The sequence below is a fragment of the Gammaproteobacteria bacterium genome, from assembly GCA_013697705.1.
GTDB lineage: Bacteria > Pseudomonadota > Gammaproteobacteria > UBA6002 > UBA6002 > UBA6002.
This window is the reverse complement of the sequence record JACCWJ010000005.1, coordinates 57,672-115,342: the sequence shown is the minus strand read 5'-3', so window position 1 is coordinate 115,342 and position 57,671 is coordinate 57,672. Positions and strand designations below refer to the sequence as shown.

General features: G+C 41.9%; 56 protein-coding genes and 1 tRNA gene (2 of these 57 cut by a window edge). 30 read left to right on the top strand and 27 right to left on the bottom strand.

Annotation, left to right across the window (positions count from 1 at the left end):
* Positions 1-158, top strand: partial view of a DUF378 domain-containing protein gene (locus tag H0U71_02125; protein MBA2653847.1) — the 3' portion only. Its footprint begins 58 nt before the window's first position; 158 of the gene's 216 nt are visible here — the last part of the coding sequence; its start codon lies beyond the left edge, outside the window; it ends in the stop codon at positions 156-158.
* Positions 159-235: 77 nt separating this feature from the next.
* Here the strand turns inward: H0U71_02125 and rpoS are convergent, their stop codons facing one another.
* The 10 genes from rpoS to H0U71_02075 all read right to left on the bottom strand — a co-directional run bounded on the left by rpoS (position 236) and on the right by H0U71_02075 (position 8,926).
* A complete protein-coding gene (gene rpoS, locus H0U71_02120) occupies positions 236-1,219 on the bottom strand; it encodes an RNA polymerase sigma factor RpoS (protein MBA2653846.1) in 984 nt (327 codons plus the stop codon).
* A 98-nt stretch (positions 1,220-1,317) separates the two neighbouring features.
* Complete coding sequence (locus H0U71_02115; protein MBA2653845.1) at positions 1,318-2,256, bottom strand: peptidoglycan DD-metalloendopeptidase family protein; 939 nt, start codon at positions 2,254-2,256, stop codon at positions 1,318-1,320.
* 3 nt (positions 2,257-2,259) lie between these two features.
* Positions 2,260-2,871, bottom strand: coding sequence for a DedA family protein (locus H0U71_02110; GenBank protein ID MBA2653844.1), 612 nt, complete (start codon positions 2,869-2,871; stop codon positions 2,260-2,262).
* Complete coding sequence (surE, locus tag H0U71_02105; GenBank protein MBA2653843.1) at positions 2,850-3,599, bottom strand: 5'/3'-nucleotidase SurE; 750 nt, start codon at positions 3,597-3,599, stop codon at positions 2,850-2,852. Before surE ends, H0U71_02110 begins: the two co-directional genes overlap by 22 nt.
* A complete protein-coding gene (ispF, locus tag H0U71_02100) occupies positions 3,596-4,078 on the bottom strand; it encodes a 2-C-methyl-D-erythritol 2,4-cyclodiphosphate synthase (protein ID MBA2653842.1) in 483 nt (160 codons plus the stop codon). The genes surE and ispF overlap by 4 nt, the downstream gene beginning before the upstream one ends.
* A gap of 8 nt (positions 4,079-4,086) precedes the next feature.
* Positions 4,087-4,779, bottom strand: a complete 693-nt coding sequence (gene ispD / locus H0U71_02095) for a 2-C-methyl-D-erythritol 4-phosphate cytidylyltransferase (GenBank protein MBA2653841.1) — start codon at positions 4,777-4,779, stop codon at positions 4,087-4,089.
* A 7-nt stretch (positions 4,780-4,786) separates the two neighbouring features.
* A complete protein-coding gene (locus H0U71_02090) occupies positions 4,787-5,071 on the bottom strand; it encodes a septum formation initiator family protein (GenBank protein MBA2653840.1) in 285 nt (94 codons plus the stop codon).
* 18 nt (positions 5,072-5,089) lie between these two features.
* Positions 5,090-6,382 (bottom strand): phosphopyruvate hydratase, encoded by a 1,293-nt coding sequence (eno, locus tag H0U71_02085; GenBank protein ID MBA2653839.1) that lies wholly within the window; start codon positions 6,380-6,382, stop codon positions 5,090-5,092.
* Entirely contained in the window at positions 6,382-7,224 is an 843-nt protein-coding gene (gene kdsA / locus H0U71_02080) for a 3-deoxy-8-phosphooctulonate synthase (protein ID MBA2653838.1), read from the bottom strand. Before kdsA ends, eno begins: the two co-directional genes overlap by 1 nt.
* A gap of 52 nt (positions 7,225-7,276) precedes the next feature.
* Positions 7,277-8,926 (bottom strand): CTP synthase, encoded by a 1,650-nt coding sequence (locus H0U71_02075; GenBank protein MBA2653837.1) that lies wholly within the window; start codon positions 8,924-8,926, stop codon positions 7,277-7,279.
* A 284-nt stretch (positions 8,927-9,210) separates the two neighbouring features.
* Between H0U71_02075 and H0U71_02070 the strand changes: the two genes are divergently transcribed.
* The 6 genes from H0U71_02070 to lnt all read left to right on the top strand — a co-directional run bounded on the left by H0U71_02070 (position 9,211) and on the right by lnt (position 15,803).
* Positions 9,211-10,509, top strand: a complete 1,299-nt coding sequence (locus H0U71_02070; GenBank protein MBA2653836.1) for an MFS transporter — start codon at positions 9,211-9,213, stop codon at positions 10,507-10,509.
* Positions 10,510-10,513: 4 nt separating this feature from the next.
* Positions 10,514-11,836, top strand: coding sequence for a tRNA (N6-isopentenyl adenosine(37)-C2)-methylthiotransferase MiaB (miaB, locus tag H0U71_02065; protein MBA2653835.1), 1,323 nt, complete (start codon positions 10,514-10,516; stop codon positions 11,834-11,836).
* Between the two features lie 132 nt (positions 11,837-11,968).
* Complete coding sequence (locus H0U71_02060) at positions 11,969-12,904, top strand: PhoH family protein (protein MBA2653834.1); 936 nt, start codon at positions 11,969-11,971, stop codon at positions 12,902-12,904.
* Positions 12,901-13,341 (top strand): rRNA maturation RNase YbeY, encoded by a 441-nt coding sequence (gene ybeY, locus H0U71_02055; GenBank protein ID MBA2653833.1) that lies wholly within the window; start codon positions 12,901-12,903, stop codon positions 13,339-13,341. Before H0U71_02060 ends, ybeY begins: the two co-directional genes overlap by 4 nt.
* Before the next feature lie 41 nt (positions 13,342-13,382).
* Positions 13,383-14,216, top strand: a complete 834-nt coding sequence (locus H0U71_02050; GenBank protein MBA2653832.1) for a CBS domain-containing protein — start codon at positions 13,383-13,385, stop codon at positions 14,214-14,216.
* 66 nt (positions 14,217-14,282) lie between these two features.
* On the top strand, positions 14,283-15,803 hold the full coding sequence (gene lnt / locus H0U71_02045; GenBank protein MBA2653831.1) for an apolipoprotein N-acyltransferase: 1,521 nt from the start codon (positions 14,283-14,285) through the stop codon (positions 15,801-15,803).
* Positions 15,804-15,805: 2 nt separating this feature from the next.
* On the opposite strand, the gene H0U71_02040 is transcribed toward lnt, so the two are convergent.
* Together H0U71_02040 and H0U71_02035 are read right to left on the bottom strand one after the other, a co-directional pair.
* Positions 15,806-17,113, bottom strand: coding sequence for a DNA-binding domain-containing protein (locus tag H0U71_02040; GenBank protein MBA2653830.1), 1,308 nt, complete (start codon positions 17,111-17,113; stop codon positions 15,806-15,808).
* Positions 17,114-17,259: 146 nt separating this feature from the next.
* Positions 17,260-17,787 (bottom strand): hypothetical protein, encoded by a 528-nt coding sequence (locus H0U71_02035; protein MBA2653829.1) that lies wholly within the window; start codon positions 17,785-17,787, stop codon positions 17,260-17,262.
* A 164-nt stretch (positions 17,788-17,951) separates the two neighbouring features.
* Between H0U71_02035 and H0U71_02030 the strand changes: the two genes are divergently transcribed.
* The 11 genes from H0U71_02030 to queC all read left to right on the top strand — a co-directional run bounded on the left by H0U71_02030 (position 17,952) and on the right by queC (position 30,186).
* Positions 17,952-20,417, top strand: coding sequence for a leucine--tRNA ligase (locus H0U71_02030; GenBank protein MBA2653828.1), 2,466 nt, complete (start codon positions 17,952-17,954; stop codon positions 20,415-20,417).
* Between the two features lie 26 nt (positions 20,418-20,443).
* The gene (locus tag H0U71_02025) at positions 20,444-20,944 is read left to right on the top strand and encodes a hypothetical protein (protein ID MBA2653827.1); all 501 of its coding nucleotides are present in this window, start codon (positions 20,444-20,446) and stop codon (positions 20,942-20,944) included.
* 19 nt (positions 20,945-20,963) lie between these two features.
* On the top strand, positions 20,964-22,007 hold the full coding sequence (gene holA, locus H0U71_02020) for a DNA polymerase III subunit delta (GenBank protein MBA2653826.1): 1,044 nt from the start codon (positions 20,964-20,966) through the stop codon (positions 22,005-22,007).
* Positions 22,004-22,648 carry a nicotinate-nucleotide adenylyltransferase gene (gene nadD / locus H0U71_02015; GenBank protein ID MBA2653825.1) on the top strand — a complete coding sequence of 215 codons (645 nt, stop codon included), beginning with the start codon at positions 22,004-22,006 and terminating at the stop codon, positions 22,646-22,648. Before holA ends, nadD begins: the two co-directional genes overlap by 4 nt.
* Before the next feature lie 97 nt (positions 22,649-22,745).
* Complete coding sequence (gene rsfS / locus H0U71_02010) at positions 22,746-23,093, top strand: ribosome silencing factor (GenBank protein ID MBA2653824.1); 348 nt, start codon at positions 22,746-22,748, stop codon at positions 23,091-23,093.
* A gap of 22 nt (positions 23,094-23,115) precedes the next feature.
* Positions 23,116-23,553 (top strand): 23S rRNA (pseudouridine(1915)-N(3))-methyltransferase RlmH, encoded by a 438-nt coding sequence (gene rlmH, locus H0U71_02005; protein MBA2653823.1) that lies wholly within the window; start codon positions 23,116-23,118, stop codon positions 23,551-23,553.
* Between the two features lie 2 nt (positions 23,554-23,555).
* A complete protein-coding gene (gene mrdA, locus H0U71_02000; protein ID MBA2653822.1) occupies positions 23,556-25,484 on the top strand; it encodes a penicillin-binding protein 2 in 1,929 nt (642 codons plus the stop codon).
* 30 nt (positions 25,485-25,514) lie between these two features.
* Positions 25,515-26,648 carry a rod shape-determining protein RodA gene (gene rodA, locus H0U71_01995; protein MBA2653821.1) on the top strand — a complete coding sequence of 378 codons (1,134 nt, stop codon included), beginning with the start codon at positions 25,515-25,517 and terminating at the stop codon, positions 26,646-26,648.
* A gap of 10 nt (positions 26,649-26,658) precedes the next feature.
* A complete protein-coding gene (gene mltB, locus H0U71_01990; GenBank protein MBA2653820.1) occupies positions 26,659-27,642 on the top strand; it encodes a lytic murein transglycosylase B in 984 nt (327 codons plus the stop codon).
* 100 nt (positions 27,643-27,742) lie between these two features.
* Positions 27,743-29,428, top strand: a complete 1,686-nt coding sequence (locus tag H0U71_01985; protein MBA2653819.1) for a tetratricopeptide repeat protein — start codon at positions 27,743-27,745, stop codon at positions 29,426-29,428.
* An 8-nt stretch (positions 29,429-29,436) separates the two neighbouring features.
* Positions 29,437-30,186: a 7-cyano-7-deazaguanine synthase QueC gene (gene queC, locus H0U71_01980; protein MBA2653818.1), complete on the top strand. Its 750-nt coding sequence runs from the start codon at positions 29,437-29,439 to the stop codon at positions 30,184-30,186.
* A 113-nt stretch (positions 30,187-30,299) separates the two neighbouring features.
* On the opposite strand, the gene H0U71_01975 is transcribed toward queC, so the two are convergent.
* Positions 30,300-30,500 carry a DUF397 domain-containing protein gene (locus tag H0U71_01975; protein MBA2653817.1) on the bottom strand — a complete coding sequence of 67 codons (201 nt, stop codon included), beginning with the start codon at positions 30,498-30,500 and terminating at the stop codon, positions 30,300-30,302.
* A gap of 79 nt (positions 30,501-30,579) precedes the next feature.
* Complete coding sequence (gene rnr, locus H0U71_01970; protein MBA2653816.1) at positions 30,580-32,814, bottom strand: ribonuclease R; 2,235 nt, start codon at positions 32,812-32,814, stop codon at positions 30,580-30,582.
* A 96-nt stretch (positions 32,815-32,910) separates the two neighbouring features.
* On the opposite strand from rnr, the gene H0U71_01965 reads away from it, so the two are divergent.
* Positions 32,911-33,234, top strand: coding sequence for a hypothetical protein (locus tag H0U71_01965; protein ID MBA2653815.1), 324 nt, complete (start codon positions 32,911-32,913; stop codon positions 33,232-33,234).
* A gap of 84 nt (positions 33,235-33,318) precedes the next feature.
* Positions 33,319-33,405: transfer RNA gene (locus H0U71_01960), tRNA-Leu, on the top strand.
* 8 nt (positions 33,406-33,413) lie between these two features.
* Here H0U71_01960 and H0U71_01955 read toward each other — a convergent pair.
* From H0U71_01955 to miaA, 5 genes are all read right to left on the bottom strand, one after another.
* Entirely contained in the window at positions 33,414-34,292 is an 879-nt protein-coding gene (locus H0U71_01955; GenBank protein MBA2653814.1) for a hypothetical protein, read from the bottom strand.
* A gap of 23 nt (positions 34,293-34,315) precedes the next feature.
* On the bottom strand, positions 34,316-35,608 hold the full coding sequence (locus tag H0U71_01950) for an adenylosuccinate synthase (protein MBA2653813.1): 1,293 nt from the start codon (positions 35,606-35,608) through the stop codon (positions 34,316-34,318).
* Positions 35,609-35,654: 46 nt separating this feature from the next.
* Complete coding sequence (gene hflX, locus H0U71_01945) at positions 35,655-36,929, bottom strand: GTPase HflX (protein ID MBA2653812.1); 1,275 nt, start codon at positions 36,927-36,929, stop codon at positions 35,655-35,657.
* Positions 36,907-37,170, bottom strand: coding sequence for an RNA chaperone Hfq (gene hfq, locus H0U71_01940; GenBank protein ID MBA2653811.1), 264 nt, complete (start codon positions 37,168-37,170; stop codon positions 36,907-36,909). The genes hflX and hfq overlap by 23 nt, the downstream gene beginning before the upstream one ends.
* Positions 37,171-37,283: 113 nt before the next feature.
* The gene (gene miaA, locus H0U71_01935) at positions 37,284-38,210 is read right to left on the bottom strand and encodes a tRNA (adenosine(37)-N6)-dimethylallyltransferase MiaA (GenBank protein ID MBA2653810.1); all 927 of its coding nucleotides are present in this window, start codon (positions 38,208-38,210) and stop codon (positions 37,284-37,286) included.
* Between the two features lie 91 nt (positions 38,211-38,301).
* Between miaA and H0U71_01930 the strand changes: the two genes are divergently transcribed.
* Positions 38,302-38,868 carry a hypothetical protein gene (locus H0U71_01930; protein MBA2653809.1) on the top strand — a complete coding sequence of 189 codons (567 nt, stop codon included), beginning with the start codon at positions 38,302-38,304 and terminating at the stop codon, positions 38,866-38,868.
* On the opposite strand, the gene H0U71_01925 is transcribed toward H0U71_01930, so the two are convergent.
* From H0U71_01925 to H0U71_01905, 5 genes are all read right to left on the bottom strand, one after another.
* Positions 38,849-39,376 carry a VUT family protein gene (locus H0U71_01925; GenBank protein MBA2653808.1) on the bottom strand — a complete coding sequence of 176 codons (528 nt, stop codon included), beginning with the start codon at positions 39,374-39,376 and terminating at the stop codon, positions 38,849-38,851. The genes H0U71_01930 and H0U71_01925 overlap by 20 nt on opposite strands.
* A gap of 106 nt (positions 39,377-39,482) precedes the next feature.
* Entirely contained in the window at positions 39,483-41,225 is a 1,743-nt protein-coding gene (mutL, locus tag H0U71_01920) for a DNA mismatch repair endonuclease MutL (GenBank protein MBA2653807.1), read from the bottom strand.
* A gap of 2 nt (positions 41,226-41,227) precedes the next feature.
* The gene (locus H0U71_01915; protein ID MBA2653806.1) at positions 41,228-42,529 is read right to left on the bottom strand and encodes an N-acetylmuramoyl-L-alanine amidase; all 1,302 of its coding nucleotides are present in this window, start codon (positions 42,527-42,529) and stop codon (positions 41,228-41,230) included.
* A gap of 194 nt (positions 42,530-42,723) precedes the next feature.
* On the bottom strand, positions 42,724-43,182 hold the full coding sequence (gene tsaE / locus H0U71_01910; GenBank protein ID MBA2653805.1) for a tRNA (adenosine(37)-N6)-threonylcarbamoyltransferase complex ATPase subunit type 1 TsaE: 459 nt from the start codon (positions 43,180-43,182) through the stop codon (positions 42,724-42,726).
* Positions 43,183-43,284: 102 nt separating this feature from the next.
* Positions 43,285-44,775, bottom strand: coding sequence for an NAD(P)H-hydrate dehydratase (locus H0U71_01905; protein MBA2653804.1), 1,491 nt, complete (start codon positions 44,773-44,775; stop codon positions 43,285-43,287).
* A 23-nt stretch (positions 44,776-44,798) separates the two neighbouring features.
* Between H0U71_01905 and queG the strand changes: the two genes are divergently transcribed.
* The gene (gene queG, locus H0U71_01900) at positions 44,799-45,866 is read left to right on the top strand and encodes a tRNA epoxyqueuosine(34) reductase QueG (GenBank protein MBA2653803.1); all 1,068 of its coding nucleotides are present in this window, start codon (positions 44,799-44,801) and stop codon (positions 45,864-45,866) included.
* 23 nt (positions 45,867-45,889) lie between these two features.
* Here the strand turns inward: queG and H0U71_01895 are convergent, their stop codons facing one another.
* A complete protein-coding gene (locus H0U71_01895) occupies positions 45,890-47,848 on the bottom strand; it encodes an APC family permease (protein ID MBA2653802.1) in 1,959 nt (652 codons plus the stop codon).
* A 121-nt stretch (positions 47,849-47,969) separates the two neighbouring features.
* On the opposite strand from H0U71_01895, the gene H0U71_01890 reads away from it, so the two are divergent.
* The 3 genes from H0U71_01890 (at position 47,970) to H0U71_01880 (ending at position 51,459) form a co-directional block, all read left to right on the top strand.
* A complete protein-coding gene (locus H0U71_01890) occupies positions 47,970-49,154 on the top strand; it encodes a class I SAM-dependent rRNA methyltransferase (protein ID MBA2653801.1) in 1,185 nt (394 codons plus the stop codon).
* The gene (locus H0U71_01885) at positions 49,151-49,993 is read left to right on the top strand and encodes a 23S rRNA (adenine(2030)-N(6))-methyltransferase RlmJ (protein MBA2653800.1); all 843 of its coding nucleotides are present in this window, start codon (positions 49,151-49,153) and stop codon (positions 49,991-49,993) included. Before H0U71_01890 ends, H0U71_01885 begins: the two co-directional genes overlap by 4 nt.
* Before the next feature lie 71 nt (positions 49,994-50,064).
* Positions 50,065-51,459 (top strand): nicotinate phosphoribosyltransferase, encoded by a 1,395-nt coding sequence (locus H0U71_01880; protein MBA2653799.1) that lies wholly within the window; start codon positions 50,065-50,067, stop codon positions 51,457-51,459.
* Here H0U71_01880 and orn read toward each other — a convergent pair.
* The gene (gene orn / locus H0U71_01875) at positions 51,440-51,994 is read right to left on the bottom strand and encodes an oligoribonuclease (GenBank protein MBA2653798.1); all 555 of its coding nucleotides are present in this window, start codon (positions 51,992-51,994) and stop codon (positions 51,440-51,442) included. The two genes, H0U71_01880 and orn, sit on opposite strands and share 20 nt — an antisense overlap.
* A 123-nt stretch (positions 51,995-52,117) precedes the next feature.
* Here orn and plsY point away from each other — a divergent pair, with 123 nt between their 5' ends.
* A complete protein-coding gene (plsY, locus tag H0U71_01870) occupies positions 52,118-52,705 on the top strand; it encodes a glycerol-3-phosphate 1-O-acyltransferase PlsY (GenBank protein MBA2653797.1) in 588 nt (195 codons plus the stop codon).
* A 104-nt stretch (positions 52,706-52,809) separates the two neighbouring features.
* Here the strand turns inward: plsY and tsaD are convergent, their stop codons facing one another.
* On the bottom strand, positions 52,810-53,823 hold the full coding sequence (gene tsaD, locus H0U71_01865) for a tRNA (adenosine(37)-N6)-threonylcarbamoyltransferase complex transferase subunit TsaD (GenBank protein MBA2653796.1): 1,014 nt from the start codon (positions 53,821-53,823) through the stop codon (positions 52,810-52,812).
* Between the two features lie 326 nt (positions 53,824-54,149).
* Here tsaD and rpsU point away from each other — a divergent pair, with 326 nt between their 5' ends.
* The 4 genes from rpsU to rpoD all read left to right on the top strand — a co-directional run.
* Positions 54,150-54,419 carry a 30S ribosomal protein S21 gene (gene rpsU / locus H0U71_01860; protein ID MBA2653795.1) on the top strand — a complete coding sequence of 90 codons (270 nt, stop codon included), beginning with the start codon at positions 54,150-54,152 and terminating at the stop codon, positions 54,417-54,419.
* A gap of 2 nt (positions 54,420-54,421) precedes the next feature.
* Complete coding sequence (locus tag H0U71_01855) at positions 54,422-54,868, top strand: GatB/YqeY domain-containing protein (GenBank protein ID MBA2653794.1); 447 nt, start codon at positions 54,422-54,424, stop codon at positions 54,866-54,868.
* A 49-nt stretch (positions 54,869-54,917) separates the two neighbouring features.
* Positions 54,918-56,636: a DNA primase gene (locus H0U71_01850; GenBank protein MBA2653793.1), complete on the top strand. Its 1,719-nt coding sequence runs from the start codon at positions 54,918-54,920 to the stop codon at positions 56,634-56,636.
* A 383-nt stretch (positions 56,637-57,019) separates the two neighbouring features.
* On the top strand, positions 57,020-57,671 hold the beginning of the coding sequence (gene rpoD / locus H0U71_01845; protein MBA2653792.1) for an RNA polymerase sigma factor RpoD. The gene runs 1,403 nt beyond the window's last position; 652 of the gene's 2,055 nt are visible here — the first part of the coding sequence; its start codon is at positions 57,020-57,022; the stop codon falls past the right edge of the window.

Here is a 57,671-nt window from a genome sequence, read left to right as displayed (position 1 = left end):
ACCTCGGGGTGGTAGGACTTTTTAACTATGATCCTATCATTGATATTTTTTCGGCAGCATTAATAGTTGCACATACTTTTTTCTTTTCGATTGGCCTAGCTGCTGTCTATGGAATTTTCAGAGTAGCGCAAGTATTGAGTGAACCCCAGCCTCTCTAAGCCGCGGCTAATCCCCATTTCTAAGCGTGATAGTCTGGATGAAGCGTGACTTCATCCAGACCTCTGCCTTGATCGAACTATTCTTTAATCAGCTCTTTATCGATGCCATGTAACTTGAGAATATCACGCAATTCGCGTAGGGCTTCGAATTGTATTTGTCGCACTCGTTCCCTCGTCAAGCCAATTGCCTTGCCGACTTCCTCCAACGTCTCACGATCGTAACCCCTTAAGCCATAACGTCGAGATAAAACTTCTTGCTGTTTCTCACTTAAATGACTCATCCATTTGTCGATCTGATCTAAAAGATCGGCATCCTGGAGAATATCAACAGGATCTTGATTTGTTTCATCAGCGATAACTTCGACTAGAGGTTTGTCCGTTTCTTGAGATAAAGGAACATCGATAGAAGTCACGTCCTTATTGAGTTCAAGCATTCTTTGAATTTCTTCAATCGGCTTATCCACTAATTCTGCAATTTCTTCAGATGAAGGTTCATGATCGAGGGTTTGGGTCAGTTGTCTTGCCGCGCGTAAATAAGTATTTAACTCCTTGACGACATGGATTGGCAACCGAATAGTCCGACTCTGATTCATGATGGCGCGCTCAATTGTTTGTCGAATCCACCAGGTGGCGTAGGTCGAAAAACGAAAACCCCGATTAGGATCATACTTTTCTACCGCATGCATTAAGCCAAGGTTTCCTTCTTCAATTAAGTCTAAGAAGGCTAAACCTCTTCCTATATATCGACGCGCAATTTTAACAACCAGGCGTAAATTACTTTCAATCATCTTAAGACGTGAGGGTTCATCTCCTTTATGCGCCGCTGTAGAGAGTGAAATCTCTTGCTGGGCAGTAAGTAAATCTGTGAAGCCAATTTCATTGAGATACATTTGGGTGGGATCAAACTGTTTGGGTTTGGTTCGGGTACGACTTAGAATATCTTTAAATTCAGTTTTTTCTTGTTCTGCTGCAGCCGCTGCTTCCTCCTCACTTTCTATACGTCCAAAGTCTTCATCTAGATCAAGATCTGCTTCTACCTCAGCGTCAGCTTCGGGCGGCATATCTTGGACTTCCTTTTCAGGCTCAACCTTAACTTTACGAACCTTAAGTTTACGAATAGCCACGCTTTCTCTCCTTAAATTTTAAATCCATTTAAAATTTATAAATAGAGTTGTGGGTTAACAGGCTTACCATTACGACGAATTTCAAAATGTAACAAAACATCTCCTGTATTGTTTTGTCCCATCTTGCCAATTTCGTCTCCTGCCTTCACCACATCTCCTTCCTTTACCAACAACTTCTTATTATAGGCATAAGCGCTTAAATAATTTTCTGAATGTTTGATTATTACCAAATTGCCATAACCACGTAATCCAGAACCACTATAAACCACTTTACCTGGCGCCACCGCTTTCACGGGGTCTCCCAGATTGCCTGTAATATCTAAGCCTTTACATCCTCCCTCCTGTAATGAAAACGCTTTTACAATTTTCCCCGTAGCCGGCCATTGCCAGTGTTTGCAATGACTTTCATTCACTCCTATTTTATCTCTATTTGACACAGCTGTCTGCTTTGGTAGCTCAATTATATTTTTCTCTTCTGGGCAAAGAGCAATTTTTTGGGAAGTGCGAAAATCAACCGAATGTTGTTGTACCTCAGGTAAATTTAATTCCATTCCGGCCTGTGTTGTAGAGGCTGAGCTAGGGCAAGGGAAAGGCAGACAAGGAGCATTGCAAAGGGGAGTATCAATGTAGTCGCACTCTTTTTTAAGCGTGTAAATAGTAACCTCTTCCTCTCTATCGTTATTTTTAGATGCCGCAGCTGGCGAAGCAAAAAGACACATTGTCAATGTTTGACCTGGCTTCAAATGATAAGGGGGGGTGAGATGATTAATTCTAGCAAGGTCTCGATAGTCCATATCAAATGCCCAAGCGATAGAGTAGATAGTATCATCTTTTTGAACGCGGTAACGACTCTTCAAGGCTCCTGGATCTTGCCAGGCATTGATTACTGGGGCATAGGTCGCGGGAACACTACAACCTCCTATCAGTAAGCTGCAGATTAACAGTGGGTAAAAAATGCCTCTCGCATATGTCATAGTTTATCGGAAAAAATACAGTGCGAGCAGTGAAATTATAATGGCCAATAAAATCCAACCCATCCAATCGATATAGACCCGTAAGTGATTTTTCATTTTTTTGCCACCCATTCGCATTAGTGCGGAAACTAAATAAAAGCGACTGCCTCGCCCTACCATGGAGGCCAATATAAATGGCAACATGGGCATCCCTACCGCCCCGCTTGCAATGGTAAATACTTTATACGGTATTGGAGTGAAACCCACAAAAAATAGTGCCCAAAATCCCCACGTAAGAAACCAATGCTGGACTTTGTGGAAGACAACCTCATAGCCAAGTTTGACGAGATAGGGCTCAATTAAACTAATAAAAAATAATCCCAGTAAGTAGCCGAAAATCCCTCCCAAGACTGAGCTAAGGGTCGTGACCGTGGCATACCACCAAGCTCTCTGAGGCTTAGAAATTGACATCGGCGCTAACATAAAGTCAGGGGGGATGGGGAAAAATGAGGCTTCGGAAAAACTTAAAAAGGCAAGGTAATAAGGCGCTTTAGGATGTTCAGACCAGCCGAGCACTCGATCATACATGGAGGAAAATATACTGAGTACCTTCTTCACTCTATTCCCCTTACCCATGCTGATAATTGTTCAAAAGCGCTGTATTGAGTTAAGTCTACTTGCAAGGGGGTTATCGAAACCTTGCCTTCGCGAATAGCACAAAAATCAGTTCCTGGCCCTGCATCTTGCTCCGGACCCGCGGGCCCAACCCAATATACCGGATGACCTCGTGGATCTTTCTGTTCAATAATAGGTTCTGAACGATGACGTTTACCCAGCCGGGTGACTTCCCATCCTCTCAGCTCTTCATAAGGTACATCGGGCACATTGACGTTCAATATGGTATTAGCGGGCAGTTTGTTATGGGTTAAGCGGCTTACTAAGCATTTGGCTACTTTAGCGGCCGTTTCATAATAAAGAAAAGACGTTCCTACTAAGGAAACGGCAATGGCGGGTAACCCTAAAAAACGGCCCTCGATTGCTGCGGCTACCGTGCCTGAATAAAGCGTATCATCGCCTAAATTAGCGCCTTCATTAATACCGGAAACAACCATGTCTGCTTGATCTTTTAACAAGCCAGTGATTGCTAAATGCACGCAATCTGTAGGGGTGCCTTCAACACTCACTACATTTGCAGCCAATCTTCGGATACGTAGCGGCGTTGACAAGGTGAGAGAGTTACTTGCCCCACTTCTATTGCGATCAGGTGCGACTATATTAATGGTGCCTAATTCACTTAAGGTGTCGGCAAGCACATTGAGACCTTTTGCGTACACACCATCATCATTGCTTAATAATATATTCATTTTGTTTTTCTCATAAGTAATGTCACAGCATAACAAGCAATGCCTTCTTCACGACCAATGAAGCCCATCTTTTCTGTCGTTGTGGCTTTAACGTTGACATCATTGAAAGTTAATAAAAGTTCGTTAGCGATATTTCGTCGCATCTCGGCAATATAAGGCGCCAACTTGGGAGTTTGAGCGAGAACGGTCACATCAACATTATTGATGTGGTAATTATTGTCGGTTACTAGGGCTGCAACTTGTCGCAGCAAGATTCGGCTATCAATATTGGCGTACTCTTTTTGCGTATCTGGAAAATGTTGTCCAATATCACCCAACGCAGCCGCCCCTAATAAAGCATCGCAAATCGCATGCAGAATAACATCACCGTCGGAATGAGCCTTCATCCCTTTAGAAGAGGGAATTCTCACCCCCCCCAGCACTAATGGTCTTCCCTCTTCAAAACAATGAGCGTCATAACCATGGCCAATTCGAAACATGTTTTTTCCTACTGACAATATTTCTCAGCGATTAAAAGATCTTCCGGATACGTTATCTTAATATTGTCTCGCCGTCCTTCAATTACGAGGGGGATAAAACCAATAGCTTCAATGGCTGCTGCTTCATCTGTGACCCATTGATGTTGACTGATAGCTTGATAGAGGGATTGGGTGAGTAATTTGTAGCGAAACATTTGGGGCGTTAAAGCCTGCCAAATGTTTTCACGTGATACCGTATCTATAATTTCATTTGCTGTATTAGTATGCTTCAACGTATCCCTCACCCGAGTTCCTAAAATTCCTCCTACGGGATGGTCACCCACCTCCGCAATTAATTTATCGATATCGCTGTGATCAAGACAAGGTCGAACCACATCATGGACTAGCACAAAATCTTGAGGATGAGCCAAAGAGGCAAGCGCTTGTAGGCCTTGATAAACAGAGTGGCAACGCTGCGCCCCCCCTTTCACCGCAATTATTTTGCTACCTAACTTTTCTAACCGCAGTTGTGGCCAGTAATAATCGTTGGGATCGAGAGTGATGATAATTTTTTCAATACGCGGATGATAAAGGAATTTAGCGACCGTATGTTCAAGGATGGATTTGCCATTCAATGATAAATATTGCTTCGGTATATTGCCTCCAAAACGTTGGCCGGTACCTGCAGCAGGAAGAATAACCCAGTATTTTGCTTTAAACATAAGGCAACTAATCTACAACTTGGTAAAAAATTTCATTCTTTTTAATCATGCCCAAATCCATACGCGCGTGCTCTTCCACGGATTCATCCCCTTTTCGGAGATCGTCCACATCTGCCGCTAAAATCATGTTCTTTTCTTGTAACTCTTTATTTTGTTCCTGCGCCATTTTAATGGATTGCGTAAGCCTCCACGCATGATTCAATCCACCTCGGGTAGACCAAATTTCATATTGAAGAAAAAGCAATAATAAGCTGAGAAGCATAGTTAAGGATTTAGAAGATAAATTTAACATTTTATTTCGTCCATGAAATTAATGTTTATTGGCGTATTGAGAAAAAGCCTTAATACCAGGATAAGGGGCTTGTCCTCTAAGTGCTTCTTCTATTCTAAGTAATTGATTATATTTTGCAACCCGATCTGAACGACAAAGTGACCCTGTTTTAATTTGACCTACTGCTGTCGCTACGGCCAAATCTGCAATCGTGATATCCTCAGTTTCTCCCGATCGATGAGAGATAATCGCACTATAATTAGCATTTTTTGCCATTCCAATAGCGCGCAAAGTTTCAGTTAATGTCCCAATTTGGTTCAACTTAATTAATATAGCATTACCAATACCTTCATCGATTCCCTTTTGGAGTAACTGCGTGTTAGTCACAAATAAATCATCTCCGACTAACTGAACTTTGTTTCCGAGCTGTTCAGTTAAGAAGGCCCAGCCGTCCCAATCTGATTCACTCAAACCATCTTCGATACTAACGATAGGATATTGATCAACCCACCTCTTCAAGTAATCCACAAACTCTCCAGAAGAGAGTCTTTTATCTTCAGAGTCTAAGTAGTAAAAACCGTCTTTGTAGAATTCTGTGCTGGCTACATCGAGAGCCAAGCATATATCTGTGCCCGCCTTAAATCCCGCCAGGTAAATTGCTTTTAAAATGGCTTCAATGCCCGCTTCGTTGCATGCTAAATCTGGGGCAAATCCCCCTTCATCGCCTACTGCTGTTATTTTGCCTTCCTTTTTAAGGATGGATTTCAGCGCTTGAAAGACTTCCACTCCATAACGCAGACTTTCAGAAAAGCTATTAGCCCCTACCGGTACGATCATGAATTCTTGTATATCAATATTATTATCCGCATGAGCGCCCCCATTTATAACATTCATTAATGGCACGGGCATTAAGAAGGGGCCATCATCGCCGAGATAACGGTAGAGAGGGAGGGCCTCATCTAATGCAGCGGCTTTCGCAATTGCAAGAGAAACAGCAAGAATAGCGTTGGCACCTAAACGAGATTTGTTTGGAGTGCCATCTAATTCTATCATTTTATTATCAATTTCTTCTTGCATGCGCGGGTCCATACCCACTAACGCATCTTGGATTTCGGTATTAATATGGTGTACCGCTTTCAATACTCCCTTGCCTGCGTATCTTCGAGGGTCACCATCTCTGAGTTCAAGCGCTTCATGGGAACCCGTCGAGGCCCCTGAAGGTACGCATGCGTAAGCTGTTTTGCCAGAAGACAATTGAATCTCTGCCTCCACGGTTGGACTGCCTCTTGAATCTAAAATTTCTCTTCCAGATATAGCACTGACTACCGCCATTAGCTAAGTTCCTTTTCTTTTATTATTGTGTGCTGTTGCTTGATTGTAGCGTCGATATTTTTTAATACTTCTAATAGTTCGTACATCCTACCCAGGGGCCATGAGTTAGGACCGTCACTTAATGCTTTATCCGGATTGGGATGTGTTTCCATAAACAGGCCGGAGATACCCACCGCCGTAGCAGCTCTCGCTAACGTAGGAATAAATTCGCGTTGACCACCGGAACTGGAACCCTGTCCGCCAGGCAGCTGCACAGAATGCGTAACATCAAAAACGACGGGGCATAATGTATCGCGCATTATCACCAAGGAGCGCATATCTGCCACTAAATTGTTATACCCAAAAGAGACTCCACGTTCACATACCAATATTTTGTCATTGCCTGTTGCTTTCGCTTTTTCTACTACATTTACCATATCCCAAGGAGCAAGGAATTGCCCTTTTTTGATATTAATGGGTAATCCATAACTGGCAACATTTTGAATGAAGTTCGTTTGACGACATAAAAAGGCAGGAGTTTGAAACATATCCACTACTTCGGACACTTCATTGAGGGGGGTATCTTCATGTACATCAGTGACGACAGGTACTCCGATTGTCTGTTTGACCTCAGCTAAAATTTTTAACCCTTCATTTACACCAAGACCACGAAAGCTTTTATGCGATGAACGATTAGCCTTATCAAAAGACGATTTGTAGATGAAGGGAATACCGAGGGTTGAACAAATTTCTTTCAATTCTCCTGCTGTATCCAAAGCGAGTTGGCGACTTTCAATCACACAGGGACCCGCTAACAAGAAAAAAGGTTGTTCAAGACCAACGGAGAAGCCGCAAATATTCATTATATTCCTTTGGGGAGTTTAAAAAGACTGAAGTCTACCTGCAAATAATGACTCATGCCAGTTCTGAGGAGACACATCCTAGTCTCTTAAATTCTTTCGCCGCTTCAATAAAACTGCTAAATAAAGGATGTCCATCTCGGGGCGTGGAACGAAATTCAGGATGAAATTGACAACCGATAAACCAAGGATGATCAGATATCTCGATCATTTCAACCAAGCTCTTATCAGCTGAACGTCCTGAAATAGTTAGCCCCGCTTTCTCTAGATCATGTACATATTGGTTATTCACTTCGAAACGATGGCGATGTCTTTCAGAAATTGAATCAGTCCCATAAATTTTAGCCGCCAGAGTTTGCGCTGTTAAATGGCATACTTGAGCGCCGAGGCGCATAGTGCCTCCTAAATCTGATTGGTCATTTCTCTTTTGCACATTGCCGGTACTGGTCATCCATTCGGTCACCAGTGCAATGACGGGGTAAGGGGTGGAAGAATTAAATTCAGTACTATTCGCTTTGTCCAAGTTTAACTTATGGCGCGCAAATTCTATGATGGCTATTTGCATTCCTAAACAGATACCGAGAAAGGGAATTTTATTTTCTCTCGCATATTGAGCTGCGAGAATTTTCCCCTCGCAACCGCGTGAACCAAAACCACCGGGTACTAAGATAGCATCCGCTTGGTGCAAAATCTGAACACCTTTCTCTTCTATTTCTTCAGCATCAACATAGGCGATATTTACCCGAGTACTGGTTTGAATTCCTGCATGACATAGGGACTCAGATAATGACTTATAAGAGTCAGTTAATTCTGTATATTTACCTACCATTGCAATGGTGACTTCTGCTTTAGGGTGTTTCATGGAATCGACAACCCATTGCCATTCACTCAGATCAGGATCACGGGTCGTGAGGTGTAATTTTTCCACCACGAGATCTCCTAATCCTTCCTGACATAATAGGAGAGGAACTTCATAAATATATTTAGCATCAGCGAGCGATATAACCCCACGTTCTTCCACATTAGTGAATAAGGCAATTTTTGATTTTTCTGCAGCAGGTAAGGGTCGATCGGACCGACAAATTAAAATATCAGGCTGGATACCAATTGAACGTAATTCTTTAACGGAATGTTGAGTAGGCTTAGTCTTCATTTCACCCACAGTTGGAATATAAGGCAGCAGCGTTAGATGTAAGAATAAAGTATTTTGACTGCCCAGCTCCATTCGCATTTGGCGAATTGCTTCTAAAAAAGGAAGTGATTCGATATCCCCTACGGTACCGCCTATTTCCACCAACGCTACATCAACATCATCCGCGCCATGGCGTATTTTCTGTTTAATTTCGTCTGTAATATGCGGAATTACTTGAATGGTTGCCCCTAAATAATCTCCACGTCGTTCTTTGCGAATAACATCCGCATAAACACGCCCTGTAGTGAAATTATTTCTTTGAGACATAGTAGTGCGGACAAAACGCTCATAATGGCCAAGATCGAGATCTGTCTCAGCACCATCGGCCGTTACAAATACTTCGCCATGCTGAAAGGGGCTCATTGTTCCAGGATCAACATTAATGTAAGGATCGAGTTTGATAAGAGTAATGTTTAGGCCGCGCGCCTCAAGAATCGCGCCAAGAGAAGCAGAAGCAATACCTTTACCTAAAGAGGAAACAACACCGCCCGTTACAAATATATATTTAGTCATAAAATTTCCGGTGTGTAGATGAATTTTTTCATAAAAACGGGGTTTAATTGTACCACTCCAAAATCAATTGACAACCAAATGTTCCAAATGTTTAGCCTTAGTCATTCTAACGAGCCGGTCATCCCCCAAGAATAACGAGTCACTCGCCAAACGCTCTTCCAGGTCGTCCCTAGTTAAAGCGCACGTGTCCAAACGCATAAATGGTTGGAAGTACAAAGATAGAAGTTGAGCAGAATTACTGGCATAATGCTCAACTTTGCCTTTCAAACCATAAAATAAATTAAATGAAGCCAAACAATCTAAATTCCTCACTATCAGCTCAAAAAGCTAGCGTCCGCCCGTGGTTCATGTGGGGACTAGGTGCACTCTTCTATTGCTATGAATTTTGCCTTCAAGTTTCCCCGAGCATAATGACACAAGAAATTATGCGTGATTTTTCGGTAGGCGCTTCGGTATTGGGGCTTCTCACTGGGTTTTACCTTTATGCCTATACCTTAATGCAAATCCCAGTAGGTATTTTATTGGATCGATTTGGTCCAAGACGACTGCTAACACTAGCGACTATTTGTTGCGCATTCGGTGCCCTTTTATTTGGGACAGCGCATGTCTTTGCGTTGGCCGCTATGGGCCGCTTTCTCATCGGGATTGGCTCCGCATTTGCGGCAGTCAGTTGCATGCATATCGCTGCCACGTGGCTTCCCCTAAATCGATTTGCTCTCACTACGGGTTTAATGGTCACCATAGGGATGCTAGGGGCCTTTGGCGGAGAAGCACCTCTTTCATTACTGACTAATAAGCTCGGTTGGCGAGAAACCCTTATTTTATTTGGATTTATTGGGTTAGGGTTGTCCGTTATTATCTGGTCAGTGGTACGGGATCGCCAGATCCCCCCCCTGGGAAATGACTCCTTAAGACACCAAGGTTTTTGGGCCGGACTTAGGCATATAATTCATAATAAACAAATGTGGATCGTGTCTCTTTACGGCGGCCTGATGTATCTTCCTACTCCCGCCTTTGCAGGTCTCTGGGGAGTTCCTTTTTTGATGAGGTTCTATCAAATCCCCAAAACGACTGCAGCATTTTTCATCTCTCTCATTTTCATTGGTTGGGCTGTGGGGGCACCTTTATTTGGATGGTTATCTGATAGAATTCGCAGAAGACGTCGCCCCTTGGCGATTGGCAGTATAGGTGCGCTAACCAGTATTCTATTAATATTGTATGTACCCCATCTTCCGTTATCATTGATGGGTGGACTTCTCTTCGGATTTGGATTTTTTTCCAGTGGATTTTTACCGGCTTTCTCCATTGCAAGAGAGATAAACTCTCCCGAAGCCAGTGCTACCGCCCTTGGCTTTGTGAATACATTAAATAGTCTAGGAGCGGCATTGGCACAGCCTTTTATTGGCTTTCTGCTTGACCTACAATGGCAGGGTGAAATGGAAAATGGTATCCGTCAATATTCTGTTAATGATTATCATTTTGCACTGTTGACTATTCCATTTTGTATTGGAGTTTCGCTCTTGATACTGCCTTTTGTAAAAGAAACTTATTGTAATTCTGTCTTACCCCGTTCCAGGAATTGATGCGATGAAAAAATTATTTATAAAAACGTATGGCTGTCAAATGAATGAATACGATTCCGGTAAAATGGCGGATGTATTACATGCCTCACATTCATTGGAAGTCACTGACCTTGCAGAAGAGGCGGACGTCATTTTAATTAACACCTGCTCGGTACGTGAAAGAGCCGAGGATAAAATGCGCTCCGAGTTAGGACGCTATCATAAACTCAAGAAGAAGCGCCCGGAAATTATTATTGGTGTCGGAGGATGCGTTGCCAGTCAAGAAGGGGCCGCAATCATTAAAGCGGCTCCTTATGTTGACCTGGTCTTCGGCCCTCAGACATTACATCGCCTACCGGACATGATCAGCAAGGTACAACAAGACCATCGCTCGATAGTAGATATCTCTTTTCCCGAAATTGAAAAATTTGACAACCTCCCCGCCCCTCGCGCAGACGGGCCTTGTGCTTATGTTTCTATAATGGAAGGTTGTAGCAAGTATTGCAGTTATTGCATTGTGCCCTACACGCGCGGTGAAGAAATAAGTCGCCCATTTGATGACGTCTTAGCAGAGGTGGCACAATTAAGCGAGCAAGGCGTACGCGAAATTCATCTTTTAGGTCAAAATGTGAATGATTATCAAGGGTTGACTCATACAGGCGAAATAGTGGACCTTGCGCGATTAATTCACTACATTGCGGCCATTGATTCGGTTGCTCGTATTCGTTTTACGACTTCTCACCCCACGGCATTTTCAGATAATCTCATCGCTGCATTTGCTATAGAGCCCAAATTGGCCAATCATTTACATTTACCCGTACAAAGCGGCTCCGACAGAGTGCTCACAGCAATGAAAAGAAATTACACTGTGTTGGAATATAAATCGAAAATTCGCAAGCTAAGACAAGTGCGACCTGACATCAGTATTTCATCGGATTTTATAGTAGGTTTTCCGGGAGAAACTGAAGAAGACTTCACCGCAACGATGAACTTAATTCACGAAATAGGCTTCGACCATTCTTACAGTTTTATCTATAGCAAACGTCCGGGAACGCCAGCTGCGCAACTTCCTGATAATGTAACGCAAGAGACTAAAAAACAGCGACTCACCGTATTACAAAATCGCATAAAATTAAATGCCTTGCGCATCAGCGAGGAAATGGTGGGCACCGTCCAGCAGGTGTTAGTCACCGGAACCTCTAAAAAAGATGACATGGCCCTTTCTGGGCGCACAGAAAACAATCGCGTGATCAATTTTTCGGGAGACAAGAGTTTAATCGGCACCGTGATCAAGATTATAATTACCGAAGCCCTTCCCAATTCCTTACGCGGAAATTTAATAACATGAGAATCGGGATTACCTACTGGGATTGTGCAAGAGCCTCTGCGTTCTGCTATTCTAATAGATAGGAGGAACCCAATCCTGCAATTTAAGGTAAGCATTTTGAATATATCACCCGAATTGAGTAAAGTTACTTTGATGCCTTTTGACAATAGGCGTCTTGCGGACCTATGTGGCCAATTTGATGAACATCTTAGACAGATTGAAAGCTACCTAGGGGTTGAAATTAACAATCGAGGGAACGTCTTCCAGATAATTGGTCCTCGAAATTCCATCCAAACGGCAGAAGAAGTCCTGCAGAAATTATATGAGTCAACCAGCGCCAAAGAAAGCGTAAATGCGACCAAAATCTACTTACTGCTTCAAACCGCTTCGAATGAAGTCGAAAGACGAAAATCTCAGCTAGATTTTGACAAGGCAACGATCAAAACCAAGCAAATGACTATTATTCCTCGCAGCCCAAACCAGTATTATTATCTTAAAAATATAATGGAACATGATATTAATTTTGGCATTGGACCTTCCGGCACCGGGAAAACATATTTGGCTGTAGCGTGTGCAGTTGCCGCGCTGGAAAATGGTACGGTAAGAAGAATCGTCCTCGTCAGACCTGCGGTGGAAGCAGGTGAAAAACTGGGGTTCTTACCCGGGGGTATGGCGCAAAAAGTTGACCCCTATTTAAGGCCTTTGTATGATGCCCTATATGAAATGATTGGTATTGAAACCGTCAATAAATTAATTGAAAAAAATATTATAGAAATTGCCCCGCTGGCATTTATGCGAGGGCGAACCCTTAATGATGCCTTTATCATTTTAGATGAAAGTCAAAATACGACAAAAGAACAAATGAAGATGTTTTTGACCCGTATTGGCTTCGGATCTAAAGCAGTTATTACAGGCGATATTACCCAAGTCGATTTACCTAAAAATGTCTATTCAGGTTTAAGACATGTCATCACTGTGTTAAAAGATATCGATGAAATTACCTTCACTTTCTTTCAAGCACAAGATGTTGTTAGACATCCCTTGGTGCAAGAAATAGTTAAAGCTTACGACAGTCACGAACGCCAATGACAAATTTGGAAATAGATATTCAAATAGAATCTGCACAAAGTGATATACCGTCCGCTGAGGACCTCCTCAGCTGGACAACTGCAGCATTGGAAAGCCATGCTGCAGAAATCACTTTGCGCATCGTAGATGAGCCAGAGAGCGAACAACTTAATCAAACTTATAGGAAAAAAAGCGGCCCCACAAATGTGTTGTCGTTTCCCTTTAGCACTCAAGTTGATACGTTATTACATGGCGACCTTGTTATCTGCGCCCCTATTGTTATGAAGGAAGCGCTCGCTCAAAATAAACCTCCTCGTGCTCACTGGGCACATTTAACGGTACACGGCACCTTGCATTTACAAGGCTATGACCATATAGAGGTTGAAGACGCTAAAATTATGGAAGAGCGAGAGATCGCCATACTTTCTAGTTTAGGCATATCAAATCCTTATGAATAACCCAATATTTACATCTACGTTAATTAGGAGCCCGTCTATCAATGAATGAAAACAATTCTACCCATAAGTCTTGGTTAGATCGTTTGAGCTCTCTTATTCATAAAGAGCCTCAAGATAGACAGGAAATCATGGAATTACTTCGTCTCGCCGCCAGTAAAGACGTTCTCGACAATGACGCCTTAATGATGATCGAGGGGGTGCTCCAAGTTTCAGAAATACAGGTGAGAGACATCATGGTCCCCCGCTCGCAAATGGTGGTAGTGGACCAAGATGCTCATCCCCGACAGTTTTTACCTATTATAATAGAATCGCAGCATTCCAGATTTCCCGTTATCGGTGAAAACAGAGATGAAATTACCGGGGTATTGCTCGCTAAAGAACTACTCAAATTTGCCTTTACTGGTGAAGAAAATTTTAATATTCGCACGATTTTACGTCCCGCCATTTTTATACCCGAAAGCAAACGCCTTAATGTGCTCCTAAAAGAATTTCGCCTTAATAGAAATCATATGGCTATTGTGGTGGATGAATATGGGGGTATTTCTGGGTTGGTTACCATTGAAGATGTTCTCGAACAAATTGTCGGCGAAATCGAAGACGAATACGATATAGAAGACATAAGTACTTATATTCGCAAACTTAACGAAAATCTCTACACTGTTAAAGCACTGACCCCCATTGAAAAATTTAACGAATATTTTGATACTAATTTTAGTGCGGATAATTTTGATACTATTGGGGGCGTAGTAATGCAGAAGTTTGGTAAACTGCCTAAGAAAGGCGATAGTATTCAAATTGATAACTGTCAGTTTAAAGTGCTTCATGCTGATAATAGGCGCATTCGACTTTTACGGGTCTCACTGTTGAAAAAATAGTAATTATTCAGCGCTAATTTGAACTCAGCAAGAACGCGCAGAGATGCGGTAGCTTAAGGGGTTATTTTGAAACGATATCTATTAGATGTAGTGCTACTTGTAGCAGGGATGATTCTGCCATTTGCATTTGCACCCTTTTATTTATCGCCGATCGCCTTTTTGTCTCCCATGATTTTGCTCTATATCTGGCTTGATTCTTCTCCTAGAGAAGCTTTTAGGCGCGGTTTTGTATTCGGTCTTGGATTCTTCGGAGTAGGCATTTCATGGGTCTATATCAGTATTCATGTGTTTGGACAAGCCCCCATCCCTTTAGCCGTTTTCATTACCGGGATTTTTGTGGCTTATTTGTCGCTTTTTTTTGCTTTCCAGGGTTACTGCCTAAACAAATTTCACCCCCAGAATGACTATTTTAAAATACTCTGCCTTTTCCCCTGTAGCTGGGTTTTTTTTGAGCTGCTACGCACCTGGCTGTTTACCGGTTTTCCGTGGTTATTATTAGGCTATAGTCAAACCAATACCTTACTTCGAGGATGGGCCACACTGTTAAGCGTTTATGGGGTATCGCTATTGATTACCTTTGGCGCAGGCCTCATCGTGTATCTTTTCAAAAATAAAGCAATCAAGGTTAGAGTATCTGGGGTAGTTTTGTTATGCGGATTATTCCTTAGTGGAGGCTTTCTTGCCACTATCCATTGGACTGACCCTGCAGGGAAACCACTCACAGTGACCTTAATTCAAGGGAATGTGGATCAAGACTTGAAATGGATCCCAACCCAGCTTGCGCGAACCTTAGCCATTTATAATAAATACACCGAACGTCACTGGTCGAGTGATATTATCATCTGGCCGGAAGCGGCGATCACCTTACCTCTTTATAAAATGACAGAATATCTCGAACAGTTAGGGGAGGTTGCGAAAACACATAACACTACCCTTATTACCGGCATACCCATTGTTGAACCCGACAAAGCATTTAATGGGATGATTGCCATAGGTAACGGTACCGGTATTTATCACAAACGCCACCTCGTGCCATTTGGAGAATATACACCTTTAAAACCTTTCTACGGATTTATGCTCGAAGCCTTTGATATTCCGATGTCCAATTTTATTCCGGGCGAAAAAGAACAACGGCCTTTAATAGCGAATGGTATCGCGATCGCTCCTTATATTTGTTACGAGGTCGCTTATCCCTTAGAGTTTTTGACTTTCCTTCCTCAAGCACAATTGTTGCTTACGATCACGGATGATAGTTGGTTTGGTCGGTCTAATGCCTCAGAACAACATTTACAAATGGCGCAGATGCGAGCTATTGAAACAGGGCGTTATTTATTATTCAGTAGCAATACTGGCATTACCGGTATTATCAATGCTAAGGGTGAAGTCATTAAGACTTTGCCGGCTTTTAAAGAGGGTGAAATTTCGGCGCAGGTTCAAGCTATGCGCGGGGAAACACCTTGGATGATATGGAAATTGTATCCCCTCATCGCAGTGATGGGGATAACCTTCTTGCTAGGTGTGTGGCAATACTTAAGAAGAATCGCCCCCTCGGGGTATCACCCCCCCCTCTCTTCACGAGAAAAATAGCTCTATATCTTTAACCTATTCTCTGGTGGCGCTTGGGTATTTGAGTTGGCCCCTTGAGAATTACGTGCCTTAGGCATAACGTTATCTAATCCCCACCGCATTTCTATTTCGCGAACAAATTGGCTAACGGGAGGTACTTTTGCGCCAAATAGCATTTTTGCGTCTTTAATCACAAGACCTTCTTTAAGATGATTTGCGCTAGCCAGCTGAGATTGACTAAAACTTTTATTGCCTTTTTCACTCGAGAGAAACCCTAACTTACCGGTCTTTGCCTCTTGAGTGTCAGAAAAAAACTGTTCAAATTTAACATCACTACCACTCAATTTGGTTAAGCCCAACAGATTAAATTGCTTAGAAACCACAATCCAATCCCGAGTCTTCGCGTAAATATTACAAAATTGCTGGAAAAGTTCGGGGCTTTGAAGAAAGACACTGAGATCTAATTCATTGGTTTTAACGACATGGACGGTAGAGTTAGCCTCATTGTAACTAATGGAGCCATCGTCTAGCCCTTTTTTTAACCACGCTAAAAATTTCTCACCTAAATCAGTCCCCATCGGATCGAAAGTTTTAATATCCAGAGGGATAATGCCAATAACTTCTGCTTTTCGACTTAGGAGTTCCTTAGGGTCAATCTTCAGAATTTTGGCTAAACCCCCAGCCCAATCCTCTCCCTTATTTAGGAAGGAAAGCCACATGTCAAATATTTGGTTATTAGAGGAAAGCCACGTAATTGAGGTTTCATTCAATAATTGTCTTGCGATGATGGGGGTAGCTCCTCGCACTAATGATTGCGGAGTCTCCTCATAGGGTCGAAGCTTATAAAATTCGCCAAAATCAGGCATCGAACCTAAAAAAGGATACCAATCATCCAAGAAAACACCATTTTCATCAGAAATCATGACCCGATAGCGCAAGATTTGACCTACGTCAGCCAATAAAGCGATGCTGAAAACTGCAAACACAAATAAGGGATGTGGCTTTGGATCACGGTTCTCGTGCAATAGACGAATTGCAAGCAAGGCTCTACGCAAGCCATCATTTAACAATCCTCCTAATTCTTCTCCGTAGACTTCTGGTAAAACTTGGACGAATAGAGCAAAGTTTTCAATTAAGTTTTCATAAAAAATCTTAAAATACTCATCTGAGAGCGTGACTATTTCTTGGACTTTGTTTAAATAATGATTTTTTTCAATCTCGGGCAATAGGTTTTCAATGGACAGTACGGGAAATACTGTCGCCTCACTGTACGATTTCGTGCTCTGCGATTTTGCTCTATGCATACCCGGTTTTGAGAATATAGTGACCATAAGCCCTCTTAATGATAAAAATCCATTTTACATAAAATGCATGTTATTTAATGAGAATTGGGTAAAATATACCAGCTTTGCGATTAATTCTACCCTTTTATACTCAATAAAGTCCATCACACTTCTCTCAGGAGAAGAATAAAATCCTAAAAAATATCGTAAATAATTTTGGGGAAAATGAGGAAGGTTAATCTAACCCACAGTAGGCTCCAGAATATTAAACTCGCGCTCAGCAGGCCTAATCTTAAGGATCTATCTTTCCAACTGACGAAAGTCGTTTTATACAGCATACGATGAAGTGTTGAAAGTTGAACTAGCCTATAGCTGATATAAAGAATTGAAGTCGGCACAACCATGGAGGCAAAAAAATAATAACTAACACAAAATTCTGTCGTAACTTGCAAAATGAACATGATTATTATAGAGAGAAGACTGTATCGGATGGGTTTATTTAACCAATCCAGATAAAGCCAGATTAAAGGTATTACGCCCCCAAAAATAATACTCCCGATTGACCAGGCTTTATTAAATTCTAAAAACGGGAGGGTGGTTTGTAAAAAAGGCCAGATATCCTGCTGCACTGTGACTGATATAATACAAACAATAAAACTTATAATTAAAAAAGAAATCTTTGCTTCCAGCAGATAATTTTCACTTACCCTGCTTTCACTCATTTGATAATCCTTGTTGATTCAAGAGTAGGAGCTGAATAAAACTGTTAATTTTAATATGATGAAGAAAGGTGATACTATCAAAATTCCCCAACCAATAAAACACGAGTTGAGAATTTTTATTACTAAGGTATTCTTTACGGTCTCGTGACCACTTGAGTGAAATTATGTCAAAAAATGACTACGATCCAAATTCTATTGAACAGGAAGCGCAAGATTATTGGGCATTTCACCATACTTTTGAAGTAAGAGAAGATTTAAATACCGAAAAATACTATTGCTTATCGATGCTGCCCTACCCCAGCGGCGAGCTCCATATGGGGCATGTGCGTAATTATACCATTGGGGATGTTATCTCCCGCTACCAGCGTATGCTTGGAAAAAATGTGCTACAGCCCATGGGTTGGGATGCATTTGGCTTACCTGCCGAAAATGCCGCGATAAAAAACAAACTCCCCCCTGCCGCGTGGACTTACCAAAATATTGATGATATGCGCGCTCAATTTAAACGGCTTGGCTTTGCCATTGACTGGAAACGGGAAATTGCTACCTGTCATCCCGATTATTATCGCTGGGAACAGTGGCTGTTTGTAAAATTATTTAAAAAAGGCATGGCATATAAAAAAAAATCATTCGTGAATTGGGACCCAGTTGACAATACCGTGCTTGCCAATGAGCAGGTGGTTAATGGGCGAGGATGGCGATCTGGAGCATTAGTAGAACGTAAAGAAATTCAACAGTGGTTCTTAAGAATTACCGATTATGCCGAAGAACTTCTGACCGGACTCGATAAATTAGAAGGGTGGCCCGACCAAGTGCGTACTATGCAACGTAATTGGATTGGTAAATCAAAGGGCATTGAGCTGCGATTCTCCGTAAAAGAAGATCCTACTCAACAGCTAACCGTATTCACCACCAGGCCGGACACTTTATTGGGCGTCTCCTATTTAGCGCTTGCCCCAGAGCATCCTCTTTCCCATTTGGCCTCCCAGGAAGACCCCGAAATTGCTGATTTTATAGAGCAATGTAAAAATATAAAAGTAGCGGAAGCAGAATTGGCTACGATGGAGAAACGAGGAATTGCTACGTCTTTTCATGCAATTCATCCCATCACTGGTCAAACCTTACCTATTTATATTGCCAACTTCGTGTTAATGGAATATGGATCGGGTGCCATTATGGCGGTACCTGCGCATGATCAACGTGATTTTGAGTTCGCTCAAAAATATAACCTACCCGTAAAACCTGTGATTCGTCCCCTAACACTTTCGTGGGACTATAGTAAAGAAGCCTTTACCGAACCCGGCATATTAGTGGATTCAGAACAATTCACTGGACTGTCTTCTGAAGAAGCATTTAGTGCCATTGCAGCGCATGTAGAGTCCGTAGGAATAGGCCAGAAAGTAACGCACTACCGACTAAGAGATTGGGGAATTTCTCGACAACGTTATTGGGGCGCCCCCATCCCAATTATTTATTGTGATTCTTGCGGCACTGTGCCAGTTCCCGAGCATGATTTGCCCGTTATATTACCAGAGGATGTGGTTCCTCAAGGAACAGGGTCCCCGCTTGCTTCTCTTGAAAGTTTCTATGCCACGACGTGTCCCCATTGCGGAGAACCTGCAAGGCGAGAAACCGATACATTTGACACTTTTATGCAATCTTCCTGGTATTATGCGCGTTACTGTTCATTCGATCAAAACCAAGCCATGCTAGATGATCGCGCCCGTTACTGGACACCGGTAGATCAATATGTGGGTGGTATAGAACACGCCATTTTACATTTACTGTATGCCCGATTCGTTCACAAATTGTTACGTGATGAAGAAATACTCAATACTGACGAGCCTTTCACCAAGCTATTGACCCAGGGAATGGTATTAAAAGATGGCGCTAAAATGTCGAAATCTAAAGGGAATGTGGTGTCCCCGACTGCGTGGATACAACAATATGGAGCAGATACGGTTCGTTTATTCACCATTTTTGCCGCCCCTCCTGAACAATCACTCGAATGGTCAGCGAGCGGAGTAGAAGGCGCCCATCGCTTTTTACGCAGAATATATGTGTTTGTGGAAGAGATCAAAACAGCACTACGGATGTATCACCCAAGAGACACCCATATCGATGTGCAGCAACTTTCACAAGAACAAAAAGATATTCGGAAACAAATTCACAGTGTTTTAAAACAAGCTAACCATGATATGGAACGGATACAGCTTAATACCGTCGTATCCGCTTGTATGAAGTTATTTAATATTTTGACTGAAGTGCCCTCTCAAGATAAAAATTCAGTTTTGTTAGTGCATGAAGGCATTAGCATTCTTTTGCGACTACTTTCTCCAATAACCCCCCATTTCTCTCATCATTTATGGCGAGAACTCAATTATGGTACAGATATCTCCAAAGCATCATGGCCAAAAGTTGATAATCGCGCCCTAAAAACAGACACCATTAATATGGTGGTACAAGTGAATGGTAAGCTTCGAGGAGAAATTAGCATTCCCATTGACGCTGATAAAAAAACGATTGAAGAAACCGCATTGATGAATCCTCATATCCAAAAATTCTTAGATGAAAAACAATTTAAGAAAATTATTATTGTGCCGAATAAACTGGTTAATATAGTTTTATAAGTAACCTGTTTCAAAAGAGATAATAAATGATCAAATGGATTATCACAGTAGTTGCCACCGTTCTAATGAGCGGCTGTGGTTTTCATTTACGAAATCAACATGCCTTATCGCCCAACTTACATTGCATTCAAATTGACTCTCCTATGCCGTACGCTGATTTTGAATCAACGCTTCGAAGAACCTTAATAAGGTTAGGAGTAAACATTACCCGAAACCCTGCCCCTATTGTGCTACATATAATTTCCACTGCTTTTTATCAAGATGTTCCTACCATTGGAGGTAGTAACCAAGCACGTGTGTATGTGTATTATTATCAAGTCACCTTTGAAGTACTGAATGAAAGTCATTGCGTGTTGATTCCACAAAAATGTGTGCTCACCAGTAAATCCCTGATTGTGAATGCAGGGACGGCCTTAGAAGCAACCAATCAATTAGCGATATTGCAACAAGAAATGCAGATGGAGGCGGCCCACATGATCATTAATATATTGAATTCGCCAAGCCTTTTTTGTGCTGCTACCCATTAAAAAACGATGTGAATAGAATATGAAATTTTCCTATCAACAATTGCCTATGCATTTAAAAAGCAACTTATTGCCCGTTTACCTAATAACGGGCAATGAGCTTTTTCTGGTGCAAGAAGCTAGAGAGCTTATCCGCAGTAAAGCAAAAAGTCAGGGATTTTCAGAGGTGCAACGTTATGAAGTCAATAAAGATTTTGATTGGTCAATGTTCGTAGAATCAAACAATACCTATTCTTTATTTAGCGACAAAGTGTGTACCGAAATAAAGTTAAATCAAAAACCCAATGCTGCCGGAAGCAAACTTTTTACTCAGTTTTTAGAAAACCATGATCCTAATAAAATTTTACTAATCACTACTGATAAATTAGAGAGTGCAACACAACGCTCTGGGTGGGCGGAAGCCATCAATAAAATAGGGGCGATCGTTACCATATGGCCCCTTGACAGTGCACAGTTTAAGCAATGGGCATTACATCGTTTACGTGCAAACAATCTAAATTGTGATCAAGCAGGCCTGCAATTTTTAGTAGATCAAACCGAAGGAAACTTACTCGCCCTGGCACAAGAAATAGAAAAATTAAAATTAATTTTTGAAGGCGCGATTAAATTAGAAGATCTCATAAATGCAACTACAGATAATGCACGATTTGATATCTTTAGTTGCATTGATATTATTGAACAAGGAAATGCTTCCCGCATCCTCCGTTCTATCCGCAAATTAAAAGCTGAGGCTGTCGAACCCACCCTGCTATTATGGGCCCTCTCCCGAGAAATACGGAGTCTCAGCGCCATTATAGGCGATTTAAAAAATAAATCTCCTTGGGCAACATTGGTGAAAAAACATCAAATTTGGGAAAAAAGACAACCGTCCGTAAAAAAAATGATCTCCCTACATACGCCTAAATCACTACATACATTACTCTTACAGGCCGAAAGAATTGACCATATTATTAAAGGGGTGACGGCAGGGAATGTGTGGAGTGCACTTGAAACCCTAGCATTAGGTTTAGGGGGACACCAACAACTATCACTCATAACTTCCTCGCCCGAGCGAATGTGCCTATGACGAATAAAATAGCTGACCCACTTGGTATTTTGGGAGGAACGTTTGATCCGATCCACAATGGTCATCTGCAAATAGCAGCGTCGATAATAGACGCTACATCCGTCAACACCATTAAATTTATGCCTTGCTACCTTCCAGTACATCGTCCTGAACCTGAGAGCATCGTTAACGATCGTGTTGCAATGATAAAATTAGCACTGGAATCGTCGTCGTTATCATTAGATGAACGTGAGATTCGACGTAAAAGTCCTTCCTATATGATTGACAGCCTTATCTCTCTTCGTGAGGATTTTCCTCTTCACCCCCTTTGTTTAATTCTGGGAGCGGATGCTTATCAAAATATCATCACATGGAAAAAATGGCAGGAGCTACTGGAATATGCTCACTTAATAATTATTAATCGTCCCCATTTTCCATTCAAACTCCATCCTCATCCCTTACTTGCAAAACATGAAACCCAAAATCCAAATGATATCCGCACACATTTAGCGGGATCCATCCTATTTTTGGCGATTCCTCCTTGCCCTATTTCAGCGACTTCAATCCGACAAAAAATCAAAAACAATGAAGACATTACTGCATTAGTCCCTCGCAAAGTTGCAGACTACATCCATCAGCATGATTTATATCGCAACGACTAAAAAATAATCTTGCCAACATAGGAGATAGACAATTTATTTTTGCTGAAATGAAAAATACACGATAAGATCTGCAAACAAAATAATTACCAGGAACAACATGGAAACAACCGATTTATTAAATCTCGTCGTGCAAACGCTGGAAGATAACAAGGCTGAGGAAATTGTCAGCTTAGATGTACACGACCTAACCACCGTCACTGATTGGATGGTGATTTCCAGTGCTAACTCAAAACGACATGCCCATGCACTGGGTGATCATGTTGTCACCAAGGTAAAATCTCAAGGATTGCAGCCACTCGGTGTTGAGGGAGAAAATCAAAATGAATGGCTTCTAGTTGACCTGGGTAGCATAGTCATCCATATTATGTTGCCTGAAATTCGTAAATTTTATAGTTTAGAAAAATTATGGAATGTGACTTTAAAAGCACGAGAAGAAGGTGATTAGCTTAATTGCAGTCGGCAAAAAAATGCCAAAATGGATCGAAGAGGGATTTAACGAGTATGCAAGGCGCATGCCTCCTGATTTTAAATTGGAACTTATTGAATTGCCTGCCCTTAAAAGAGGCAATGCCTCTGATGTCACTCGAGCAGTGCGCCAAGAAGGTGAACAAATGTTAGCTGCTATTCCTCCGAGCAGTTTTGTTATCGCACTCGACGTTAAAGGTCAGCAATGGGATACACCCCAGCTCGCCTCACATTTACAACAATGGCGCGAGCAAGGCCAATCCATTTCTTTACTGATTGGCGGACCAGAAGGTTTAACCCAATCTTGTCTGGACCGCGCAAATAAAAAATGGTCCTTGTCATTACTCACGTTTCCTCATCCACTCGTGAGAGTCATTGTTGCAGAACAACTCTATAGAGCCTGGAGCATTCTTTCACATCATCCTTATCATAGAAATTAATTATGACGCGAAAACGTGACACTATTAAAAACAACTATCGAGAGACCCATCTATTTAGTCGACGAGTAATCATACTTGTTATTTTTATATTATTAGCCTCTGCGGGGTTAATAGGACGGTTATTTTTTTTACAAGTCGTTAATCACGATGTGTACACCACGCTTTCAAATCAAAACCAGTTGAGCTTAATACCCGTAGAGCCCAATCGCGGGCTAATTATGGATAGAAATGGGCTCATAATTGCTGAAAATGTGCCTATTTTCAACTTGGTCGTCACGCCAGACCATGTCCCTGATCTTGAAAAAATGGTGGGTCAAATCAAAGAACTTATTGAGATACCGCCAGAAGACATGAAGCGCTTTCGCAAAGAATTAAAACAAAACCGCCCCTTTCAACCCGTCACACTCAAAGTAAAAATGTCAGAAGAGGAAGTCGCGCGCTTCTATGTAAATCAATATCGCTTTCCGGGCGTGACTGTCAATGCAGGAATGTTCCGCCGCTATCCCTATGGCAAAGAGTTTGTCAGCATATTGGGGTATGTCGCTAGGATAAACGAACAAGAAATGAAACAAATCGACCAAACCAATTATGCTGGGTCAAGCTCTATGGGCAAACTCGGAGTAGAAAAATATTATGAGAAAGAACTACATGGTAAGGTGGGTTATCAACAGGTCGAAGTAGACGCGAATGGACGTTTTGTCCGCACATTGAACCAATATGCTCCCATAAGAGGCGATAATATTTATCTCTCCATCGACAGCCGGTTACAACTCGCTGTAGAAAAAATCTTAGGTGACGAGAAAGGCGCGGTGGTTATCATCAAACCTCAGACCGGTGAAGTGTTAGCGTTAGTCAGCGCTCCTGGGTATGACCCCAATCCGTTTGTTATTGGTATTGATCCAAAACATTACAAGGAGCTGCGCAATTCTCCCGATAAGCCCTTATATAATCGCGCGGTCCGAGGCGTTTATCCTTTTGCTTCTACTATCAAGCCCTATCTTGCAATTGCGGGTTTAGATTCGGGTATAGTGGGTCCAGGATACAGTATTAGAGATCCGGGATATTTTGGTATGGCCGGAGTACATCATGTCTACCGAGATTGGCGCAAGGGTGGCCATGGCGTAGTAAATTTACCCAAGGCTATTACAGTTTCATGTGATGTGTTTTTTTACGGGTTAGCGGTTAAGCTAGGTGTCATCAGGATGTATGACTATCTGCGTAAATTTGGTTTTGGACAACTCACCGGTATTGATCTTGGTGAAGAGCTGGCCGGTTTAGTGCCTTCCCCTGAGTGGAAGATGAAGCGTCTTCGTTCCAAATGGTATGTGGGTGATACCGTTGCTGCAGGCATTGGGCAAGGATATATGTTAGCAACCCCTCTGCAACTCGCCCAAGGAGCTGCAACGCTAGCGAATCGCGGCAAACGTTACCGCCCTCGCCTATTATTAAAACTCGTAAAACCTGATGGCACAGTTGAAGAAATCAAGCCTATTCCAGAGCCGCCTGTTATTCTCAAGAATCCAAAAAACTGGGACATAATTATTAAGGCAATGGGTGAAGTAACCTCTTCTCCCCAAGGAACAGCTGCAGTCGCTTTTGCAAATACTCCGTATACGATTGCGGCTAAAACGGGAACCGCGCAGTTAGTTAAAATTTTGGGTGAAAACACTCATGGCGGAGATGCTGCATTGCCTAAGCATTTGCGAAACCACAAATTATTTATTGCTTTTGCGCCAATTGATGACCCGCAAATTGCACTCGCTGTTGTTGTTGAGAACAGCACCCTGGCTCCTAGGGTTGCCCGTGCTATTTTTGATTATTATTTTGGCATGACCCATCAATTTGGATTACCTGAAGTTAAACCCTATGCGATCGATGGCAGCGATGGGCCGCCTCCAGATGAAAATGCAGATCAAGCTGGAGCTGATTAGCCGGTTGGCTTCCTAAATTAGAGGTTATAAATGAATCGAGATACTTACTCCTATCATCACCCCAGTAATAAACTTCGGCGGCCATTATGGGAGAAGCTGCATCTCGATCCAATCTTATTGGGTGGGCTCTGTATTTTAATAGCTGTCGGTAGCGTCATCCTTTATAGCGCCGACGGCGCCAGTCTCAACATTCTTTTTAAGCAGGGGTTGCGATTAGGTGCAGCCTTTATTGTGATGTTAGTTTTTGCTCAAATTCCTCCGCGCAAATATTATCAGTGGGCTCCCTGGGTGTTCGCATTTGGTACGGTTTTGCTTATCGCGACCCTTATTATAGGTCACACGGGCAAAGGCGCGCAGCGATGGCTAGGCCTTGGAGCCATCAAATTTCAACCCTCCGAAATAATGAAATTGGCTGTGCCAATGATGCTGGCTTGGTATTTTCATGATAAACAACTGCCACCTTCCTTAGGCACTCTTTTTGTTGCGAGTATTGTATTAATTGTGCCGGTAGGGTTAACAGCGATCCAACCTGACTTGGGAACTGCAATTATTATTGCCTGCTGTGGGGCCGCCGTATTTGTATTAGCGGGTTTAAGCTGGCGGATAATTTTTTCGCTGGGAATTCTAGCCTTATGTAGTTTTCCTGTGCTTTGGCATTTCTTCATGCACGATTATCAGCGTGAGCGCGTCTTAACGTTTATTAACCCCGAGCGTGATCCCTTAGGCAGTGGTTATCACATTATCCAATCTAAAATTGCTATTGGTTCAGGGGGCGTTTTTGGTAAAGGATGGTTAAATGGCACCCAATCCCATCTCCAGTTTTTGCCTGAACATGCTACTGATTTCATCTTTGCGGTGACCGGCGAAGAGTTTGGGTTGATAGGGGGCATCACCCTAATTACTTTATTTCTTATTCTAGTATTACGTGGACTTAGAATAAGCACGCTTGCGCAAGATACTTTTTCACGATTACTTGCCGGAAGTATTAGCTTAATGTTCTTTATTTCTTTTTTTGTAAATATTGGCATGGTAAGTGGCATTCTTCCCGTCGTCGGCTTACCCCTACCCCTTGTAAGTTATGGGGGGACTTCCATGGTGACTATCCTTGCAGGTTTCGGTATTATCATGTCCATTTTCACCCATCGCAAATTACTCGGTCGCTAAGAGGTTAGTTATGAAAAAAAGTCTGGTATTCGTTACCTTTATCGTCTTGATGCTCGCTTCATTAACTTCACTAGCAAGTTATTGCGCTATAGAACGACCGGATGTTCGTTCTTATATTGATCAATTAGTCACTAAATATAGCTTTGATCGAAAAAAACTAGAACAATTATTCTGTACGGTCAGTTTTAATGAAGAAGTCATTTCACGTATTCAAAAACCTGCAGAAGCAAAACCTTGGTATCAATATTACGAGCTCTTTATTACTCCTGATAGAATTAATAAAGGCGTAGAATATTGGAATAAAAACGAGAAAAATTTAACGCTAGCCGAAAAAAGATATGGCGTGCCGGCCAGTATTATTGTTGCCATTATTGGTGTTGAAACCAAGTACGGGCAAAATAAGGGCAACTTCCCTGTTTTCAATACCCTTGCCACACTTGCCTTTAATGACGGACGACGTGCAAGCTATTTTCGTTCAGAATTAACGCAGTATCTGTTATTAGCCAGAGAAAATAATTTCCAACCGCTCACCTTGAAAGGATCCTATGCAGGCGCCGTAGGCCTACCTCAATTTATGCCCAGCAGTTATCGCAGCTATGCTGTTGATTTTGAAAATAAAGGCCGAGCAGATTTATTCAATGACGATGCTGATGCAATTGGCAGCGTAGCAAACTATCTGAATAAACATGGGTGGAAAACAGGCGAACCCGTGGCACTCGCCGCTGTAATAGAAAATGATGAATGCCTCCCTCCTTGTGATAAGAAATTCAAACCTCATCTTACACAAGAAGATTTAGAAAAATATGACATCAGCACCCCCGTGCCGCTTGGCAACAGAAAGGCCTCTTTTATTCAACTTGAAAATAAAGATGATTGCGAATATTGGCTGGGTTTACAAAATTTCTATGTGATTTCTACCTATAATAGCAGTGACCTTTATGTCATGGCAGTAAATGTATTGGCCCAAAAAATACGTGAAAAAAGAAATAGCTAACCCAATATAACTGTTCAGCACTAATTTGGTAGAACATTCAGCCAAAGGTGATATGTTCGGATCTAGGCTAAACAGTTGCTAAGAAATGATATGAGAGAAAATGAATTCCGAACTATTTCAGTTAGCATTATCTTATCATCAAGGCGGATTATTAAATCAAGCAGAACAAATTTATCAACAACTTCTAGAGCAAAATCCAAACGATTCAAATATCTTGCATTTATATGGCATATTACTATCCCAGAAAGGGGACTATGCTCAATCATTAAAGTTCATTAACCACGCCTTAGATAGTGAACCTGATTCCGCAACGTTTCATAATAGTCTGGGCAATGTTTTATGGTACTTAAAAAATTATGATGAAGCGATTATCCATTATGAGCGATCGCTCGAATTAAATCCTCATTCGCCGACTGCGCATAACAATTTAGGCAATCTCTACGCTAAGCATGATAATGACAGGAAAGCATTACAACATTATGAAACAGCGATTGAGCTGAAGGCGGATTATGCTGAGGCCTATTACAACCTAGCAATTTTACTTATTAAATTAGACCGCCAAGAAGAAGCAATTATTGCTCTCGAAAAGACAGTGACATTAGAACCGCAATTTGCTGAAGCCCAAAAACAACTGGCACAATTGCTGCTAGAAACGAATCAATTAGAAAAAGCTCTCTACCATTATCAAGAACGTTTAGCATTAGTTCATAATGATGTGGATACTTATGTCAACATAGGCGGCATCCTTGTCAAACAAGGTGAATTACCAAAAGCCCTAGAATATTTTAATAAGGCACTTGCTGTAGACCCCCTACACCATGAGGCCCATTACAATCTTGGGTCCACTTATCTTAGCTTACAAAAGGCAGAGGAAGCTTTAAAACATTTCTTACAGTGCTTACAACACCAACCTGATGCGGACACTTTTTTTAATGTGGGCGCGATTTATATGTTTAAAGATCGCTATCTAGACGCTATCGAATATTTCAAAGCGGCGCTCGATATGCGCCCTGATTTTTTAGATGCCCATGTAAATTTGGGTGCCACCTATTTAAAAATAGAACGTTATGATGAGTCGCTTTCCCATTACCGTGCCGCGCTAAAGTTAGATCCTAATAGTACTGAATTGCAATATATCATTAGCGCGCTAACCGAAGAAGGCGGTCAAACCAAAACCCCACCGCAATTTGTGAAAAATTTATTTGATCAATATGCTCCCTATTTCGAAACCCATTTAACAAAGTGTTTAAGTTATCAAGGACACAAATTATTGTTTAATAGTGTCTCTGCACTCTTGGGTACGCGTCATGACTTGACGATTGTAGACCTTGGCTGTGGCACCGGACTTTGTGGAGAATTATTTAAAGATTACGCAAAAAAATTAATTGGTATTGATATTTCCTCAAAAATGATCGAATTAACACAGGCAAAAAATATTTATGATGAACTACTTGTTGAAGATCTAACAACCGCCATTAGCCACATGCACCATATCGATTTGATTTTAGCTGCCGATGTTTTTGGCTACTTTGGTGATTTAGAAGATATTTTTAGTAGGAGTTATGCTGCGCTCAATGAAGGTGGCTATTTCGCTTTCACAGTTGAGAAACTAGAAGAAAAAAATTATGCCCTACAAAAATCCACACGTTTTGCCCACTCAAAAGCGTATATTTACGAATTAAGTAACAAAAATTCTTTTAAAATTTTGCAAGAAGATGAGGTACAATTGCGCGTTCAGAGAAGGACGCCAGTTTTTGGCTATCTGTTTATTCTTCAAAAGTCGTAGAGAGTGTTATGGTTAAAAAAGCTGTCATCTTGGTGTCGGGTGGTTTAGATTCAACAACGTGCCTTGCCATTGCGCGCTCCCAAAAATTTGAATGCTATACCCTTTGTTTTGACTATGGTCAAAGGCATCGCAGCGAACTAAGAGCAGCTGCAGCTGTCTCGAGCCTCTTAGGTGCAAGAGCACATAAAGTATTCAGGTTATCCCTCGATGATTTTGGAGGGTCGGCTTTAACGGATGCTTCCTTAGCGGTACCCGATTATACCGGGTCGACTGAAATACCGATTACCTACGTGCCGGCGCGCAATACTATATTTCTTGCAGTAGCATTGGGCTATGCAGAAATGTTACAAGCACACGATATTTTTATAGGAGTAAGCTCTATTGATTACTCGCATTACCCTGATTGTCGCCCTGAATATATTGCGCAATTTCAAAAATTGGCCAGTCTTGCCACAAAACAAGCTATAGAAGGAACCGGGGTGACTATCCATGCGCCCCTGCTTCTTCTAACTAAAGGGGAAACCATTAGTAAGGGGTTGGCACTAGGAGTGGATTATAAAGGGACAGTGTCGTGTTATCAGGCAAATGAAGAGGGTGAGGCATGTGGCTCATGTGATCCTTGCATGCTACGAAAAAAAGGCTTTGCTGAATTAAATGCTCCAGACCCCACTCGATATGATCTCAGTAAAACAATGGGAACTGTTTTGCCTCTAGATGCGAACGTTATAATTCCAAACAATGTCGCCTTGATGCAATAAAGGATCCTGGATTCCGCTGTGCTGCATCCAGGCTACATTATTGAATAGCTCCAAACAATGTAGCCTTGATGCAATCAAGGATTCTGCTGACGCGTCATCCAGGTTACATCACCTTAAAAATCAAATTCGCCGCGTTTAACGCCTGCAACAAATGCTTGCCATTCTTCTTTATTAAATTGCAAAGGCATCTGGCTAGGGTCTTTAGTATCACGAACGGCAATCATGTCATTTTTATTTGCCACCTCTACGCAGTGAGAGCAACTCGTACACATTGTAGATTTTTTAAAATCTGCATCGTTAAAATTAATTTCCATAGGTATCTCCGTTACTAATAAAAAAAAATTGTTCCGCCTCTAAATGCGAACGTCCATACGGGCTGTAGTTACAAAAACCTCAACCCTCTTTCCTTTTTTTCTTTTTTGGTCGCTTACGTGCTTTAGAAGGTTTTGTTTTCGTAGAGGTTGTTTCGTTATCAACCAGATCAAAATCCATTTGTTTTTGATCTAAATTTACGCGCACTATTTTAACGTTGATAAGGTCACCTAAGCCATAGGTAGTGTTTGTTCGCTTTCCCATTAAACGGCGAGTCACCGGATCAAAATGATAATAATCATTTTTAAGCGCCGTTATATGTACCAACCCTTCAACGTAGATGTCCTTTAATTCTACAAAAATACCAAACCCTGTGACTTCAGAAATAACGCCTTCAAATTCACAACCAATCTTCTCCAGCATGTATTCACATTTTAACCAATCGGTGACACCTCGCGTTGCATCATCTGCACGCCGCTCAGTCATAGAACAGTGGTCAGCAAACAGAAATAGTTCTTCTGGAGAATAAACAAACTGCGTAACTTCCTTCCCTTTTAACGCATGTTTTAATGCCCGGTGGACTAACACATCAGGAAAACGTCGGATAGGAGAGGTAAAATGACAGTAATGATCATAGGCCAAACCAAAATGTCCTTCATTTACAGGGGAATAAATTGCCTGTCTTAATGATCTCAGCAATATGGTTTGGATAATGTGAGCGTCAGGGCGCCCCTGGATGCTCTTTATTAGCGTGGCATAATCTATGGGTTCTGGGTGAGATTTACCCGTTAAACGTAAACCTGCGCCTTGTAAAAATGATCTTAAATTCTCTAGTTTTTCAGGATCAGGTACTTTGTGCACACGATATAATAAAGGGAGTCCATATTCACTCAAAAATTCCGCTGCAGCGACATTCGCTACGAGCATACATTCTTCAATTAAACGGTGAGCTTCATTACGTTTAATCGGAATAATTTTTTCTATCTTTCTATTTTCACCGAATATAATACGTGTTTCTACGGTCTCAAACTCGAGCGCCCCTCGAAGCAAGCGCTGCTGCAACAATTTTTCATAAACATGGTGCAGGTCAGTAACCTGAGGAAGAAATTTGATATTCTGAGTTTGCTCACCCTGGATCATGGCGCTTACCTCAGTGTAAGTGAGCCGAGCCTGGGAACAAATAATACCCTCATAAAATTGATAATTTTCTAATATCCCTTCCTTACTGATATTCATCTCACATACCATGCACAAACGATCTACATTGGGTTTTAATGAACAAATACCGTTAGACAACTCTTCGGGTAACATTGGGATAACACGATTTGGAAAATAAACTGAATTGCCTCGATGAAAAGCTTCACGATCAAGATTAGCATCTACTTTTACATAATGACTGACATCTGCAATGGCGACATAAAGTTTCCACCCAGCCTTAGTCGGCTCACAGAAAACCGCGTCATCAAAATCTTTTGCATCTTCACCATCAATCGTAACAAAGGGCAGCTTTCGCAGATCGTTACGATTATTGGCTTCTTCAGCGGCAACCGTTTCTGGAATAAGCCGAGTTTCATCCATGATTGCATCCGACCATTGAAATGGTAGCTCATAGGACCGGATGGCAACTTCGATTTCGAGCCCGGGAGCCATATGTTCGCCAAGGATTTCAGTTACTTTTCCAGTAGCCTGGCGCTTGAGTGTAGGTTGGGCGATGATCTCTACGACCACCATCTGACCCTCTTTAGCGCCAGCTGCTTCCTCTCGGGGAATCAACACTACTTGCTGGATTTCTTTCTTATCTGGCTCAACAAAACAAACACCCCCTTCTTCGCGAAAATAACCCACCACGCGCAGTGTATTACGTTCCAGAACCTCTACAATGGTTCCCTCTTTTCGACCCCGACTATCAATACTTGAAATTCGAGCCAAAACGATATCATTAGGAAAAACAACCCGCATTTGATAAGAAGATAGATAGAGGTCGCTGCTGGCATCGTCCGGCACTAAAAATCCATAACCATCCTTACGGCCTATAACCAGCCCTCGAATCAATTCTAAATCTTTAACTAAGGCGTATTGACCCCGGCGATTACTAATAATCTGACCGTCTCTTTCCATCGCCCGCAAGCGTCGTCGCAAGGCTTCTATCTGTTCTTCACTTTCAAGCCCAAAAGCTTTTACCAAATGTTTCTTGCTAACTGAACAGCCTTCTTCATCGAGATATTCAATAATAAGCTCTCGGCTGGGGATAGGGTTTTCATATTTCTCCTTCTCCCTCTCCAAGTAAGGATCTTTTTTCAAAAATTTCTTAATCAAAATCACTTTCCTTTAAATACACATTGAGCAAATTTCTATTTACTCAACATTCAATTAACTTATAATGCATTATCACTTAATGGAGATAATTTGAAAATGCAATTTCGTCTAATTCTTGTAACTATTATTTTAGCTGTCCTTATGACAGGTTGCACTTCAAGACAATGCAAAGTTCCTCCAGTGAATCGTTACCAAGTATGTCAAGATATTAGACGCCAGCTAATTTTCTTAAATAGTAATGATCCTACTCTGTATCCTTACCAATATATGGCAGGTAATTGGAGCTCTCCAACCCGCCAGGCGCTGCTTTTAAGAAAGTACCGCGAATTCCAATGCGACGCTGTTCTCGGTGAATGCGTCCCTCGCGCAGTTCATATTCAAGGTATCACACCTCAATCAGACTCCTGTCCTCAACGATAACAAATATTGACAAAAATTTTACAGAATATTAAAGTCAGTCCGCACGGGCCAAGAGGCTGACGCGCATCTGCGCACTGCATACAAGCCGGGGTGGTGGAATTGGTAGACACGCAAGTTTCAGGTATTTGTGAGGGTAACCTCGTGGAGGTTCGAGTCCTCTTCTCGGCACCATTTAAAGGTTAATGTGCATACCGTTCTAAATCGCACATGGCATCCGCATTATCAGTTATACGACAATTTACCCCGCAATAGACTCTTCCATTGTGATCAGACACGCATACATCCGTAGGCGTCATCGCACACCGCACGGTAACTGCTGTCGCGATACAATTATAACCACAAGCAATTTCCCCTAAGTCATTACTGCGACAGACCTGATCAGGAGTGGGAGCACAGCGCACATTATTGAAAGAATTGACACAATTAAAGCCGCAAGCTTGCCCGCTTACAGTTTCAATACATTTAGGCCGAGGACTAGGGCCTACCTCTATCAACGATTGCAATCCATGCTCCGGCTCTGGCTTCGCAAAATCCCCAGTAGGGACCATCACCTCTCCCGGATATATCGGTGTGCGTGATGCCTGAGAATTATTACTCGAGGCGACACCTGGAGCCACTACTGAAGAATAACCAGGGCTTGCCACTACCGCTGATCCTGCATTCGGGACCACCGGCGCTATATTGGGATTAGTCGTGACAACGGGGCGGGTATAAGGCTGAACATACGAAGAAGGCAATTGATCTTGGATGTCGGGATGATTCGGCGTTGGTTCATTCACTATTAGGCCACTTTGATTCGTTAGCCCATAACTATAGCCTGTATTATACGCACTGTTATAAAGGGCTCTATCTACCCTACAAATTTGAGCATAATCTTCCTTGCGCGCCAGTCCTTTTCGAGCATCACTGACCCCTGTAGAGTAAGCTGCTTGACGATTACAATAAGCTCTCAAATCGTCATCTAAATGGGTGCCATAATCGCTACTGTACTGCGCATGGAGGGGAGAAAAAAAGATAATACCCAACAGCGAGATAAGTTGTACATGGCCCCATTTCATAACTGCCCCTCCATGGTGCAGATCTAATCAAAGGGGTGGCGTAATGTAATGGTTTGATTACGATCTGGACCGGTAGAAATAATGTCAATTGGTATTTCTAGCAACTCCTCAATTCTTCTAATATACGCCACTGCGTTAGCTGGCAATGAGTCCATGTCGGTTACACCAAACGTTGAGCTCTGCCAACCTGGTAACTCCTCATAAATGGGAGAACACTTATCTAAAATTCTAGCATCCATCGGTAGAATATCCACCCGGGCTCCATTGGACTGGTAATGGGTACAGAGTTTAATGGTTGCTAAACTATCCAATACATCCAACTTGGTAAGACAAAAGCCGGAAATACTATTAATTTGGACTGATCTACGTAATGCAACTATATCGAGCCAGCCACACCGCCTAGGACGTCCAGTGACACTACCAAATTCTTTGCCGCGCTCTGCAATCTGTGAGCCCACTTCATCGAACAATTCAGTGGGGAAAGGACCCGACCCCACTCGTGTGGTATAAGCCTTCGTAATTCCCAATACATAATCCAAGAATAAAGGCCCAAAGCCGCTTCCCGTAGCGACCGCTCCCGCAGTAGTATTCGATGAAGTCACAAAGGGATAAGTACCTTGATCAATATCAAGCAGACTGCCCTGAGCACCTTCAAACATAATATTGGCATCATTAGAGCGGAGCTTCATTAATTCATGGGTCACATCAACCATAAGTGGTATTAACCCTTTTGACGCTTCAAACATTTCCTCTAGGACGATTTTATAATCGATAGGGTCTTGCCCATAATAATTCGTTAACAGGAAGTTATGGTATTCCGCAATTTCACGCAACTTGGTGGCAAAATGCTCTCGATCTAGTAGGTCAGACATGCGAAGACTTCGCCGCGCCACCTTATCTTCATAGGCAGGGCCAATGCCTCTTCCTGTAGTGCCAATGGCTTCTTTGCCGAGATTCTTTTCCCTCGCTTTATCGAGCGCTACATGATAGGGCAACAATAAGGTACAGCCTTCACTAATGCGAAGTCGGTTGGTAACCGGAATACCTTTTAACTCTAATTCTTTGATTTCCTCTTGTAAGGCTGACAAAGATAAAACTACGCCATTACCAATAAAGCATTGAACATCTTTGCGCAAAATCCCTGAAGGAATTAACCGTAAGATTGTTTTTTCACCATTGATCACCAATGTGTGACCTGCATTATGACCTCCTTGGAATCGCACAACGCTTGCTGCACGATCGGTCAGTAAGTCAACGACCTTACCTTTGCCCTCATCACCCCATTGGGTGCCAAGAACTACGACATTTTTACCCATTATTTATTCCTAATATATTGATCTGACACCGTCAATCAAGCAGCAGTCATTTCAACTGCCTGATGAAGCGATCAAAGTCTTTCTTTGGCATCCGGACAGTAAGCTTCCAGCCATCCTCCAGCGCTTGCTCATCAATCACTCTTTGCGATGCATATAGCTCTGCTCGCAGTTTACCCTGCATTTGGTTCAACCGTAATATTTGAGTAATAATATCCTGACCGAGCATCTCTGTTAATGCCTCATGCAATAAATTCATCCCCTCTCCAGTTAAAGCAGACACCCAGACAATACGTGGTACTTTAAGTTCATCTCTATCGAGATGCGCGTTCATGTTGAGAAGGTCAATCTTATTGAATACCAATAACTGAGGGATATCAGTGGCATTAATGTCTTTCAATACCGAATTAACTTCAGCAATGAGGTCTTCTCGATTGGAATGATTGGCATCCACTACGTGCAAAAGAAGATCAGCCTGCTGAGTTTCTTCCAAAGTAGCGCGAAAAGCGTCTACCAGATCATGCGGTAAATGACGTATAAATCCCACCGTATCAGTTAAAATTATCTTGCCTACAGAAGGCAATTGTATGCTACGTAACGTGGGATCGAGGGTCGCAAATAACTGGTCTGCGGTATAAATTTCAGAGGAGGTCAACGTATTAAACAGGCTCGATTTACCCGCATTGGTGTAACCCACGATAGACACTGTAGGAATTTCAGCTTTAGTACGTGCTCGACGACTTTGCCCCCGCTGCAATCTTACTTTCTCTAGCCGCTTCGTTATATTTTTGATTCTGTCGCGGATTAGACGTCGATCTGTTTCTAATTGGGTTTCCCCCGGCCCACGCAAGCCAATCCCCCCTTTCTGACGTTCCAAATGAGTCCATCCGCGTATCAGTCGAGTGGATAAATGTTGCAGCTGCGCTAACTCAACTTGCAATTTACCTTCAAACGTTCGTGCCCGTTGCGCAAAAATATCCAAAATCAAACTGGTACGATCCAGTACGCGGCACTTAAATAAGGCTTCAAGATTTCTTTCTTGCGAAGGAGTGAGGGTATGATTAAAAAGTACAATTTCAGCTTGATGCTCTTCCACCATCAACCTAATTTCATCCGCTTTACCACTACCAACAAAATACTTAGCTTCAGGAGTTTGGCGCGAGCCTGTGATTATCCCAACAGATTCCGCGCCTGCAGAGGAGACTAATTCTTGAAATTCTTCAAGATCTTCTTGATTGATGCCTTGAAGATTAAGATGTACTAAGATGGCCCGCTCTCCACCTTCAGGTCTTTCAAATAGACTATTCTTTGTCGTTTTCTTCAGCTGCGGTTACCTCAACATCAAACCCTTCAAGTACAATCTTACGCATGGGTACAATAGTGGATATAGCGTGTTTATAAACTATTTGGCTAAAGCTATTTTTTAAATATACTACAAACTGATCGTAGGCTTCAATTTTACCTTGCAGCTTAATGCCATTGACTAAATAAACGGAAATGGGCACTTGTTCGCGACGTAATGCTTCTAAAAATGGTTCCTGAAGCGACTGCCCTTTTGTTGTCATCATGACTCTCCTTGTTATTTTTGTTTATTACTGTTTTGCTTAAAAGGTGTAACAAAAATGAGAAATATACCTCAAAACTTGGACACTTGGTATCAATTTCAAGAGCTAATTGCTCATAGATGCCGAAATAAATGCTGGAGAAGATTCTGATATGCATTATTATCCATGCTATCTATCCAATGCATTGTTCCCCAGTGTCGCAACCACGTAAGTTGTCTTTTCGCTAGTTGACGCGTTGCTGCGATACCCATTTCATACAGTTGCGCATGAGTAATCTTGCCAGCTAAATATTGCCAAGCTTGTCTATACCCTACTGAGCGTATTGAGGGTAAGTCTATATGGATATTATCGCAATGGTAAAGTTGCTGCACTTCCTCCAAAAAGCCTTCTTGCATCATTTTATGAAAACGCTGCTCAATATTCTCATGTAACATTGTGCGATCATGAGGGGCGATTGCAATATTAATATAGTCACAAGGCAGATCTGAATGACCGGCTGTCTCCCATAAGGAAGAAAGGGATTTATTGGTTATTTCATGTACTTCAAGGGCTCTTTGAATACGTTGTGGATCATTTGGATTGATACGCGTTGCCGCTAATGGATCAACCTTTGCTAAACGCTGATGCATTTCAGCCCAACCGACTGCCATAGCTTCTTCCATCAAGCGTGCTCTTATCCCCTCATCGGCGGGGGGAAGGGGTGACAAGCCTTGCTGCAAGGCCTTAAAGTAAAGCATGGTGCCACCCACAAGAATAGGGGTTTTCCCTTGAAGATGAATCGAGCGAATTGCTTCGACTGCATCTTGTGCAAATTTAGCTGCTGAATAGGGATGCCAAGGATCAGCAATATCTATTAGATGATGTTTAACTTGTAAACGTTGCTCCGGAGTCGGCTTTGCTGTCCCGATATCCATCGTTTTATACACCATCGCTGAATCCACGCTGATGATTTCACAAGGTATTTCTTCTGCCAAGCGTAAGGAAAAATCGGTTTTGCCAGAAGCGGTAGGCCCCATTAAACAGATCACTCTAAAACGCATATTCCTCCAACTCTTCCCCTTTCGGAGATAGTAACTCAAATTTTGAAATGTCTTAGCTGCTATAATCCGTATAGACGATAGGGAGTACAAAATGTATCAACTTGGGCTATTTATTTTCATCTTCTTCTATGCCGCGTCTCTTCACGCAGAACCCACTAAAATAATTATCTATCAAGCCTATACCCAAGAGAGTGCCTTAAACTCCCACCTCTTTGTCGCGCAAAGGTACGCTGGAAGTTGTTGGACACGTTCATTAGCTAATCCTGGTCGTAGCGATGCTTGGCGCTGTCAGGCAAGTAACGTGATCTTAGACCCCTGCTTCCAAGATGGCAATAGTTTGGCATGTGTAACTACGCCTTGGTCGCACAAAGCTACAATCCTTGATCTAGATGCACCTCTTCATCGTAAAACAGCTCTTAAGATTGATGCTAAAACTGCTCAGCCTTGGGCGGTCGAATTGGCAAATGGGCTTCATTGCACCTTTTTAACAGGGGCAAGTGTGATCATTAATAACATGCGGCTAAATTATACTTGTGATAGGTATCGATATAGTATTTTAGGACAAATTGATAGATCGCATACCCCCTGGACAGTCCACTTATATGATTTTCATTATAAAATTATTACTAAAATCCCCGTCACCACGATTTGGTTCTAATATCCATGTTAGCCAACTGCTTTCTTTGTTGCATTTGCCAATAGCCCCAAACCCAAAAAATACCCAAAAATTTGAACAAGGTCATGACAGCAAATTCCATCCACGTTAACCGTCCAATGAGTCCTAAAAAAATAATCGTATCGATTGGGCAACTGCAAACTGAAGAGAGTAATAATCGCTGGGAGAGGGGTTTCTGAGTCCAAGTGAATATTGCCCAGTCTATAAGCTCCCCCGCAAAAAATGCTGAAATGCTAGCGAAAGCGACGGTATTCTCTGCAAAAAAATAACTCAGCAACCCACCCACTAACATTGCAATTAGCACATAGGATTTTATCTCTCTTTGAGAAAAATCACGAAATATATAGGTTGAGCCCACTAAAACATCTGCAGGGGAAAATCGCTGCCCTAAAATATTGACCAACGGAAGATGGCTAAATAGAGAGTTTACAAAGATGATTAGGAAAATATAGGTTGCCGTAGCTTTATATTTATAAACAGTTTTTATCATAGGATTTGCTAAGAAGTTGGATAAAATTAACATCTAATTGATAGGGAAGCATTTTAGCACGCGTCAACCTGGCGAGAAAGGTCAAGTGATGCAGAAATGTTCTCAATCATTTGCCGCGTAAAAAAAACTTGTCTAAATCGGATAAGGTGAATTGTTGCCAGGTAGGCCGACCGTGATTACAAACGCCATTATTAGGGGTATTTTCTAGATCTCGTAGTAGGCCATTCATTTCATGTACCGTTAAAAGGGTGTTGGCTCTGACAGCGGCTCGGCATGCAATAGTCGCTAAGATTTCATTTTGGTAATGATGTACCCGATCACTTCGGTCCATTTCTATTTCATCGGATAAAATATCTTTAACCATCCTTCCGACATCTTTTGATTGCAGCAAGGCCGGCACTTGTCGCAGCACAACTGTCTCATTACTCAAACGTGCTAATTCAAACCCCAAATCAGCAAATAATGCGTGTTTGTCTTCCACATAATCAGCTTCTTTTTTATTGACTTGAATTGTTATAGGAACGAGAAGGCGTTGTGTAACAATTTCGTTTGCTTGATATTGGAGCTTTAATTTTTCGTAGAGAACGCGTTCATGCGCAGCATGCATATCCACTAAAATCATGCCGGCTTCGTTTTCTGCAACGATATAAATTCCGAGTAATTGACCTAACGCAAAGCCAAGAGAGATAAGTGGTTGAGACACTACTGCGGCAAAAGGCTCTATTTTGGTTACCTGTTTTTCTGCGCTCTGCACAATAGGATACACTGCAACATCTTCCTTCATTTCAAGAGGTGTTTGCTGAGGCAAAGGCTTAACAAAATAGTGTGTTTTTTGCACAATCTGCTGGGGAGTGATCTGTTGTAAACTTTCTTTTAAGGTGCTGGTAATAAAATCATGTACTAAACGACTATCACGAAAACGCACTTCATGCTTGGTAGGATGCACATTTACGTCGACTAAATCAGGCGGTAAATTAAAAAATAAAATATATCCGGGACAGCGATTGCCATATAGCACATCTTGATAGGCGAGGCGAACGGCATGGTTAATTAATTTGTCTCTTACAATACGACCATTAACATAAAAGTACTGCATATCAGGTTGACTACGAGAAAATTGTGGTAAAGAAATCCAGCCTGAAATAGCCAAATCAAAAGTACTCGCTTCTATCGCGATGGATTGTGATACAAATTCCTGCCCACAAATTAAGCCAATGCGTTTTTCTTTCTCATCTCGTGTAAGGGCTTCTGGAACATTGAATAGAATTTTTTGTTGATGTTTAACTTGGAAATTAATATTAAATCGACTAAATAAAAGACGTCTTAACACTTCTTCAATTTGTAATAATTCAGTTCGTTCGGTACGCAGAAATTTGCGCCTTGCTGGAGTGTTGAAAAATAAATCTTGCACTTCAATTGTAGTGCCTATAGGGTGAGGACACGGTACCATTTTGTATTCACCAATTCGCCCCTCCATTGCAATTTCCCAGCCTGTTTCTTGTGCATTAGTTTTAGAGGCGAGACGTACCCTGGCGACGGAACTAATACTCGCCAATGCTTCTCCTCTAAAACCCAAACTGTTTACATTTTCTAAATCTTGCATACAGACGATTTTACTTGTGGCATGACGACTAAATGCTAAAGGCAAATCTTCTTTGGTAATACCGCGTCCATTGTCTGTTACGACAATCCCTTTAATGCCACCCCCTTCTAAATCAATTTTGATTTGAGTAGCCCCTGCATCAATGCTATTTTCGAGCAATTCTTTTAATACCGAAGCAGGCCTTTCTACCACTTCACCTGCCGCAATTTGATTGGCTAAAAGAGGATCTAAAATTTGAATTCGCATAATTATTTTCTATTTCGACCTTTTGCAAACCAGCTAGAACTGGCGGAGTTAGTAAGGAAGTATTGTTTTATACCCTCTTTTATGGCAAGCGCTGTTTGATGCTGATAAGCAGGGTCTCTCAGCTTCTCTTCTTCTTCAGGATTAGATAAAAAACCAGTTTCGACTAACACCGAAGGAATATCAGGAGATTTTAATACCACAAAGGCGGCTTGTTCGACTCTAGGATGGTGTAGGCGGGAAAACTTGCCCAAATGGCCGAGGAGGTTATTCCCAATATGCAAACTAGATTCAATCGTATGTGTTTGCGAGAGGTCAATCAGGACTGAGCGAAGAATTGCGTCTTTGTCTGCTAATTCAGCGCTGAGGCCCTCCAATTCAGATTCATTTTCTTTTTCTGCCAGCCATTTAGCTGCTTCACTTGTGGCGCCTCGCTGCGATAAAGCATAAACCGATGCACCAGAGGCATGGCTATGGTTATAAGCATCTGCATGAATGGCAATGAATATATCGGCATGATTTTTTCGCGCTAATGATAATCTCTTACGCAAAGGAATATAACAATCAGTAGAGCGAGTCAGCACGGCGCAAAAGCCAGGCTCATCATTTAGCATTGCCTGCAGCGCTTTAGAAATTTTTAATACCACCTCTTTTTCGACAGTACCATGCGGACCCGCAGCTCCGGGATCCTTTCCACCGTGACCCGGATCTATAACCACCACTATATTTTTTGATTTAGGAAGGTGACTTAATTCTATTGTTGGTTCTGGGTGTTCAATTAATTTCCTCGATAATTTTGTCGGCGTATTTTCTGCTATCGGTTTCTCAACCGATTCTTCAAGCGAATCGATAATGTCATTTTTTGCAAGCGCCGCTAAATGCGTTTCAGTAGATTTTAGAGTAACTTCTGTAGCACTCGCTCCCCCGGGGGATAACGTAATCGATAATTCACTCGTGGGGACAGAATAAGCAGTCATATAATGAATTTTCTGTTTGAGATCAAAAACGAGACGTAAATATTCATGTTCATGATCACTGCATCTAACTGATTTGATAAACGCATTATCGATAGAGGATAATTTTGTTTTTAATAAAACATTCTCAAAATCAATCACTAATCGATCAGGCTTCTCTAATAATAAACAATGATATTTAATTTCATTATCAAACTGGAATTTGAGGGATAGTTGTTGCTCACCTTTTTCAAGACTAAAATGACGTAATGGCGTTTCATCGGCAAAAGCAGAGCTAAAGCCGGTTATTAAAAAAGCAAAAAAAAGTAATTTGGAGATAATCTTTCCTTGCACGTTATTCTCACTTATTTATTTGCTTTCCACGTCGTACCGCGGTGTAGCCCTTCAACTTCATCGCGGGACGACGTAAAGGGACAGTCCAGTCGCTGGGGCCGCGCAATGCCCTAGCATACTGAACAATTAAACAGGAATCTACTACAGAATACGCTTTATTAAAGGGGTATAAAATGCTTTAAAAGGGGGAATTATCAGTTCGTAATTAAGTTAGTAAAATCAGCAAGGATTTTCTTACCTACCATCGATTCGGCTAAAAAATGCAATAGACGTCCGCCCTCTGTAATATCTAGAACACAAGTTATGTCCGGCGCAGGTATGCTATCCTGTCCTAATTCCGGCCACTCGATTAGGCAAATAGCGCTTCTATGAAAATATTCTCGGATACCGATCAAGTCTAGTTCTTCAGGATCCTGAATACGGTAAAAATCAAAATGTGAAACCACCCCCTTATCGATACTATAGGTTTCAACCAAGGTATAAGTGGGGCTTTTGACCCTACCTTGATAGCCCAGCCCAGATAAAAAACCGCGAGAGAAAGTCGTTTTTCCCGCGCCTAATTCTCCCTGCAAATAAATAACAAGGGGCGCCTGACAAAGTTTAGCTAACACGCCCGCGAGGGACATCAATTGTGTTTCATTCGGAATTAACATTTAGCGATAGTAATCTAACGTCTCAACGCTTCGCAAGCGCTGGAGTCTAACGATTAGGCACCAGGTCTATTTAGTCAAGAAGAGGTGTTAGCAGAATTAGAATTATTCGGTGTTATTAATTAAGCCTCGAAGTTTATCAATGACATCTGAAGCAACCATGCCTCGTTCGCCTTCTTTTGCAACCTCATCCCCCGCCAAGGCATGACACAAGACGCCAAGTTTGCTGGCCTCCACGCAGGAAATATTCTGCGCCATCAAACCACCTATGATTCCACTTAATGCATCTCCCATACCACCGCTGGCCATACCCGGGTTACCAAAAGGGCAAATAAAGGTTATATCTTCGTTTCCCCTAACTAAGGTGCCAGCGCCTTTTAATACCCACGTGCCTCCTAACTTAGCCAGCTTAGTGACAGAGACAAAACGATCACTTTGAATAATTTTCGTATCCAGGCCCAATAGACGTCCCGCTTCTCCAGGATGAGGCGTAAGCACCCAATCTCGTTGGCAGTGGGGGTTCTTACCTAAAAGATTTAGGCCATCAGCATCAATAATTTTAGGCAAGCGAGAAGTTAAAGCAGCATTGAACATCATTTTTGCCCACTCGTCTGTACCCAGGCCTGGGCCAAGAATGATAACAGTAGCTTTAGCGAGCAAGGCCAGCAGGGCTTCTTCACTTGATACCGCATGACACATGATTTCGGGGTAATGAGCACAAACAATAGCTTCGTGGCCCGCTAAAGTGGCCACACTAACGAGGCCCGCGCCCACACGTAGCGCAGCTTCAGCGGCGAGTCGAGCTGCCCCAGCCATACCTATATTGCCCCCCATCACTAAGACATGCCCACAATCACCTTTGTGAGCATTTTTTGGACGCGGAGGTAAATGATACTTAATTGACTCAGGGAGCAAAAATTCATTGGAAGGCGCAACGTTGTGAAAAAGTGCAGCAGGGAGGTCTAAACTTGCAAGGGCCACTTTACCGCAATAATCAAGAGCAGCACCGGTAAAAAGCCCCTGCTTATAGCCTATGAAGGTAATTGTTGCCTCCGCTTTAATAGCAAGGGTAACACCGGAAGCAGACTGCCAAATATTGCCACTATCCGCATTTATCCCCGTAGGCACGTCTAAAGCTAATATGGGCAAATGAGACCGATTTAACACAGAGACGGCTTGTGCATAGGACCCCTCAAGCGCTTTTTTGAGCCCAATACCCAAAATCGCGTCCACAATTACGTCTGCCGCTATAGTCTCATTTTCATCAAATTTTTGAATATTAATTCCGTGGGCCTGACAGTATTCCAGCGCAATTTTCGCAGTAGCAGAGAGTTTTTCAACGTCCCCTAAAATTCTCACTTTTACTAGGCGGCCACTTTCTCGGGCCGCCTCTGCCAAAATAAAACCATCGCCGCCATTATTTCCAGAACCACACACCACGAGCACTGTTTTTGCCATCGGCCACAGGGTTGTTAAATAATTAAAAGCAGCCCGGCCCGCAGAAAGCATCAGATTAAATTCAGAAATGTGATAATCTTCTACTGCTTTTTTTTCAAGCGTTCTTATTTGATTAACACTATATACTCGGGCTTCCATTATGTACTTTTCCTGTGATAGTCATGACTAATTCTACTATAGATCTTTTAGAACTAGCAGCTGACATTAAAAGATGGGGTAGAGAACTCGGCTTTCAGCAAGTCGGTATAACAGATACTCATCTCGAGGAAGCAGAATCCTATTTAAACAAATGGCTAGCAAATAACTATCATGGCGAGATGACTTACATGCATAAACATGGGTCTAAACGATCACGACCCGCTGAACTCGTACCCAATACTCTGCGTATTATTTCACTGCGAATGGATTATCTACCCTCCAATACGCGCATGGTGCATGTCCTCGGCAATAAGAATAAGGCCTATATCTCACGCTATGCTTTGGGAAGAGACTATCACAAAGTTATAAAAAAAAGACTGCTGACCCTTGCCAACAAAATTAATGACAAAGTAGATTGTCTTCATTATCGCGCTTTTGTGGATAGCGCTCCTGTTCTTGAAAAAGCCATTGCAGAAAAAGCAGGTTTAGGATGGCTAGGAAAAAACACCTTAATTATAAATAAACAGGCGGGATCATGGTTTTTTTTAGGGGAAATTTTTGTCAACATCCCCCTTCCTATTGATACTCCTGCTACACCACATTGTGGCTCCTGTTCAGCTTGCATTGATATTTGCCCTACTCAGGCCATCGTAGGTCCGTACCAGTTAGATGCCCGACGTTGCATTTCCTATCTAACCATAGAGTTAAAAACCGCCATTCCGAAGGAATTTCGTTCTTTGATTGGCAATCGCATCTTTGGTTGTGATGATTGCCAAATTATTTGCCCGTGGAATAAATTTGCCAAAATCACCCGAGAAGCTGAGTTTCATGCTCGCACCCAGCTTAACGATGCCGATCTAGTTGCATTATTCTCATGGAGTGAAGAAGAGTTTAATCGCTTTACGGAAGGTTCAGCTATCAGGCGTGCAGGGTATCAAGGTTGGCGCAGGAACATTGCGGTAGCTTTAGGCAATGCGCCTACCTCACCCGCAGTGGTCAATGCCTTAAAGGAAAGATTCGAAGACAATTCTGATATGGTGAAGGAGCATATTCTATGGGCATTACAGCAACATGAAGAGGATAATGTGTAACATACCTTCAAACTGATCTCAGATTAGAGCGTTGCCTCAATATTCATTGGCAAAATCATCATCATAATCCCTTGTAAATGAAGTTTTCGTTGCACAGCAAAAGCAGTTTCATTATGTAGTCTACGGATTAACCAATTATCTGTTTCGAAGACTAAATTGCTGGCGAAGAAAATACAGTTGGGATTTTCATGGTAAAGTTTTTCGGCAATCTGAGTTAATTTTTCGACAGGGTCGGTTCCATAATCAATAATGGCATAAGCAGCAGTATTATGATTATGCGAAAACTTCACAAAGTGATCTAAAATCTTTTTAACACGTCGTTGCAAAACGCCAAAATGCTGATGAGCCCCATAACTTTGCACATCTATAAGACCCACAGAGACAAAAATAAAATTTTTAAAATAACTGGGGAACAGACGATGAATCCAAAGCAGGGCGTGCATCCCCACCCCGATACTCTTACCAATGAAAAGCACAGCAGTTGGGGCCTTAGGATCAAATTCCGGGATTTCTTCCGGCCCTTTAGTAATGAGTTTTGGCACTAACAGCTTATCGGCTTGCTTAAATTTTTTATTCACTTTTCCATAGTACTGCCGTGTTCTCCAGCAAACAAACACTACAAATCCTGTGATCATAAGTGCGACCAACCCCCCTTCATTGAACCGCGTAATTACCAACATGATTAAGATCGAGGTACAGATTATTGCAGCAATACTGGCCAATAATAAACGGTACCAATTGGATAATTTTTCTTTACGTTGTTGCCACCAGTGACGACAAAGACCAATCAATGAAACTGAAAAAGCGATAAAAACATTGACACTATAAAGTACCAGGATGTACCCCACATGACCGCGTGTGGCGAGCAGAATAAATAAAGCTGAAACACCAAACATTAATACGCCATTTTGAGTGACCAATCGACTCGATAAATTGCGAAAACGTCGTGGCACCCAATTATCAATCGCCATATTTGCTAACACAGCAGGGCCGCCCAAAAATCCTGTATTAGCACTTACAAACAACAAACCAGCTTCTGACAATAAGGTAACTAATAATATGGTATCGGTAAAATCACCCGAACCTAGTAGCGCCTTAAAGGCAACAGCATTGAGCGTCATACCGGGTATAGGTTTGACTTGCCACAATAGATAAAGAAACAAAATGCCACCGGCAGTGATGCTCAAGGAGACTGCCATATAGAACATAGTCCATTTACCCGTTGTAACCCGAGGTTCCGCCAGGGTATGCACATTATTAGAAACCGCTTCTAACCCTGTATAGGTCGCTCCTCCTAATGAATAGGCGCGTATAAAAAGCGCCATTAGGAAAATCAAACCATTCTGCAGCCATATTTGTTGAACTTCATGATTGGCGCTCTGATACAAGCTGGGTAATAAAGAACTTTGCTTGGTTAAACCGAAAATGATTAAGGCAATATGGGTAATGACAAAGCCAATAAAAATGGGCATAAGAATTTTGATGGATTCTTTCATGCCCCTCAAATTAAGCACGATGAGCACAACTATCAATCCGCAATCAACAATGAGTTTATAAAATTGCATACTATAGGGTAGTAAGCTAAAGGCAGCTGCAACACCGCTCGCGATGGAAATCACAATTGTTAAAATATAATCGACTATTAAGGCAGATCCTGCGATGAGGCCCGGGAAGACGCCCAATAATTTCGTAGCGACTTTATATCCTCCGCCTCCACTTGGAAAGAGTTCTACAACTTGGTTGTAAGCAAAGGAGATAATAAAAACTGAAATAGCGATCGCAAAAGCTAAGTAAAAAGCGAGATAGGTGTGCCCACCTAGGCTTAAAAATGCCTGCTCAGGACCATAACACGCAGAAGAGAGCCCATCGGCACCCAACCCTATCCAAGCCAAAAAGGCACTCAACGCAATCTTGTTACGGGTCTTTTGATCTAGGGGATTATGAGGTTTACCAATAAGTAAACGGTATATTTTTTTAAACATTTTTCTCAAGATCCGTTTGGTGATGCCTAATTCTACCATTCTATTTTTTCGACGTCATTGCACTCTTAATTCATCCACTTATAATGGCGAGTCTTATAAACTCGAGGCCAAGCGAAATCCAATGAAGATATATCTCAAGAAAAACGAGGAAAGACGTATAAATGCGGGCCATCTTTGGGTTTACAGCAATGAAATAGATACGACAAGATCACCGCTCAAAAATTTAGCCCCCGGCGAGGTGGTTGAAATTTATTCCGCACGCGAAAAATTTCTAGCCCTGGGGTATGCCAATCCGCATGCACTCATTGCCATCAGAATTTTGACCAAGACGCCCATGGACATTGATGCAGACTTCTTCGTCAATAAGATTGCAGCCGCCTTTTCACTTAGAAAATCCTTTTTTGCTAAGCCGTTCTATCGCTTGGTGTATGGAGAAAGTGATCAACTTCCAGGTTTGATCATAGATCGATATGACCAAATATTTGTGGTTCAAACGAACACTGCAGGCATGGAACGATTAAAAGAGGTGATTATTTCAGCCCTTATTAATTTATTCCAGCCCACTGGAATTCTATTAAAAAATGACAGTTCTATGCGTCAAATTGAAGGACTCGAAAACTATGTGGACGTAGCTTATGGCGAGATTCCCCCAGACATTCTTATTGAAGAGAATCATTGCCAGTTTACTATTCCAATTAGGTCTAGCCAAAAAACCGGTTGGTTCTATGATCATCGTGAAAATCGCTCTCGACTAGCAAAATATGTAGTAGGAAAAAAGGTAGTAGATGCTTTTTGTTATTTAGGAGCCTGGGGAATAGAGGCAGCGCATTATGGTGCAAGTGAAGTACTTTGCATTGATGGCTCGGCGACTGCCATTCAGAAAGTCAAAGAAAATGCCAAAATCAACCATTGTGAGGATCGAGTGGAATGCATAGAAGGTGACCTCTTTGACGTATTCAAAAAACTCGTTCATGAAAAGAAAAAATTTGATGTAGTGATACTCGATCCTCCCGCCTTAATCAAAAGGCGTAAAGATATCGAACAGGGCACCATTGCTTATTTGCGTTTGAACGAACTAGCGATGCAGCTTTTAAACGAAGACGGGGTGTTAGTCTCTTGCTCCTGCTCTCTCCATATGTCGCAATCTGAACTATTAGACATCCTGCGTCGCGCGAGTATTAAAACTCAAAAAAGCACGCAAATTTTAGAAATTGGTTTTCAAGGGTTAGACCATCCGATACATCCTGCAATTCCAGAGACAGCTTATTTAAAAGCCTACTTTTGTTTAGTGCGAGCCTCTCAATGAATTATCGTCATGCATTCCATGCAGGTAACTTTGCTGATGTTTTCAAACACATCTGTCTTATTTTAGTCATTGAATCATTGCTCGCCAAAGAAAAGCCCTTTTGCTATATAGATACTCATGCGGGTATAGGAAAATACGATTTAACGTCAATTCAGGCTAAAAAAACGGGTGAATTTGCAGCTGGCATCGGAACATTAATGGCCATAAAAGGCAAAAAGCCAACTGAGATAAAACATTATTTGCAAATTGTTAAGAGCATGAATAAGGAAAACTCATTAAAATATTATCCTGGGTCTCCACGCATAGTACGCGCATTACTTCGCCCCGAAGACAAAATGATTTTGACGGAATTACACCCTGCTGATTATCAATTATTAAAAGAAGAATTTAAGTACGACCCTCAAGTGGGGGTCCATTTACAAAACGGCTATCAAGGTTTGAAAGCGTTTTTACCACCCACCCCTCGACGCGGCGTAGTGCTAATTGATCCTCCCTACGAGGATAAAAATGAATTCGATGAAATTATAAAATCATTGCAAATGGCGCTTATGCGTTGGCAAGGGATTTATCTAATATGGTATCCCGTTAAAAACCGCATTCAGATTAATCAATTTGAACGTAATTTAAAAAAGTTATCTCTAAAAAATCTGCTGATTTGTGAACTTAATTTATTTCCAGATGACGCACCTTTTGCATTAAATGGTAGTGGTATGGTGATCGTTAATCCACCCTGGAAATTACAAGAAAAACTTAATGAAGTGTTGCCACAGCTATTGAATATATTGGACTCTGAAAATAGAGGCAATTACAGACTAGAAAGTTTTACCTCTAAAATGTAATTATGGACAGCCTGAATGCTGGGTTGCTCATTCTACTATACTGTGAAAAATAAACGTAAAGAGAAATTAAAATGCCCACGTATTCTCCTTTATTGACTGATCAATATCAGTTAGTTATGGCATATAATTATTGGAAACTGGGCCTTGCCGAGCAAGAAGCCATATTCCATCTCTCTTTTCGCATGCTACCCCTGCAAAGCCTCTTTATGGTAGCAGCTGGCTTAGAACGCATTATCGAGTTTTTAAGGGATTTCAAATTTACAGCTTCTGATTTGACTTATTTAGAGGGAGTTGAGAATGGCGATGGCGCCCTGTTTTCAGGGGAGTTTCTAACCTATTTATCAAATTTAACCTTTACCTGTGACCTTGATGGGGTCCCAGAAGGGACTATTGTCTACGCAAAAGAACCTGTGCTTCGAATAAAGGGCCCGATTTTACAATGTCAATTATTGGAAACCCCACTACTCAACTTTATAAACTTTGCCACACTCATCGCCACTAAGGCATCTCAAGTATATCTTGCGGCCCAAGATGACCCTGTTATTGAATTTGGGTTACGCAGAGCTCAAGGACCCGACGGGGGATTAACAGCTAGTCGAAGTGCCTACATAGGAGGTTGCAGTGCTACCTCTAATGTATTAGCGGGTAAATTATATGATATCCCGATAAATGGCACTCAGGCACATAGTTGGATTATGGCTTTTCCAAGCGAATTAGAGGCATTCCAAAAATTCGCCACAATCATGAAAAGTAATACCGTTTTATTAGTAGATACGTATGACACCCTCAATGGCATCAAACATGCTATTGAAACGGCAAAACTGCTAGCTGCTGAGAAGGAAACACTAGCGGCTATTCGTCTTGATTCAGGTGATTTATTAGAACTCAGTCGCAAAGCACGCAACTTACTTGATAACGCTGGCTTAAGTGAAACTAAAATAATTGCTAGCGGCGATTTAGATGAGCATGTTATCCGAACCTTAAAAGAGAATAATGCACCTATTGATTCGTGGGGGGTAGGAACACGATTGGTCACTTCTCATGATCAACCCTCTCTCAATGCCATTTACAAATTAACTGCATTAAAAAACATATCAGGGGAATGGGATTATAAAATCAAATTATCGAATGATCCTCAAAAGTCTACCATACCTGGAATACTACAAACGCGGCGCTTGTTTGAACATGGATTGCCCGTGGAGGACATAATCTATGATATAGAACTCGGAGAAGAACTTTTCAAAACCAAAAAACCGCACGAAAGTCAGGATTTGTTGCAAACAATTTTTCAAAAAGGTGTCTTAACCTATACTCTCCCCAACATACATCAGATTCGCTCCCAGACATTAGAGCAAGTAAAGATCCACTCCTCTTTTGCCTTAAAACCTTACCCAGTTTCCCTTGGACAAAATTTACAACTGACCATCGAAAAGTTGCTTGAAAAAATCAAAAAGATGAATGCTTAAAAAAATGTTCCCGATAATAGCGAAGTTCAGCAATCGAATCGTAAATATCTTGTAATGCTAAATGGGTCGATTCTTTCGTGAAATTATTTAATATTGAGGGTGCCCAATGCTGAGCAAGAATTTTGATACTACTCACATCCAAATTACGGTAATGAAAAAACACGGCTAGTTTAGGCATTAATTTATAAATAAAGCGTCGGTCCTGACAAATACTATTACCGCACATAGGCGATTTACCCGCCATCACATACTGTGATAAAAATTCTAAGGTTTTCTCTTCCGCCTGCCGCTCAGTGATGGGACTTTGTCGGACTCTGTCAACTAGACCTGATTTATTATGTTGATGGGTATTCCAATCATCCATGTTCTTTAATAGATCTTCAGCTTGATGAATAGCCAAAACGGGGCCTTCAGCGATGACATTAAGTTGAGGATCAGTCACCACTGTCGCAATTTCAATTATACGATCGTGCTCCGGATCTAGGCCAGTCATCTCTAAATCTAACCAAATTAAACTATCTGGCCTTGGAATCATGATTTTTCCCTAAATTAAAACCGTTAATTGAAGCATAGATCCTAAGTACTGACAATTAAATTAGGGCGATACCTTTTCAACCTAGACCGAATAAATTACTATGACCTATCCAATCAGCATGGAGTGCCTCGAATGTTCATAGTTTTAGCGATCATTGCCTACCTACTCGGTTCAATATCATCCGCTGTGTTGATTTGCAAGTTTATGGGATTACCAGACCCTCGCACTGAAGGTTCTCGCAATCCAGGCGCTACCAATGTACTTCGTCTTGGCGGCAAGCAAGCCGCATTAATTGTCTTAATCGCAGATGCCTTAAAAGGGTTCATTCCCGTTATCTTAGGGCGGATGGTCGGCGTATCTCCTTTTGCTTTAGCGCTTATTGCGCTTATTGCCCTGCTAGGCCATATTTATCCTGTATTTTTTAAATTTGAAGGCGGGAAAGGAGTCGCGACTGCAATTGGTGCCGTTTTTGGCTTAAGTTTTTTTGCCGGTCTATTTGCCGTATTAACGTGGGTAGCTGTTATTTATTTCACCCGATATTCTTCCCTAGCCGCCCTAATCACTGCGGTATTACTGCCCTTTTATGCGCTAATTTTTGGGCATGCGGCTTACTTCTTTCCAGTGCTGATTATGACTTCACTGCTTATCTGGCGCCATTGGGAAAACATTGAACGACTTCGAAACGGCACGGAAACCAAAGTTGTATTTTAACAGTTCGATGTAGCACTGGGGCTTTCTGACTCACGCTTTTTGAGGTGGATCGCTGGATCCCGCGATCAAGTCGCGGGACGACGTGGAAGGTAGTTAAGAAACTATCAAGTCCCCTTTAAATCTTCTAAAGACCACCTTGCTCTGACATTAATTCTAGATGAAGGGTCTTGCTCTCCTCTTAATAATCGTTGGCAACCTAAATACGCTACCATTGCGCCGTTATCCGTGCAATAGATAGGGCGAGGATAGAAAACCTCCGCACCGAGTGATTGACCCATTTCCCTCAACCGACGACGCAGTAATTCATTTGCTCCTACGCCTCCTGCAACCACTAAACGTTTAAGTTGGGTTTGCTCTAACGCCTTCTTCGCTTTACTCACCAATGTATCAACCGCCGCTTCTTGGAAAGCGTAAGCAATATCTGCGAACAAACGAGAATCCTTATCGTGACTCCTTATTACAGTGGCTACGTGTGTTTTTAATCCACTGTAACTGAAATCTAGGCCGGGACGATCAATCATAGGACGCGGGAAAGTAAATCGCGGCACTCCCTCCTTTGCTAATCGAGATAAAGCAGCTCCACCTGGATAGGGCAAATTTAATAGCTTTGCTGTTTTATCAAACGCTTCCCCTACTGCATCATCTAGCGTTTCTCCAAGAACAGTGTATTCGCCAAGTCCTTTCACGCTAACAAGAGAGGTATGGCCTCCAGAAACTAATAACCCAATAAATGGAAACGATGGAGGATGGTCTTCGAGCATGGCCGCTAATAAATGTGCCTCCATATGATGGACGCCGAGTGCGGGAATATTTAACGAGAAGCTTAAACTTTTAGCAAAACAAGCCCCGACCATCAGTGCTCCTACAAGACCCGGGCCTGCTGTATAAGCAATTGCATCAATCTCATTAATAGACAGCTTTGCTTCTTTCAACGCCTCCTCAGTCAATAAGGGCAATTTTTTAATGTGATCGCGGGAGGCTAATTCAGGAACCACGCCACCAAATTGTGCATGGAGTTGAATTTGGCTATATAATTTATCGCTGAGTAATTTTTTATCAGCATCATAAATGGCTACCCCCGTTTCATCACAGGAGGTTTCTATTCCAAGAACTTTCATATACTTTCTCTTCTAAACCAAAAGTTCGCACAACCGATTCCCAGAGCTTTTCTAGCCGAGTACAATCAGGGAACCCGGATTCCGCTGCGCTGCATCCAGGCTACTTTACTTAGATTAAGACAGCAACCTAACCCCACCCTCATCGCTGCCTGGGTGTATCTCCCCCGGCATAATATGAATATTCCCTTTACAGAGTGGCCTATTCCTTTTAAGATACCCTCCTTTGTCACTTATGCAAATAAGGTGACCTAGAAATTAAATATTAATTTTTAGAGTACCACATAAGTGTTTTTTAACTTATATATTAAGTCCGGGGTGATTTTTTAATGCCTTACGTCAACGTAAAAGAATGTGATTCTTTTGATGTTGCGCTACGACGCTTCAAACGAGCATGTGAAAAAGCTGGAATTCCAACTAAATTACGGCAAATGGAGTTTTACGAAAAGCCAACTTCAAAACGTAAACGCAAACGTGCCGCTGCAGTTAAGCGCTTCCAGAAAAAACTAGCAAAAGAAAGAGAGTTGTATCAACGCAATGCAAGACGCGTAAAACAAAAAGAAGTTAGAAGAGAATATAGTAGAGAAGAGCAAGTATAAAGATGCTTAGGGAGAAAATAACAGAGGATATGAAGAATGCCATGCGTGCCAAAGAACAACGGCGCCTTGGGGTTATTCGCTTGTTACTTGCAGCCATAAAGCAGCGTGAGGTTGATGAACGCATTACACTTGACGAGCCACAAATATTAAATGTGATCGACAAGATGATAAAACAACGGCGGGATTCCCTCTCTCAATTTCAGAATGCTGGTCGGCAAGATTTAGCCGACCAGGAATCTTATGAATTGACGGTGCTCGAAGCTTACCTACCTGAACAATTAAGCTCCACAGAGCTAGAAAAGCTTGTCCACAATGCACTCACAGAATCAGGTGCTACTTCAATGAAAGACATGGGCAAGGTCATGACTATCCTAAAACCCCAAATTCAAGGCCGAGCAGATGTGGCCGAAGTCAGCAAAAAAATTAAAGATGCATTAGCGTCCCTCTAAAGTAGCCGTTTATCCATATCTTAATTAGTTCAACCAGTGGTGCTCCTTAGTGAAACTACCGCAATCTTTTATAGATGAAGTCCTCTCCCGTATTGATGTTGTTGAAATCATAGAGCCTCGTATTACCCTTAAAAAAACGGGCCAAGCAAATTATTCAGGCTTATGTCCTTTTCACCATGAAAAAACACCTTCTTTCAGCGTAAGCCAAACGAAACAGTTTTATTATTGTTTTGGCTGCAAGGCTAACGGTAATGCCATTGGCTTCTTAATGGCCTATGAGAAATTATCATTCCAAGAAGCCATTGAATCACTCGCTTCCAAGGCAAATATGCCCTTACCGGAGCAAGGCCACTTCACGGAAACTGAAAAAAAGCCACAAACCGACCTTTTAGAAGAGGCTATCCTCTATTATCGAAAGCAATTGGCACAGAACCATCAGGCTCGCGAATATTTACAACACCGCGGCTTAACGGACGAAATTATTGCCAAATTTCAAATAGGGTTCGCCCCCAGCGGTTGGGAAAACTTGAGCCGAGCTCTGGTCAAAACCCCCGAGATAAAAAAACAATTAGTCGATGTAGGCATGCTCGGTTTAAAAAAAGACAAGACGCCTTATGACCGATTCCGTGATCGGATAATGTTCCCCATCCGTAACCGTCGTGGTCAAGCAATCGCCTTTGGGGGCAGGAGTCTTGGCGATCAAATGCCAAAATACTTAAATTCACCGGAATCCAGTCTGTTTCATAAAAGCAACGAGCTTTATGGACTCCATGAAGCTTTGCAAGCTAATAAACAATTAAAACAAATTATGGTTGTTGAAGGTTATTTGGATGTCATTGCATTACACCAATTTGGAATGACGGAAACAGTGGCCACGCTGGGGACTGCTATTAGCACACAGCACATTCAAACATTGCTCCGTTTCACTCAATCCTTAATTTTCTGTTTTGATGGAGATGAGGCAGGAAGTAGTGCCGCCTGGCGCGCACTGGAAATCGCATTACCCGCTATGCATACCGGCCTGGATCTTAATTTTTTATTTCTCCCCACCACAGAAGATCCCGATAGCTACCTTCGCAAGGTAGGCAAGGAAGGGTTTTTAGCTAAAATCCAAGAAGCCATGCCCTTGGTGGATTTCTTCTTTAAAAAAATATCCTCTGAAACGGAAATCAACACGCTTGCGGGTAAAACTCGCCTCGTTTATTTGGTTGATAAGTACTTACAAAAACAGCCAAAGGGCGTTTTTCAAGAATTGATGTATGATCGTTTATCTAAACTGGTCGGTCTGAACCTTGAAAAAATAGCCTCACTATTAAATCCAGAGCCAGAAACGCCTAGAAAAACACGTGCCTTGCTACCACCCACAAAAAAACTTTATGCTCCGCTTAAACTCGCCCTCAGCATCATTTTACAGCGTCCCCTTTTAGGCAAAAACCTGGAAATCCCACAGAACTTTTTTACTATTAAACTGGAGGGAATGGACTTACTCCAAAAAGTGATCCAGATTATTCAGCAAAATTCTCCTGCAACAACCGGCTCTTTGTTAGAACATTTGCAAGATGAAGAGCAAAAGCCGCTAGTGATAGAACTTGCCTCACAGGACATCCTCACTCCCGATGAGGGTTGGCAAGATGAACTACAAGGCGCTGTTGCCAGAATTATTAAAAATGGCATTGAACAGCACATCCAAATTTTGTTAGCAAAAGGTAAGAAGGAAGGATTAACACAGGAAGAAAAGCAACTTTTACAAAAGCTTTTATTAGGTTAACCAGGGACAGTCCTGCATTCCCCCTCTCCCGCGACCGGGTCGCGAGCGATGGCGGAGTGACTAAATTAGCGCAATAAGCTGTTTTAATCTTATCTAATAGAAAGGATTTGAGGGATAAACTGGCAATATAAAAATTAACTGCTAATATACAATGTTTTGGCTACCAAAACGTCATTTACACGGATGTGAGTGGCTGAGGCTATCGAAAGTGCTTAGCAGCTATACGTTCGTGCCTATTTTTTAAGCCGATTTATCGGCGCCTAAAGGAAATTTTTTTCGTGGAAAGGTGGCACAGAGTGAGTATTTCTCTCTGTGGCTGAATATTTTTTTTCGCCTATACGGTTAATAACTTCATTAACTGGTACTACGGAGACAGCATGGTCATTGAGCAAGATAAATACGATGAATTTCAAGAACTTCTCAAGATAGGCTTGCAAAGAAAGCCCTTCGGTTTTTTAACTTATGATGAAATCAAAGATAAAATTCCCGAAGAAATTCTTGAAGACGCTGAACAAGTAGAAATCCTTTACAGCAGAATCCATGAAATGGGGATTACCATCTGCGAAACAGCGCCCGATGAAGATTCACCCCTCCTTCCTGAAAATGTCGCTCTTATTGATGAAGATGAGGCTGAGGAAGCTGTTGCTGCCTTCGTTTCTATTGATAGCGGCGAATTTGGACGCACTACTGATCCCGTTCGCATGTATATGCGCGAAATGGGCAGCGTTGAATTACTCACCCGCCAAGGCGAGATAGCGATTGCTAAACGCATTGAAGAAGGTTTAAAGCTCGTATTAACCGCGCTTTCACAATATCCAGAAGTCATTGCTTCAATTTTATCGCAATACGACAAAGTGGAAACGGGTGAAAAACGTCTTACTGATATCATCACCGGTTTTATCGATGATGACGTTGATGAAGCCCAAATTGTTGAACAAGAAGTGGAAATTCCAGTTGAACCAGAATTTGCAGATCTTGAAGGAGATTTAGAATTTGAAGAACCTGCTGCACCTACCACAGGGACAGGCAAGAAAA

Excerpts from the sequence above, each read along its gene's own strand:
- H0U71_01855 (MBA2653794.1), top strand. The coding sequence starts at position 54,422 with ATGCTTAGGGAGAAAATAACAGAGGATATGAAGAATGCCATGCGTGCC.
- mrdA (MBA2653822.1), top strand. The coding sequence starts at position 23,556 with ATGACGCGAAAACGTGACACTATTAAAAACAACTATCGAGAGACCCAT.
- H0U71_01975 (MBA2653817.1), bottom strand. The coding sequence starts at position 30,500 with ATGGAAATTAATTTTAACGATGCAGATTTTAAAAAATCTACAATGTGT.
- rsfS (MBA2653824.1), top strand. The coding sequence starts at position 22,746 with ATGGAAACAACCGATTTATTAAATCTCGTCGTGCAAACGCTGGAAGAT.
- H0U71_02110 (MBA2653844.1), bottom strand. The coding sequence starts at position 2,871 with ATGGGTAAGGGGAATAGAGTGAAGAAGGTACTCAGTATATTTTCCTCC.
- queG (MBA2653803.1), top strand. The coding sequence starts at position 44,799 with ATGACTAATTCTACTATAGATCTTTTAGAACTAGCAGCTGACATTAAA.
- ispF (MBA2653842.1), bottom strand. The coding sequence starts at position 4,078 with ATGTTTCGAATTGGCCATGGTTATGACGCTCATTGTTTTGAAGAGGGA.
- H0U71_02040 (MBA2653830.1), bottom strand. The coding sequence starts at position 17,113 with ATGGTCACTATATTCTCAAAACCGGGTATGCATAGAGCAAAATCGCAG.
- eno (MBA2653839.1), bottom strand. The coding sequence starts at position 6,382 with ATGGCGGTAGTCAGTGCTATATCTGGAAGAGAAATTTTAGATTCAAGA.
- ispD (MBA2653841.1), bottom strand. The coding sequence starts at position 4,779 with ATGTTTAAAGCAAAATACTGGGTTATTCTTCCTGCTGCAGGTACCGGC.
- H0U71_01965 (MBA2653815.1), top strand. The coding sequence starts at position 32,911 with ATGCAATTTCGTCTAATTCTTGTAACTATTATTTTAGCTGTCCTTATG.
- H0U71_01905 (MBA2653804.1), bottom strand. The coding sequence starts at position 44,775 with ATGGAAGCCCGAGTATATAGTGTTAATCAAATAAGAACGCTTGAAAAA.
- H0U71_02025 (MBA2653827.1), top strand. The coding sequence starts at position 20,444 with ATGATCAAATGGATTATCACAGTAGTTGCCACCGTTCTAATGAGCGGC.
- miaA (MBA2653810.1), bottom strand. The coding sequence starts at position 38,210 with ATGCGTTTTAGAGTGATCTGTTTAATGGGGCCTACCGCTTCTGGCAAA.
- H0U71_02075 (MBA2653837.1), bottom strand. The coding sequence starts at position 8,926 with ATGACTAAATATATATTTGTAACGGGCGGTGTTGTTTCCTCTTTAGGT.
- mutL (MBA2653807.1), bottom strand. The coding sequence starts at position 41,225 with ATGCGAATTCAAATTTTAGATCCTCTTTTAGCCAATCAAATTGCGGCA.
- queC (MBA2653818.1), top strand. The coding sequence starts at position 29,437 with ATGGTTAAAAAAGCTGTCATCTTGGTGTCGGGTGGTTTAGATTCAACA.
- orn (MBA2653798.1), bottom strand. The coding sequence starts at position 51,994 with ATGATTCCAAGGCCAGATAGTTTAATTTGGTTAGATTTAGAGATGACT.
- H0U71_01885 (MBA2653800.1), top strand. The coding sequence starts at position 49,151 with ATGAATTATCGTCATGCATTCCATGCAGGTAACTTTGCTGATGTTTTC.
- H0U71_01985 (MBA2653819.1), top strand. The coding sequence starts at position 27,743 with ATGAATTCCGAACTATTTCAGTTAGCATTATCTTATCATCAAGGCGGA.
- tsaD (MBA2653796.1), bottom strand. The coding sequence starts at position 53,823 with ATGAAAGTTCTTGGAATAGAAACCTCCTGTGATGAAACGGGGGTAGCC.
- H0U71_01925 (MBA2653808.1), bottom strand. The coding sequence starts at position 39,376 with ATGATAAAAACTGTTTATAAATATAAAGCTACGGCAACCTATATTTTC.
- surE (MBA2653843.1), bottom strand. The coding sequence starts at position 3,599 with ATGAATATATTATTAAGCAATGATGATGGTGTGTACGCAAAAGGTCTC.
- H0U71_02030 (MBA2653828.1), top strand. The coding sequence starts at position 17,952 with ATGTCAAAAAATGACTACGATCCAAATTCTATTGAACAGGAAGCGCAA.
- rodA (MBA2653821.1), top strand. The coding sequence starts at position 25,515 with ATGAATCGAGATACTTACTCCTATCATCACCCCAGTAATAAACTTCGG.
- hfq (MBA2653811.1), bottom strand. The coding sequence starts at position 37,170 with ATGACAACAAAAGGGCAGTCGCTTCAGGAACCATTTTTAGAAGCATTA.
- tsaE (MBA2653805.1), bottom strand. The coding sequence starts at position 43,182 with ATGTTAATTCCGAATGAAACACAATTGATGTCCCTCGCGGGCGTGTTA.
- miaB (MBA2653835.1), top strand. The coding sequence starts at position 10,514 with ATGAAAAAATTATTTATAAAAACGTATGGCTGTCAAATGAATGAATAC.
- H0U71_01890 (MBA2653801.1), top strand. The coding sequence starts at position 47,970 with ATGAAGATATATCTCAAGAAAAACGAGGAAAGACGTATAAATGCGGGC.
- H0U71_01895 (MBA2653802.1), bottom strand. The coding sequence starts at position 47,848 with ATGTTTAAAAAAATATACCGTTTACTTATTGGTAAACCTCATAATCCC.
- holA (MBA2653826.1), top strand. The coding sequence starts at position 20,964 with ATGAAATTTTCCTATCAACAATTGCCTATGCATTTAAAAAGCAACTTA.
- H0U71_02090 (MBA2653840.1), bottom strand. The coding sequence starts at position 5,071 with ATGTTAAATTTATCTTCTAAATCCTTAACTATGCTTCTCAGCTTATTA.
- H0U71_01930 (MBA2653809.1), top strand. The coding sequence starts at position 38,302 with ATGTATCAACTTGGGCTATTTATTTTCATCTTCTTCTATGCCGCGTCT.
- H0U71_02070 (MBA2653836.1), top strand. The coding sequence starts at position 9,211 with ATGAAGCCAAACAATCTAAATTCCTCACTATCAGCTCAAAAAGCTAGC.
- H0U71_01950 (MBA2653813.1), bottom strand. The coding sequence starts at position 35,608 with ATGGGTAAAAATGTCGTAGTTCTTGGCACCCAATGGGGTGATGAGGGC.
- mltB (MBA2653820.1), top strand. The coding sequence starts at position 26,659 with ATGAAAAAAAGTCTGGTATTCGTTACCTTTATCGTCTTGATGCTCGCT.
- nadD (MBA2653825.1), top strand. The coding sequence starts at position 22,004 with ATGACGAATAAAATAGCTGACCCACTTGGTATTTTGGGAGGAACGTTT.
- ybeY (MBA2653833.1), top strand. The coding sequence starts at position 12,901 with ATGACAAATTTGGAAATAGATATTCAAATAGAATCTGCACAAAGTGAT.
- rpoS (MBA2653846.1), bottom strand. The coding sequence starts at position 1,219 with ATGCCGCCCGAAGCTGACGCTGAGGTAGAAGCAGATCTTGATCTAGAT.
- H0U71_01955 (MBA2653814.1), bottom strand. The coding sequence starts at position 34,292 with ATGAAATGGGGCCATGTACAACTTATCTCGCTGTTGGGTATTATCTTT.
- H0U71_01880 (MBA2653799.1), top strand. The coding sequence starts at position 50,065 with ATGCCCACGTATTCTCCTTTATTGACTGATCAATATCAGTTAGTTATG.
- kdsA (MBA2653838.1), bottom strand. The coding sequence starts at position 7,224 with ATGAATATTTGCGGCTTCTCCGTTGGTCTTGAACAACCTTTTTTCTTG.
- H0U71_02050 (MBA2653832.1), top strand. The coding sequence starts at position 13,383 with ATGAATGAAAACAATTCTACCCATAAGTCTTGGTTAGATCGTTTGAGC.
- H0U71_02035 (MBA2653829.1), bottom strand. The coding sequence starts at position 17,787 with ATGAGTGAAAGCAGGGTAAGTGAAAATTATCTGCTGGAAGCAAAGATT.
- rpsU (MBA2653795.1), top strand. The coding sequence starts at position 54,150 with ATGCCTTACGTCAACGTAAAAGAATGTGATTCTTTTGATGTTGCGCTA.
- H0U71_02060 (MBA2653834.1), top strand. The coding sequence starts at position 11,969 with ATGCCTTTTGACAATAGGCGTCTTGCGGACCTATGTGGCCAATTTGAT.
- rlmH (MBA2653823.1), top strand. The coding sequence starts at position 23,116 with ATGCCAAAATGGATCGAAGAGGGATTTAACGAGTATGCAAGGCGCATG.
- H0U71_02115 (MBA2653845.1), bottom strand. The coding sequence starts at position 2,256 with ATGACATATGCGAGAGGCATTTTTTACCCACTGTTAATCTGCAGCTTA.